The organism is Citrobacter sp. Ce119 (genome assembly GCF_030334525.1).
GTDB lineage: Bacteria > Pseudomonadota > Gammaproteobacteria > Enterobacterales > Enterobacteriaceae > Citrobacter > Citrobacter europaeus.
Genome location: NZ_JAOWDR010000059.1, coordinates 643,028 through 700,698, shown reverse-complemented (window position 1 = coordinate 700,698; position 57,671 = coordinate 643,028). Strand labels below are relative to the sequence as shown.

At 53.3% G+C, this 57,671-nt stretch carries 52 protein-coding genes (1 of these 52 cut by a window edge); 37 read left to right on the top strand and 15 right to left on the bottom strand.

Going from position 1 to position 57,671, the window contains the following annotated elements:
* Positions 1-555: the 5' portion of an MASE1 domain-containing sensor histidine kinase gene (locus OGV80_RS20310; RefSeq protein WP_043015349.1), read on the bottom strand. The gene continues 987 nt to the left of window position 1, outside the view; 555 of the gene's 1,542 nt are visible here — the first part of the coding sequence; the start codon lies at positions 553-555; its stop codon lies beyond the left edge, outside the window.
* On the bottom strand, positions 555-1,184 hold the full coding sequence (locus OGV80_RS20305) for a response regulator transcription factor (protein WP_047413572.1): 630 nt from the start codon (positions 1,182-1,184) through the stop codon (positions 555-557). Before OGV80_RS20305 ends, OGV80_RS20310 begins: the two co-directional genes overlap by 1 nt.
* Before the next feature lie 339 nt (positions 1,185-1,523).
* On the opposite strand from OGV80_RS20305, the gene tauA reads away from it, so the two are divergent.
* The 4 genes from tauA to tauD are packed head-to-tail and all read left to right on the top strand — an operon-like array spanning position 1,524 to position 4,943.
* Positions 1,524-2,486, top strand: a complete 963-nt coding sequence (tauA, locus tag OGV80_RS20300) for a taurine ABC transporter substrate-binding protein (protein ID WP_087051654.1) — start codon at positions 1,524-1,526, stop codon at positions 2,484-2,486.
* 14 nt (positions 2,487-2,500) lie between these two features.
* On the top strand, positions 2,501-3,268 hold the full coding sequence (gene tauB, locus OGV80_RS20295) for a taurine ABC transporter ATP-binding subunit (RefSeq protein ID WP_286515618.1): 768 nt from the start codon (positions 2,501-2,503) through the stop codon (positions 3,266-3,268).
* Entirely contained in the window at positions 3,265-4,095 is an 831-nt protein-coding gene (gene tauC, locus OGV80_RS20290) for a taurine ABC transporter permease TauC (RefSeq protein ID WP_286515616.1), read from the top strand. The genes tauB and tauC overlap by 4 nt, the downstream gene beginning before the upstream one ends.
* Positions 4,092-4,943 carry a taurine dioxygenase gene (gene tauD, locus OGV80_RS20285; protein ID WP_003830940.1) on the top strand — a complete coding sequence of 284 codons (852 nt, stop codon included), beginning with the start codon at positions 4,092-4,094 and terminating at the stop codon, positions 4,941-4,943. The genes tauC and tauD overlap by 4 nt, the downstream gene beginning before the upstream one ends.
* Positions 4,944-5,021: 78 nt before the next feature.
* Here tauD and hemB read toward each other — a convergent pair whose 3' ends face one another.
* Positions 5,022-5,996, bottom strand: coding sequence for a porphobilinogen synthase (hemB, locus tag OGV80_RS20280; RefSeq protein WP_286515613.1), 975 nt, complete (start codon positions 5,994-5,996; stop codon positions 5,022-5,024).
* Positions 5,997-6,505: 509 nt separating this feature from the next.
* Here hemB and OGV80_RS20275 point away from each other — a divergent pair.
* Together OGV80_RS20275 and iprA are read left to right on the top strand one after the other, a co-directional pair.
* Positions 6,506-9,406 (top strand): autotransporter YaiT-related protein, encoded by a 2,901-nt coding sequence (locus OGV80_RS20275; protein WP_286515611.1) that lies wholly within the window; start codon positions 6,506-6,508, stop codon positions 9,404-9,406.
* Between the two features lie 89 nt (positions 9,407-9,495).
* Positions 9,496-10,119: a hydrogen peroxide resistance inhibitor IprA gene (gene iprA / locus OGV80_RS20270; protein WP_043015357.1), complete on the top strand. Its 624-nt coding sequence runs from the start codon at positions 9,496-9,498 to the stop codon at positions 10,117-10,119.
* Between the two features lies 1 nt (position 10,120).
* On the opposite strand, the gene ampH is transcribed toward iprA, so the two are convergent.
* Positions 10,121-11,278 (bottom strand): D-alanyl-D-alanine-carboxypeptidase/endopeptidase AmpH, encoded by a 1,158-nt coding sequence (gene ampH / locus OGV80_RS20265; protein WP_043015358.1) that lies wholly within the window; start codon positions 11,276-11,278, stop codon positions 10,121-10,123.
* 383 nt (positions 11,279-11,661) lie between these two features.
* On the opposite strand from ampH, the gene sbmA reads away from it, so the two are divergent.
* Together sbmA and OGV80_RS20255 are read left to right on the top strand one after the other, a co-directional pair.
* Positions 11,662-12,882: a peptide antibiotic transporter SbmA gene (gene sbmA, locus OGV80_RS20260; protein ID WP_043015359.1), complete on the top strand. Its 1,221-nt coding sequence runs from the start codon at positions 11,662-11,664 to the stop codon at positions 12,880-12,882.
* 12 nt (positions 12,883-12,894) lie between these two features.
* Positions 12,895-13,998 carry a DUF1615 domain-containing protein gene (locus tag OGV80_RS20255; protein ID WP_003847631.1) on the top strand — a complete coding sequence of 368 codons (1,104 nt, stop codon included), beginning with the start codon at positions 12,895-12,897 and terminating at the stop codon, positions 13,996-13,998.
* On the opposite strand, the gene OGV80_RS20250 is transcribed toward OGV80_RS20255, so the two are convergent.
* Positions 13,983-14,306, bottom strand: coding sequence for a DUF2755 family protein (locus tag OGV80_RS20250; protein WP_043015360.1), 324 nt, complete (start codon positions 14,304-14,306; stop codon positions 13,983-13,985). The two genes, OGV80_RS20255 and OGV80_RS20250, sit on opposite strands and share 16 nt — an antisense overlap.
* A 263-nt stretch (positions 14,307-14,569) precedes the next feature.
* Here OGV80_RS20250 and OGV80_RS20245 point away from each other — a divergent pair, with 263 nt between their 5' ends.
* On the top strand, positions 14,570-14,791 hold the full coding sequence (locus OGV80_RS20245) for a DUF2754 domain-containing protein (RefSeq protein ID WP_019076140.1): 222 nt from the start codon (positions 14,570-14,572) through the stop codon (positions 14,789-14,791).
* Between the two features lie 25 nt (positions 14,792-14,816).
* Here the strand turns inward: OGV80_RS20245 and ddlA are convergent, their stop codons facing one another.
* On the bottom strand, positions 14,817-15,911 hold the full coding sequence (gene ddlA, locus OGV80_RS20240; RefSeq protein ID WP_286515607.1) for a D-alanine--D-alanine ligase: 1,095 nt from the start codon (positions 15,909-15,911) through the stop codon (positions 14,817-14,819).
* A 301-nt stretch (positions 15,912-16,212) separates the two neighbouring features.
* Here ddlA and OGV80_RS20235 point away from each other — a divergent pair, with 301 nt between their 5' ends.
* From OGV80_RS20235 to adrA, 5 genes are all read left to right on the top strand, one after another.
* Positions 16,213-17,409 carry a multidrug efflux MFS transporter gene (locus tag OGV80_RS20235; RefSeq protein WP_080625640.1) on the top strand — a complete coding sequence of 399 codons (1,197 nt, stop codon included), beginning with the start codon at positions 16,213-16,215 and terminating at the stop codon, positions 17,407-17,409.
* A 248-nt stretch (positions 17,410-17,657) separates the two neighbouring features.
* Positions 17,658-17,900: a sigma-S stabilization anti-adapter protein IraP gene (locus OGV80_RS20230; protein WP_043015362.1), complete on the top strand. Its 243-nt coding sequence runs from the start codon at positions 17,658-17,660 to the stop codon at positions 17,898-17,900.
* 104 nt (positions 17,901-18,004) lie between these two features.
* The gene (gene phoA / locus OGV80_RS20225; protein WP_075145082.1) at positions 18,005-19,420 is read left to right on the top strand and encodes an alkaline phosphatase; all 1,416 of its coding nucleotides are present in this window, start codon (positions 18,005-18,007) and stop codon (positions 19,418-19,420) included.
* 97 nt (positions 19,421-19,517) lie between these two features.
* Positions 19,518-19,838 (top strand): phosphate starvation-inducible protein PsiF, encoded by a 321-nt coding sequence (gene psiF / locus OGV80_RS20220; protein WP_003830956.1) that lies wholly within the window; start codon positions 19,518-19,520, stop codon positions 19,836-19,838.
* Positions 19,839-19,929: 91 nt separating this feature from the next.
* Entirely contained in the window at positions 19,930-21,045 is a 1,116-nt protein-coding gene (gene adrA, locus OGV80_RS20215) for a diguanylate cyclase AdrA (RefSeq protein WP_101706147.1), read from the top strand.
* A 17-nt stretch (positions 21,046-21,062) separates the two neighbouring features.
* On the opposite strand, the gene proC is transcribed toward adrA, so the two are convergent.
* Entirely contained in the window at positions 21,063-21,872 is an 810-nt protein-coding gene (gene proC / locus OGV80_RS20210) for a pyrroline-5-carboxylate reductase (RefSeq protein WP_016152005.1), read from the bottom strand.
* Between the two features lie 148 nt (positions 21,873-22,020).
* On the opposite strand from proC, the gene OGV80_RS20205 reads away from it, so the two are divergent.
* The 5 genes from OGV80_RS20205 (at position 22,021) to ppnP (ending at position 24,706) form a co-directional block, all read left to right on the top strand.
* On the top strand, positions 22,021-22,476 hold the full coding sequence (locus OGV80_RS20205) for a YaiI/YqxD family protein (protein ID WP_043015365.1): 456 nt from the start codon (positions 22,021-22,023) through the stop codon (positions 22,474-22,476).
* 185 nt (positions 22,477-22,661) lie between these two features.
* Positions 22,662-23,207 (top strand): shikimate kinase AroL, encoded by a 546-nt coding sequence (aroL, locus tag OGV80_RS20200; RefSeq protein WP_008783910.1) that lies wholly within the window; start codon positions 22,662-22,664, stop codon positions 23,205-23,207.
* 26 nt (positions 23,208-23,233) lie between these two features.
* A complete protein-coding gene (gene yaiA / locus OGV80_RS20195) occupies positions 23,234-23,425 on the top strand; it encodes a protein YaiA (protein WP_043015366.1) in 192 nt (63 codons plus the stop codon).
* A gap of 247 nt (positions 23,426-23,672) precedes the next feature.
* Positions 23,673-24,350, top strand: coding sequence for an AroM family protein (locus tag OGV80_RS20190; RefSeq protein WP_043015367.1), 678 nt, complete (start codon positions 23,673-23,675; stop codon positions 24,348-24,350).
* 71 nt (positions 24,351-24,421) lie between these two features.
* On the top strand, positions 24,422-24,706 hold the full coding sequence (gene ppnP / locus OGV80_RS20185) for a pyrimidine/purine nucleoside phosphorylase (protein WP_286515603.1): 285 nt from the start codon (positions 24,422-24,424) through the stop codon (positions 24,704-24,706).
* 50 nt (positions 24,707-24,756) lie between these two features.
* Here ppnP and rdgC read toward each other — a convergent pair whose 3' ends face one another.
* A complete protein-coding gene (gene rdgC, locus OGV80_RS20180; RefSeq protein ID WP_032940007.1) occupies positions 24,757-25,668 on the bottom strand; it encodes a recombination-associated protein RdgC in 912 nt (303 codons plus the stop codon).
* 91 nt (positions 25,669-25,759) lie between these two features.
* On the opposite strand from rdgC, the gene mak reads away from it, so the two are divergent.
* Positions 25,760-26,668 (top strand): fructokinase, encoded by a 909-nt coding sequence (gene mak, locus OGV80_RS20175; protein WP_080625634.1) that lies wholly within the window; start codon positions 25,760-25,762, stop codon positions 26,666-26,668.
* A gap of 27 nt (positions 26,669-26,695) precedes the next feature.
* On the opposite strand, the gene araJ is transcribed toward mak, so the two are convergent.
* The 3 genes from araJ to sbcD all read right to left on the bottom strand — a co-directional run bounded on the left by araJ (position 26,696) and on the right by sbcD (position 32,403).
* On the bottom strand, positions 26,696-27,868 hold the full coding sequence (araJ, locus tag OGV80_RS20170) for an MFS transporter AraJ (protein WP_286515648.1): 1,173 nt from the start codon (positions 27,866-27,868) through the stop codon (positions 26,696-26,698).
* 192 nt (positions 27,869-28,060) lie between these two features.
* A complete protein-coding gene (gene sbcC, locus OGV80_RS20165; protein ID WP_193144597.1) occupies positions 28,061-31,204 on the bottom strand; it encodes an exonuclease subunit SbcC in 3,144 nt (1,047 codons plus the stop codon).
* Complete coding sequence (gene sbcD, locus OGV80_RS20160) at positions 31,201-32,403, bottom strand: exonuclease subunit SbcD (protein WP_286515601.1); 1,203 nt, start codon at positions 32,401-32,403, stop codon at positions 31,201-31,203. Before sbcD ends, sbcC begins: the two co-directional genes overlap by 4 nt.
* Before the next feature lie 190 nt (positions 32,404-32,593).
* Between sbcD and phoB the strand changes: the two genes are divergently transcribed.
* The 5 genes from phoB (at position 32,594) to malZ (ending at position 39,765) form a co-directional block, all read left to right on the top strand.
* A complete protein-coding gene (phoB, locus tag OGV80_RS20155) occupies positions 32,594-33,283 on the top strand; it encodes a phosphate response regulator transcription factor PhoB (RefSeq protein ID WP_003021496.1) in 690 nt (229 codons plus the stop codon).
* 50 nt (positions 33,284-33,333) lie between these two features.
* Positions 33,334-34,629: a phosphate regulon sensor histidine kinase PhoR gene (phoR, locus tag OGV80_RS20150; protein WP_286515599.1), complete on the top strand. Its 1,296-nt coding sequence runs from the start codon at positions 33,334-33,336 to the stop codon at positions 34,627-34,629.
* A 405-nt stretch (positions 34,630-35,034) separates the two neighbouring features.
* On the top strand, positions 35,035-36,354 hold the full coding sequence (gene brnQ, locus OGV80_RS20145; RefSeq protein WP_043015372.1) for a branched-chain amino acid transporter carrier protein BrnQ: 1,320 nt from the start codon (positions 35,035-35,037) through the stop codon (positions 36,352-36,354).
* Between the two features lie 81 nt (positions 36,355-36,435).
* A complete protein-coding gene (gene proY / locus OGV80_RS20140; RefSeq protein ID WP_016152018.1) occupies positions 36,436-37,809 on the top strand; it encodes a proline-specific permease ProY in 1,374 nt (457 codons plus the stop codon).
* A gap of 138 nt (positions 37,810-37,947) precedes the next feature.
* On the top strand, positions 37,948-39,765 hold the full coding sequence (gene malZ / locus OGV80_RS20135; RefSeq protein ID WP_286515597.1) for a maltodextrin glucosidase: 1,818 nt from the start codon (positions 37,948-37,950) through the stop codon (positions 39,763-39,765).
* On the opposite strand, the gene OGV80_RS20130 is transcribed toward malZ, so the two are convergent.
* Positions 39,759-40,661, bottom strand: a complete 903-nt coding sequence (locus OGV80_RS20130) for a LysR substrate-binding domain-containing protein (RefSeq protein WP_047413073.1) — start codon at positions 40,659-40,661, stop codon at positions 39,759-39,761. The two genes, malZ and OGV80_RS20130, sit on opposite strands and share 7 nt — an antisense overlap.
* 273 nt (positions 40,662-40,934) lie before the next feature.
* Here OGV80_RS20130 and OGV80_RS20125 point away from each other — a divergent pair, with 273 nt between their 5' ends.
* The 5 genes from OGV80_RS20125 (at position 40,935) to OGV80_RS20105 (ending at position 48,374) form a co-directional block, all read left to right on the top strand.
* Entirely contained in the window at positions 40,935-41,576 is a 642-nt protein-coding gene (locus OGV80_RS20125) for a hydrolase (protein ID WP_003021513.1), read from the top strand.
* 174 nt (positions 41,577-41,750) lie between these two features.
* Complete coding sequence (locus tag OGV80_RS20120) at positions 41,751-42,296, top strand: antibiotic biosynthesis monooxygenase (RefSeq protein ID WP_075145077.1); 546 nt, start codon at positions 41,751-41,753, stop codon at positions 42,294-42,296.
* 21 nt (positions 42,297-42,317) lie between these two features.
* Entirely contained in the window at positions 42,318-44,186 is a 1,869-nt protein-coding gene (locus tag OGV80_RS20115; RefSeq protein WP_286515595.1) for an amidohydrolase, read from the top strand.
* Positions 44,187-44,322: 136 nt separating this feature from the next.
* On the top strand, positions 44,323-46,980 hold the full coding sequence (locus OGV80_RS20110; RefSeq protein WP_286515594.1) for a DUF2339 domain-containing protein: 2,658 nt from the start codon (positions 44,323-44,325) through the stop codon (positions 46,978-46,980).
* Entirely contained in the window at positions 46,977-48,374 is a 1,398-nt protein-coding gene (locus OGV80_RS20105; RefSeq protein ID WP_286515593.1) for a DUF3999 domain-containing protein, read from the top strand. The genes OGV80_RS20110 and OGV80_RS20105 overlap by 4 nt, the downstream gene beginning before the upstream one ends.
* Positions 48,375-48,422: 48 nt before the next feature.
* Here the strand turns inward: OGV80_RS20105 and OGV80_RS20100 are convergent, their stop codons facing one another.
* Together OGV80_RS20100 and acpH are read right to left on the bottom strand one after the other, a co-directional pair.
* Positions 48,423-49,025, bottom strand: coding sequence for a peroxiredoxin (locus OGV80_RS20100; RefSeq protein ID WP_003021524.1), 603 nt, complete (start codon positions 49,023-49,025; stop codon positions 48,423-48,425).
* A gap of 168 nt (positions 49,026-49,193) precedes the next feature.
* Entirely contained in the window at positions 49,194-49,775 is a 582-nt protein-coding gene (acpH, locus tag OGV80_RS20095) for an ACP phosphodiesterase (protein WP_043015379.1), read from the bottom strand.
* 90 nt (positions 49,776-49,865) lie between these two features.
* Between acpH and queA the strand changes: the two genes are divergently transcribed.
* The 7 genes from queA to OGV80_RS20060 all read left to right on the top strand — a co-directional run bounded on the left by queA (position 49,866) and on the right by OGV80_RS20060 (position 56,728).
* Positions 49,866-50,930 (top strand): tRNA preQ1(34) S-adenosylmethionine ribosyltransferase-isomerase QueA, encoded by a 1,065-nt coding sequence (gene queA / locus OGV80_RS20090; RefSeq protein WP_043015380.1) that lies wholly within the window; start codon positions 49,866-49,868, stop codon positions 50,928-50,930.
* A 208-nt stretch (positions 50,931-51,138) separates the two neighbouring features.
* Positions 51,139-52,266 (top strand): tRNA guanosine(34) transglycosylase Tgt, encoded by a 1,128-nt coding sequence (tgt, locus tag OGV80_RS20085; RefSeq protein WP_003021535.1) that lies wholly within the window; start codon positions 51,139-51,141, stop codon positions 52,264-52,266.
* A 22-nt stretch (positions 52,267-52,288) separates the two neighbouring features.
* Entirely contained in the window at positions 52,289-52,621 is a 333-nt protein-coding gene (gene yajC / locus OGV80_RS20080; RefSeq protein WP_043015381.1) for a preprotein translocase subunit YajC, read from the top strand.
* Positions 52,622-52,648: 27 nt separating this feature from the next.
* A complete protein-coding gene (secD, locus tag OGV80_RS20075; protein ID WP_003021547.1) occupies positions 52,649-54,496 on the top strand; it encodes a protein translocase subunit SecD in 1,848 nt (615 codons plus the stop codon).
* Positions 54,497-54,506: 10 nt separating this feature from the next.
* Positions 54,507-55,478 (top strand): protein translocase subunit SecF, encoded by a 972-nt coding sequence (gene secF, locus OGV80_RS20070; protein ID WP_003021550.1) that lies wholly within the window; start codon positions 54,507-54,509, stop codon positions 55,476-55,478.
* 168 nt (positions 55,479-55,646) lie between these two features.
* Positions 55,647-56,012, top strand: a complete 366-nt coding sequence (locus OGV80_RS20065; RefSeq protein ID WP_005125129.1) for a VOC family protein — start codon at positions 55,647-55,649, stop codon at positions 56,010-56,012.
* 23 nt (positions 56,013-56,035) lie between these two features.
* A complete protein-coding gene (locus OGV80_RS20060; RefSeq protein ID WP_087053085.1) occupies positions 56,036-56,728 on the top strand; it encodes a helix-turn-helix transcriptional regulator in 693 nt (230 codons plus the stop codon).
* A 45-nt stretch (positions 56,729-56,773) separates the two neighbouring features.
* Here the strand turns inward: OGV80_RS20060 and OGV80_RS20055 are convergent, their stop codons facing one another.
* On the bottom strand, positions 56,774-57,637 hold the full coding sequence (locus OGV80_RS20055; protein ID WP_003021561.1) for a nucleoside-specific channel-forming protein Tsx: 864 nt from the start codon (positions 57,635-57,637) through the stop codon (positions 56,774-56,776).
* Positions 57,638-57,671 lie beyond the last annotated feature (34 nt).

Sequence of the window (57,671 nt, the reverse complement as noted above, 5' to 3'; positions counted from 1 at the left end):
CGAAGTGCGCAGCGGGGGATTGGTGGTATCCAGTCCGAGCAGATGATAGCGGTGCTGCTGGCGCAAAAATTCATAGATCAGATAGACAAACGGCGTCAACAGCACGCCGCCGGTAAACGACGCCAGACCTATTAACGTCGCCGGGCTTTGAATAAACGGTGAAAGCAGGGCGGTATTGAGCAATGAAGTGATCGTCACGGCGGCCAGCAGCAGGGTTAAGCGCTGCCAGTAAAGGGGGAATCGGTGCCAGTATGACTGGCCGATGCTCGCCGGAATCAGGCTAATTAATGGTGCAGCCAGCAGGATATAGCCATTCAGTAATTGCTCGCTGTGCAGCCAGAGCAACATCAACACCGGCGGCAGAACCAGCGCGGGCCAGTAACGGCGAGAAAGCAGGATTAACAGCGCGAGATAGACGCCGTGCGGTAGAAATAGCGCCGCTTGCTGGCCGTTGTGGGTCAGATAAAACCCCAGCGTCCACAGCATCAGCCAGCCCGATCCCCAGGCCAGCAGAATAAACAGAGAAATAACCCAATGCCGAAGGTTACGCGACATTAATGCCCCGTCAATAGCTGGTGGTCGAGCGCAAAATGCACCAGATCGATGGTGCTATGGCATTGCAGTTTGCCCAGCACGTTCGCCCGATGAACGTGCACCGTCTTGTGGCTGAGATCGAGTTTGAAGGCGATCTCTTTCACGCTGTCGCCTTTGACCAGCAGATCAAACACTTCGCGCTCGCGTGGGGTCAGTACTTCCAGGACCTGCGCGGGCTGTTCGCCGCCGCGTAGCGCACGCAGCGCATCGGCGCACAGGTAATGCCCGCCCATACCTACCGAACGTACCGCCTGCACCAGTTCCTCCGGTCCGCAGCGTTTGGTCAGGTAGCCGCTGGCGCCGGCATCCAGCGCGCTTTGCACAAACGTGGGCGAGTCATAAATGCTGAGAATTATGGCGCGAAAACCGGGCTTCTGCGCCCGCAGTCGTTTTAACAGGCTCAGGCCATTTTCATCCGGCATGGCGATGTCCATCACCGCCACGTTGACGTCATCATGCATTAACGCAGGCCACGCCAGGGCCGCGCTGCTGAACTGGCCGATGACGTTGAGATCGTCTTCGAGACTGAGTAATTGCGCAAAGCCGGAACGCACCACCACATGGTCATCCACCAGCACAACATGAATCATGATATTACTCTCTTACCTGATAATGGCGTCTATGATGCCTGTCAGCGCCGCACTGGCAATCACCGTGGCGCGGATATGTAACGAATGTAACAAAATCGCAATAATTTGCCGGGTGTTATAGCGAGTGTAGGCCTGATAAGCGCAGCGCATCAGGCATATGATTACCGGATGGCGGCGCAAGCGCCTTATCCGGCCTACGTTCTGTAATGAGCTAAATAGCTAACTATTGCCGCTTTTTTTCTAAAAACAGATCGCTATTAGCCAGAATTTTTAATTCCTTTATCAAATTGTGCCGCAACGAAATACTGCCCTCATAACAAGACAGGGGAGCAGACAATCATGGCTATTTCATCGCGTAACGCACTTCTTGCCGCACTGGCATTCATCGCATTTCAGGCGCAGGCGGTGAACGTCACCGTTGCTTATCAGACCTCCGCCGAACCCGCCAAAGTGGCGCAGGCAGATAACACTTTTGCTAAAGAAAGCGGTGCTACCGTTGACTGGCGCAAATTCGACAGCGGCGCGAGCATCGTTCGTGCGCTGGCATCCGGTGATGTGCAGATCGGTAATCTTGGCTCCAGCCCGCTGGCGGTCGCAGCCAGTCAGCAGGTGCCGATTGAGGTTTTCCTGCTGGCGTCAAAGCTCGGCAACTCCGAAGCGCTGGTGGTGAAGAAAAACATCAGTAAACCGGAAGATTTGATTGGTAAGCGCATTGCCGTGCCGTTTATCTCCACCACCCATTACAGCCTGCTGGCGGCGTTGAAACATTGGGGTATCAAAGCGGGGCAGGTTGAGATTGTGAACCTGCAACCACCGGCGATTATTGCCGCCTGGCAGCGCGGAGATATTGATGGTGCGTATGTCTGGGCGCCTGCGGTCAACGCGCTGGAAAAAGACGGTAAGGTGTTAACCGACTCCTCGCAGGTTGGCGAGTGGGGCGCGCCGACGCTGGATGTGTGGGTGGTGCGCAAAGATTTTGCCCAGAAGCATCCTGAAGTGGTGAAAGCCTTTGCCAAAAGCGCTATCGATGCGCAGCAGCCCTATATCGCTAATCCTGATGAATGGCTGAAGCAGCCGGAAAATATCCGCAAACTGTCGCGTTTAAGCGGGGTACCGGAGGCGGATGTGCCAGGGCTGGTGAAAGGAAATACTTATTTGACGGCGCAGCAGCAAACCGCGGAGTTAACCGGGCCGGTGAATAAAGCGATTATCGATACCGCGCAGTTCCTCAAAGAGCAGGGCAAAGTTCCCGCTGTCGCGACGGATTACAGTCAGTACGTGACCGATCGCTTCGTGCAATAAATAAGGAGGCGCTGATGCTGCAAATTTCACATCTTGCTGCCAGCTACGGTGGAAAATCGGCGCTGGAGGATATCAACCTGACGCTCGATAGCGGTGAACTGCTGGTAGTACTCGGACCTTCCGGTTGCGGGAAAACCACGTTGTTAAATCTGATTGCCGGGTTTGTGCCGTATCAGCATGGCAGCATTACGTTGGCGGGTAAAAAAGTTGAAGGTCCAGGCGCTGAGCGCGGGGTTGTGTTCCAAAACGAAGGACTGCTGCCCTGGCGCAACGTGCAGGATAACGTAGCCTTCGGGCTGCAACTGGCGGGGATGGAGAAGTCCCGACGCCAACGAATCGCTAAGGAGATGTTGCAGAAAGTCGGGCTGGAGGACGCGGGAAAACGCTTTATCTGGCAACTTTCCGGTGGGCAGCGTCAGCGCGTCGGCATTGCGCGGGCTCTGGCGGCCAACCCGCAGCTATTGCTGCTGGATGAACCCTTTGGCGCGCTCGACGCTTTTACCCGCGAGCAGATGCAAACCCTGTTGCTGAAGCTGTGGTATGAGACCGGCAAACAGGTGCTGCTGATTACCCACGATATCGAAGAAGCCGTGTTTATGGCGACGGAGCTGGTATTGCTGTCGCCGGGCCCAGGCCGGGTGCTGGAGCGTCTGCCGCTGAATTTCGCCCGTCGCTTTGTGGCCGGAGAGTCGAGCCGCAGCATTAAGTCCGACCCGCAGTTTATCGCCATGCGCGAGTATGTGTTAGGTCGGGTCTTTGAACAACGGGAGGCATTCTCATGAGCGTGGTGATTAATGATAAACCCCGCCGCCAGCGCGCACTCAACTGGCGCTGGCCGTTCTCGCGGCAGATTACCTTAAGCCTCGGTACGCTGGCCGTCATTCTGGCGGTGTGGTGGACGGTGGCGGCGCTGCAGTTAATCAGTCCGCTGTTTTTACCCCCACCGTGGCAGGTTTTGCAAAAATTGCTCGTCATTGCCGGTCCGCAGGGATTTATGGATGCCACGCTGTGGCAGCATCTGGCGGCGAGTCTGACGCGTATTGTTATCGCGCTGCTGGCGGCGGTGCTGCTAGGCGTTCCGGTTGGGATCGCGATGGGGCTGAGCCCGACGATGCGCGGCATTCTCGATCCGATCATTGAGCTGTATCGTCCGGTTCCGCCCCTGGCCTATCTCCCGCTGATGGTCATTTGGTTTGGCATCGGTGAAACCTCCAAGATCTTGCTGATCTATCTGGCGATTTTCGCCCCTGTAGCGATGTCGGCGCTGGCGGGAGTGAAAAGCGCGCAGCAGGTGAGAGTGCGCGCCGCGCAGTCGCTGGGGGCCAGCCGTAAGCAGGTGCTGTGGTTTGTTATTTTGCCGGGGGCATTACCGGAGATCCTCACCGGGTTACGTATCGGACTTGGCGTGGGCTGGTCGACGCTGGTGGCAGCAGAGCTGATTGCCGCCACGCGAGGCTTAGGATTTATGGTGCAGTCTGCCGGTGAGTTTCTGGCAACGGATGTGGTGCTGGCGGGGATCGCGGTGATTGCCGTTATCGCGTTTATTTTAGAACTGGGTCTGCGCGCGCTTCAGCGCCGCCTGACGCCCTGGCATGGAGAATTACAATGAGTGAACGTCTGAGCATAACCCCGCTGGGACCGTACATTGGCGCACAAATCAGCGGCGCGGATTTAACGCGTCCGCTGAGCGATAATCAGTTTGAACAGCTTTATCACGCGGTATTGCGCCACCAGGTGGTGTTCCTGCGTGAGCAGGTGATTACGCCGCAACAGCAGCGCGCACTGGCGTTGCGTTTCGGAGATCTGCATATTCACCCGGTCTATCCGCATGCCGAAGGGGTAGAAGAGATTATCGTACTGGATACTCATAACGACAATCCGCCGGATAATGACAACTGGCACACCGATGTCACCTTTATTGACACGCCGCCTGCCGGGGCGATTCTGGCTGCAAAAGAGCTGCCATCGACCGGGGGAGACACCCTGTGGACCAGTGGGATTGCCGCTTATGATGCGTTGTCTGAGCCGTTTCGCCAGTTGCTGAGCGGCCTGCGGGCAGAACATGATTTTCGTAAATCATTTCAGGAATATAAATACCGCAAGACGCCAGAGGAGCATCAGCGCTGGCTGGAAGCGGTGGCGAAGCATCCGCCCCTGTTGCATCCGGTGGTGCGTACGCATCCGGTGAGCGGGAAGCAGGCGCTATTCGTGAATGAAGGATTTACCACGCGAATTGTCGATGTCACGGAAAAAGAGAGCGAGGCGTTACTGAGTTTTTTATTCGCGCATATCACTAAACCGGAGTTTCAGGTGCGCTGGCGTTGGCAGCCCAACGATGTGGCGATTTGGGATAATCGCGTGACGCAGCATTATGCGAATGCGGATTATCTGCCACAGAGGCGCATTATGCACCGGGCGACAATTTTGGGAGACAAGCCGTTTTATCGGGCGGGATGATTGCCGGCGGCGATTGACTTACCGGGCCTACGATCTGTAGGCCGGATAAAGCGAAACCGCCATCCGGCAACAATGTGATTAGCGCAGGATTTTTTTCTCAGCCAGATCCAGTGCGAAGTAGCTGAAGATCAGATCCGCGCCAGCGCGTTTGATCGAGCCTAAGCTTTCCAGCACCACTTTCTCTTCATCTATAGCACCCGCCATCGCCGCGAATTTGATCATCGCGTATTCACCGCTGACCTGATAAGCGCCAATCGGCAGCTCGGTGCGCTCGCGGATATCGCGCAGAATATCGAGGTAGGCGCCAGCCGGTTTGACCATCAGGCAGTCTGCACCCTGGGCTTCATCCAGCAGCGATTCGCGGATCGCTTCCCGACGGTTCATCGGGTTCATTTGATAGGTTTTACGATCGCCTTTCAGCGCGGTGCCTGCGGCTTCACGGAACGGGCCGTAGAAAGAAGAGGCAAATTTGGTGGAGTAGGACATGATCGCGGTATCGGTGAAGCCCGCGGCGTCCAGCGCCTGGCGAATAGCCTGCACCTGGCCGTCCATTGCGGCGGAAGGGGCGATGAAATCTGCGCCCGCTGCGGCGGCAACGACTGCCTGTTTGCCGAGGTTAGCCAGGGTTAAATCGTTATCAACGCCGTGCTCGCATAACACGCCGCAGTGACCGTGCGAGGTGTATTCACAGAAGCAGGTGTCGGACATGACGATCATTTCCGGTATGGTCTGCTTACAGATACGCGACATGCGCGCCACCAGACCGTCTTCTTTCCAGGCATCGCTGCCGGTGTCATCGGTGTGATGAGAAATGCCGAAGGTCATGACCGAGCGGATGCCTGCATTAGCAATGCGTTCAATCTCGCGCGCCAGGTGCTTCTCCGGAATGCGCATCACGCCGGGCATGGCGTCAATAGCTTTGTAATCGTCGAGTTCTTCTTCAACAAAGATCGGCAACACCAGGTCATTTAAGCTCAGTGTTGTCTCTTCAAACATAGCGCGCAGCGCAGGTGATTTGCGCAGGCGGCGAGGGCGTTGGATTAGGTCTGTCATGGTATGCCTGATGTTTGTGGAATCGAAGGCCGTAGTATACCCGAACCTGAGGGCGGGTGGTTTACGAAAGTTGGCGTTATATCTGGATTTTACGTGGTGCAAGGCTGAATCATTAGAGCAATTTATTCACATGCATGGCAATTTATTCATATTCATTATTTTGTTTGTTTTTGTTTTTATTATTTTAAATATCGATGTATTTATTTATTTAGCGCGGAATATAACTCTCGACTATTTATTTTTTATTTATTTGAATATTGGGTGAATCATTTGATAATTATATGTATTAGAAGGTGTGTGTTTTGTATCTCATTGAAAGTTATTGTGTTTTTGTTGACTCCTTTTGGCTGGCGTAATTCATGATGTTGTCCGGTTTCGGACAGCGGACAAAGAATAATTGAACCTTTCCGTTGTGAAACCGCATAATCGGTCCTGCGAAACATAAAATGTTTTCTTTGCATTGATAATTGATGGATCAACTATATTACGTCCCTGAGGAGGGATGACAAATGCACACTTGGAAAAAGAAACTTGTAGTCTCACAATTAGCATTAGCCTGCACTTTGGCAATCACTTCTCAGGCGAATGCTTCTACTTACGATACCTGGACCTACTACGATAATCCAACTACGGCCCTTAACTGGGACAATATGGATGCAGCTGGAACTGTAGATGGTAACTACGTTAATTACAGTGGCTTTGTTTACAACAACAATGCTAACGGTGATTTTGATCAGTCCTTTAATGGCGATACCGTTAATGGCACGATTTCTACCTACTACCTGAATCATGATTACGCTGATGGTGCAACTAATCAGCTGAATATCAGTAATTCTGTTATTCATGGTTCAATCACATCAATGTTGCCACGTGGTTACTACGATCGTTTTGATGCTGATGGCAATAGGCTTGGTGGATATGTATTCAACAATACCACAGCTGTTGATGGTAACTGGTATGATGGCGATATATTCACTCTGAATATTGCTAACTCCACCATCGATGATGACTATGAAGCGCTGTATTTCACAGACTCCTATTTATCTGGTGATGTTACTAAATACACCAATGAAACGTTTGATGTCAGTGAAGGTGTTGCGGTTAATCTTGATGTTGAAAGCAATATCAACATTTCCAACAACTCTCGTGTTGCTGGTATCGCCCTGTCTCAAGGGAATACTTACAACAACACTTACACGACAGAATCCCATACCTGGGATAACAACATCAATGTTTATGATTCTACAGTAACTTCTGGTTCAAATTACATTCTGGAATCGAACTCCGCGTTCTTTGGTAATTCTGGTGAGCCAAGTGACTATACTGGTCCAGGTGATGTAGCATTGTCTTTCACTGACGGTTCTTCCGACTATGCAATGAAGAACAATGTGTATTTCAGTAATTCAACCCTGATGGGTGATGTCGCATTTACCAGCACCTGGAATGCTAATTTTGATACCATTGGCCATGATTCCAATGGTGATGGTGTGGCGGATACCAACCTTGGTTGGGCTGATGACAGCCTGAACGTCGATGAACTGAATCTGACTCTGGATAATGGTAGTAAGTGGGTTGGCCAGGCTACTATCGATGCTCAAGCCATCGCACCAGCAAACATGTTTGATGTTGCTACCAACAGCCTGACTCCAGGTGGTGTAATAGAAGCCAATGGTTGGGGACGTGTTGTTGACAATAAAGTATTCCAGAGTGGTGTGTTTAACGTAGCGTTAAACAACGGTTCAGAATGGGATACGACAGGGGAATCTCTGATTGATACCCTGACCGTTAACAATGGTTCTCAGGTTAATGTAACTGATTCCTATTTAGTATCCGATACAATTGGTTTGACCAATGGTTCTTCAATGAATATCGGTGAAGATGGGACTGTTGCAACTGATCATCTGACCATTGACAGTTACAGTACTGTAGCACTGACTGATGATGTAACTCGCAATTATGATTCGTCTCTGTATGCTAACACCATCACTGTCACTAACGGCGGTGTGTTGGATGTAAATGTTGATCAGTTTGATACTGAAGTTTTCAACACTGATAAACTGGAACTGACCAGCGGCAATTATGCTGATAATAGCAACCACGTGGTTTCCGGTGTATTCAACATTCACAGCAGCGATTATGTTCTGAATGCCGATCTGGTGAACGACCGTACCTGGGATACCACTCAGGCTAACTACGGTTACGGTACTATCGCAATGAACTCCGATGGTCACCTGACTATCAATGGTAACGGCGATATCAACAACGGTGACGAACTGGATAACAGCTCTGTTGACAACGTTGTTGCCGCAACCGGTAACTACAAGGTTCGCATCGATAACGCGACTGGTGCGGGTTCTGTTGCGGATTACAAAGGTAACGAGCTGATCTACGTTAACGACACGAACAGCAACGCGACCTTCTCTGCAGCTAACAAAGCTGACCTCGGCGCTTACACCTATCAGGCTCAGCAGCAGGGTAACACCGTTGTTCTGCAGCAGATGGAACTGACCGACTACGCGAACATGGCGCTGAGCATCCCATCTGCCAACACCAATATCTGGAACCTGGAACAAGACACCGTTGGTACTCGTCTGACTAACGCGCGTCATGGTCTGGTTGATAACGGCGGCGCATGGGTGAGCTACTTCGGTGGTAGCTTCGATGCAGATAACGGCACCATTAACTACGATCAGGACGTTAACGGCATCATGGTCGGTGTTGACTCCAAAATTGATGGTAACAACGCTAAGTGGATTGTCGGTGCCGCAGCAGGCTTCGCGAAAGGTGATATGAGCGACCGTACCGGTCAGGTGGATCAGGACAGCCAGACTGCCTACATCTACTCTTCTGCACATTTCGCCAACAACATCTTTGTTGACGGTAACTTGAGCTACTCTCACTTCAACAACGATCTGTCTGCCAACATGAGCAACGGTCAGTATGTTGATGGCAGCACCTCTTCTGATGCCTGGGGCTTTGGCTTGAAACTGGGTTATGACCTGAAGCTGGGTGATGCAGGTTACGTAACGCCTTACGGTAGCGTATCCGGTCTGTTCCAGTCTGGTGATGACTATAAGCTGAGCAACGACATGAAAGTTGACGGTCAGTCTTATGACAGCATGCGTTATGAACTCGGTGTAGATGCAGGTTATACCTTCGCCTACAGCGACGACCAGGCGCTGACCCCGTACTTCAAACTGGCCTACGTTTACGACGACTCTAACAACGATTCTGATGTAAACGGTGACTCTATCGACAACGGCGTAGAAGGTTCTGCAGTACGTGTTGGACTGGGTACTCAGTTCAGCTTCACCAAGAACTTCAGCGCCTACACTGATGCTAATTACCTCGGTGGCGGTGATGTCGATCAAGACTGGTCTGCAAACGTTGGTGTTAAATATACCTGGTAAGTACTTTCTCACTGAGAAATATAAGGTAATTTAATTCAGAATAATGCCCGTCACGGATTTGACGGGCATTTATTGCAAGGAATGCGCTCATGCTATCTACAAATAAACCTCTTCTTGAATTTGGTAAGCTTGATAAATGTTTGGCAAAATATGGCAAACACTTTGAGTGTGATAACGATAAAGAAATAATATATTCCAGTGATATAAATAGCGACGATACTTTTGTTATTTTAAGTGGTGTAGTTTCCCTGCGTAGAGGGGAAAACGTACTGGTCGGGATTGCACAGGCGCCTTTTATTATGGGCCTTTCCGATGGCGTGATGAAAACAGATGTACAATACAGATTAATGACCGAAAGTAATTGTACGGGATACCACCTACCTGCTTCGCAAACGATAAATATAATTGAACAATGCCAGCTTTGGCGGGAAGCCTTTTGCTGGTTAGCCTGGCAAAACTCCATCCTTGAATTGCGCGATCTGCAGCTGATCGGCAATAACTCCTACGATCAGATCCGCGCGACGCTGATATCCATGACGAAATGGGACGATGTGCTGCGTTCACGTATCGGCGTCATGAACTATATTCACCAACGCACTCGCATTTCACGCTCAGTTGTTGCTGAGGTTCTCGCGGCACTGCGTAAAGGTGGTTACATTGAAATGAATAAAGGCAAACTGGTAGGCATTAACCGTTTGCCTTTTGAGTATTGAATCAGGATGCGGGAATAACCTGTGGTTTGTTCCCGCTCAACTCTGCAACCAGATCGTTGATACCGTCGCTCATATTGGTAAAACGGGTTAGCGGAGAACGGGTCACCACGATAAACGCCCCGACGTTTTGCTGCGGGATCATCGCCATATAGGTAATGAATCCGCCGCCGCCACCGGTTTTTTGAATAATGCCTGGTCGCCCATTCTTCGGCGCCATATAGACCCAGCCCAAACCTAGCGCATCGGCTTTGCCCGGCACATCCATCCCTATCACTTTGGTTAGCTGCGTACGCTGATAAATCAGCGTCTGCATACGGTCAGCCTGCTGGCTACGATGGTAAAAATCAGAAGAGAGATACTGCTGCATCCAGCGCATCATATCGCCAGGCGTTGAATAGACGCCGCCACTGCCCATCGCTGCCAGCGTATTGTTACAGGGGCTGGCGCCCTTTTCCGCGACCATCAGGCGTTTGCACTGATCGGGGGACGGGGTGAAGGTGGTGTCTTTCATCCCCAGCGGACGGGTGATTTTTTCTTCAAACAGCTGCGGATAAGGCTTACCGGACGCGGCTCCCAGCGCATCAGCCAGCAGGTCAAACGCCAGGTTGGAATAAGAAGCCTGCGAGCCTGGTGCAGCTTTAAGCGTGGCGGTTGAGAGATAGCTCCAGCGCTGTTCGCGGGTTGGCCAGACAAACACCGGGCGCTTGGCCGCGCCGCCAGGCTGTTCGCGTGGCAGCGCGCTGGTATGCGTTGCCAGATTCACCAGCGTAATCGGCGTGCCCTGATAAGTCGGCACGCGCGCGCCAGGTGGCGCATATTTACTCAAAGGATCGTTGAGTTTAACCGTACCCTGATCGAGTAATTTTACCAGCATTTCGCTGGTCATTAATTTAGTGATTGAGGCAATTCGAATTACGGAATCCAGCTGCGGATGTACGTTATTGCCGGGGCGTGTTTCGCCGAAACTGCGAAATACGCGCTGATTACCATCAATCACCACCAGTGCCATCCCCGTAGCACCACTGCCGTAAAATATATGGTCGGCATAGCGATCGACGATATCAGAGGCGAAGACCGGATCGGTTATAGGCTGTGCCGCCTGGACAGATGTCAATGACGCCGCACACAGCGCGGCAGAAAAAAGCAGACTACGTTTCAACGGTGGTGTCCATGAGTTAGAGAAAGTGAAAAAGGATGTCGTGCGTATGCGTATTTATACTACTCATCGGCGTATTGCAAAGCGCTTATCAGCCAATGATAGTGTGAAAAACGTAACGATGAGTAAACGCGAGCGTTTCCCCGATTATGGATGTTCGCTTTTGTGATCTCACGCTGTGATAATCTGCACTTGCTGGAACGTTGTCGAGTGTGAAAACCACAGAAACAATTCTTCATAACCCAGGTGCGAACTAAGCGCTGCGGTTCTGGTCACACTTGTCGGTTTCAGCTTGTGTTTTTGGGCGTAAGCCGTCTTGCCCCGCACTCCACGGTGGCAAATACACAGCAGTCGTCATAACGATAAGAAGTTAGCAGGAGAGCATTATGTTTAAGTCTTTTTTCCCAAAGCCGGGGCCGTTCTTTATTTCGGCATTTATTTGGGCACTGGTCGCTGTTGTATTCTGGCAAGCAGGTGGGGGAGCCTGGGTTGCACACATTACCGGCGCGTCGGGAGACGTACCGATTAGTGCGGCCCGTTTCTGGTCGCTGGATTACCTGATTTTTTATGCGTACTACACTCTTTGCGTTGGAGTGTTCGCGCTGTTCTGGTTTCTCTACAGCCCGCACCGCTGGCAGTACTGGTCCATACTCGGCACGTCGCTGATTATTTTCGTGACCTGGTTTCTGGTTGAAGTTGGCGTTGCCGTCAACGCCTGGTATGCGCCATTTTATGATTTGATTCAATCCGCGCTCAGCGCACCGCATAAGGTGAAGATTGAGCAGTTCTATCATGAAGTGGGCATCTTTCTTGGCATCGCGCTGATTGCCGTGGTCATCGGCGTGATGAACAACTTCTTTGTTAGCCACTATGTGTTCCGCTGGCGTACAGCAATGAACGAACATTATATGGCGCACTGGCAGCATCTGCGCCATATCGAAGGTGCGGCGCAGCGTGTGCAGGAAGACACCATGCGTTTTGCCTCCACGCTGGAAGATATGGGGGTCAGCTTTATCAATGCGATTATGACGCTGATCGCCTTCTTACCTGTACTGGTTACACTCTCTGCCCATGTTCCGGACCTGCCGATTGTTGGGCATGTTCCTTATGGCCTGGTGATTGCCGCAATTGTCTGGTCGCTGATGGGAACCGGCTTGCTGGCGGTCGTTGGGATCAAACTTCCGGGACTGGAGTTTAAAAACCAGCGTGTGGAAGCGGCCTACCGTAAAGAACTGGTATACGGCGAAGATGACGCTAATCGTGCGACACCGCCGACGGTGCGTGAGCTGTTTCATGCGGTGCGCCAGAACTACTTCCGCCTCTATTTTCACTATATGTACTTCAATATCGCCCGTATTCTTTACCTGCAGGTTGATAACGTTTTCGGCTTGTTCCTGCTGTTTCCGTCGATTGTTGCCGGTACGATTACGCTCGGCCTGATGACGCAAATCACCAACGTGTTTGGCCAGGTGCGCGGTTCGTTCCAGTATCTGATTAACTCCTGGACAACGTTAGTGGAACTGATGTCTATTTATAAGCGTCTGCGCAGCTTTGAACGAGAGCTTGATGGTCAGGATATTCAGGAAGTTACCCATACGCTTAGTTAATAAGGAGATGTTATGTCGACGGTTTCCCGTCTTTACCCCTTGTCTGGTCTTGCTGCACTGGTGCTGGTGGGATGTAGTAGCCAACCCGCGCAGCCGCTAAAAAAAGGGGAGAAAGCCGTCGATGTGGCGAGCGTGGTGCGCCAGAAAATGCCCGCCAGCGTAAAAGACCGGGACGCGTGGGCGCAGGATTTGGCGAAGACCTTTGAAAGCCAGAAGCTGGCGCCGACGGTTGAAAATATCTGTTCGGTGCTGGCGGTCGCGCAACAGGAGTCAAATTACCAGGCGGATCCAGCCGTGCCGAACTTAAGTAAAATCGCCTGGAAAGAGATCGATCGTCGTGCCGAGCGTATGCACATCCCGCTATTTGTGGTGCATACCGCGCTGAAGATTAACTCGCCAACGGGGAAAAGCTACAGCGAGCGCCTGGATACGGTGAAGACGGAAAAACAGCTTAGCGCGATATTTGATGATTTTATCAACATGGTACCGATGGGGCAGACGTTATTTGGTTCGCTTAATCCGGTGCATACCGGTGGGCCGATGCAGGTCAGCATCGCCTTTGCTGAGCAGCATGCCAGCGGCTACCCGTGGAAAATGGCGGGAACCGTGCGCCAGGAAGTATTTAGCCGCCGCGGTGGGCTGTGGTTCGGTACGTATCATCTGCTTAACTACCCGGCGAATTACAGTGCGCCAATTTTCCGCTTCGCCGATTTCAATGCCGGGTGGTATGCCAGCCGCAATGCAGCTTTCCAGAATGCGGTCAGTAAAGCCAGCGGCGTGAAGCTGGCGATGGACGGTGATTTAATTCTCTATGGCAGCAGCGAGCCGGGCAAAACGGAGCTGGCGGTACGTAAACTGGCCGGGAAGCTGGACATGAGCGAGAGTGAGATCCGCCGTCAGCTGCAAAAAGGCGACAGCCTGGCCTTTGAAGAGACCGCGCTGTACGAGAAAGTCTATAAGCTGGCGGAAGCGAAGGCCGGGAAAACGCTTCCCCGTGAAATGCTGCCTGGCATTCAACTTGAAAGCCCGAAGATCACACGTAATCTGACTACCGCGTGGTTTGCTAAACGCGTGGACGATCGTCGGGCGAAATGTATGGGTCAGTCATCGTTATGATGACGGCGGCGCCAGCGCACGAATGCCGCGATGGCGCCAAGAATCAGGCTTCCGGCGAGAAAAGGGACCAGTCCAAAAAGGGTTCCGACACCCAGGCCGATTTCAACTCGCGGGCGCCCTGTCTCTTGCATTTGCAACTGCATCAACTGCTCATAGATGCCGGGAGCGTGGGCCAACAGATTTAAAATCTGCGCGCCCGCCCAGAAGCAAAACAGCACAAAAACGGCATACGCAATATTGCCGGGCAGGGAGGAGGTATCCCGATGCTTGCCCTTAAAAAGGGATTTAGAGAGCGTAAAATCAGCCATAAAGACCTCCGGAAATAACCTGCTTTTTTGACGTATTGCCTGGAACTGACAGTGAGTCTGACAGGTGATCGGCAATGTCAATATCAGAATGATGGTAATTTCAGGTAGAGATTATTCCTGGATTTCGGTTTTTTGCTGATCGTCACAATTACGCAACCTTAAGTGAAATTAATTTACATTTCAGAAATTCCGCACAGGCCACAGACGTGTATGAGGAAATGTGCGAGGATGCGTTGTCATGTTGTATATCCACCGGAGCCGTTATGAACCTGCCTGTTAAAATCCGCCGAGACTGGCACTATTATGCCTTCGCTATTGGGCTTATCTTTATTCTCAACGGCGTGGTGGGCTTACTCGGTTTTGAAGCGCAGGGGTGGCAAACCTATGCGGTAGGGCTGGTCACTTGGGTGATTAGCTTTTGGCTGGCCGGATTAATTATCCGTCGCCGCGTGGAAGATGAAGAAGAAGCAAAGGATGCCCAATAGAGGTCTATCAGGCATCCTGGCGGGATTACATACTGGTTTTCAGCGCGCTATCCGCCGCATGGCGTTCCAGCGCCAGTTCGATCAGGCGAGTGATCAAATCGGTATAGCCTAAGCCGCTCGCCTGCCACAGTTTTGGATACATGCTGATGTTGGTAAAGCCAGGCAGCGTGTTGATCTCATTGATCACAACCTCGTTCTCTGCGGTTAAGAACACGTCCACGCGCGCCATGCCGGCGCAGCCCAGCGTTTGATAGGCCTGAATAGCAATATCACGGATCTTATCGTTAATTTCTGGTGCGATCGCTGCCGGAACCACCACTTTGGCACCGTTATCGTCAATGTATTTGGTGTCGTAAGCGTAAAAATCACTGTTCAGCACGATCTCGCCACAGGTACTGGCCTGCGGATGATCGTTGCCCAGCACCGCGCATTCGATCTCGCGACCTTTGATCCCTTGCTCCACCACGACTTTATGATCAAATTCAAATGCCAGCACGACGGCCTGTTCATATTGCGCTTCGCTGGTCACTTTGCTGACGCCAACGGACGATCCCTGATTGGCTGGTTTCACAAACAGCGGTAAACCGAGGCGAGATTCGACTTCGGCAAAGCTGATGCTGTTGCGATTGGCGCGAGTGAGCGTAATAAATGGCGCGATGTTTAATCCGGCATCGCGCAACAGACGTTTGGTCACGTCTTTATCCATACAGGCCGCAGACCCCAGGACATCAGAACCGACGAACGGCAGATTCGCCACCCGCAGCATGCCCTGCAGAGAGCCATCTTCACCCAGCGTGCCGTGAACGATCGGGAAAATAACATCAACCGTTGGCAGCGGCTGACCGTTTTGCGCATCGATCAACTGGTGCGCTTGTTTACCCGGTACCTGAGCCAGGCTGGTCGCGGAAGGACGCAGCGCTATATGCGCCGGATCGTCTGAATTAAGCAGATAGTTACTGGCATCGCTGACGTGCCATTGCCCTTGTTTATCAATACCTAACAGCACAACGTCAAAGCGAGTCTTGTCGATGGCATCGACAATATTTTTTGCCGATTGCAATGACACTTCATGTTCCGCTGATTTACCACCAAATACGATTCCTACCCGCAACTTTGCCATCTTAAAAACCCATTCCATGAATGCAAAGCACATACATTACCACGACAAAACGCAGGTTTCCTCGGCTTCTGGCAGATTGTTTTGCTGGGCCACAAGGGAATAGATAAGCGCAAACGTGCGTTTCGCCTGTGAAGCATAATTCCCTGCTAGTATTGTGGGTTTGATGTGAGGCGTATCACAAATACGATGAGCGGGAAGATAAAATCCTGAACTGTGATTTATCGCACCTGTGAACCCTTATTTGGCTAAGTAATTTGTTAAGCTGCTCGCAGTTTTCAGCTGCTTATCGTTATGAGTCCCTATGGAATCCTGGAGAGTAAACCTTATTTCCGTATGGTTCGGTTGCTTTTTCACCGGCCTGGCAATTAGCCAAATCCTGCCTTTTTTACCGCTTTATATCTCCCAACTGGGGGTGACCTCGCATGAAGCGCTCTCAATGTGGTCCGGCTTAACGTTTAGCGTCACCTTTCTGATTTCAGCCATTGTCTCTCCGATGTGGGGCAGTTTAGCCGACCGTAAAGGACGCAAGCTGATGCTGCTACGGGCCTCTTTGGGTATGGCGATTGCGATTTTACTGCAGGCCTTTGCGACAAACGTCTGGCAGCTTTTTCTGCTGCGTGGGGTGATGGGGTTAACGTCAGGCTATATTCCCAATGCGATGGCGCTGGTCGCCTCACAGGTTCCGCGTGAACGTAGCGGGTGGGCGCTGAGTACGCTCTCAACGGCGCAAATTAGCGGCGTCATTGGCGGGCCGCTGATGGGGGGATTTATTGCTGACCACGTTGGCTTACGGGCTGTATTCTGTATTACCGCAGCCTTGCTGGTCGTGAGCTTCCTGGTCACGCTGTTCTTAATCAAAGAGGGCGTGCGTCCGACAATCAAAAAAAGCGAGCGTCTGAGCGGAAAGGCCGTGTTTGCCTCGCTGCCTTATCCGGCGCTGGTGATCAGCCTGTTTTTTACGACGATGGTGATCCAACTGTGTAACGGCTCAATTGGGCCAATTCTGGCGCTGTTTATTAAATCGATGGTCCCAGACAGTTCGAATATTGCCTTTCTCAGCGGACTGATTGCGTCGGTTCCGGGCATCTCGGCGCTGATTTCAGCCCCCCGACTCGGTAAATTAGGCGACCGTATTGGGACCGAGCGGATTTTAATGGCGACCTTAATCTTCGCGGTGGTGCTGTTTTTCGCCATGTCGTGGGTTACCACGCCGTTGCAACTGGGAATTTTGCGTTTTCTGCTCGGCTTTGCCGACGGCGCGATGTTGCCTGCGGTGCAGACGCTGCTGGTGAAATACTCCAGCGACCAGATAACCGGGCGCATTTTTGGTTATAACCAGTCATTTATGTACCTCGGCAACGTCGCCGGGCCATTAATGGGGGCGACGGTTTCAGCAATGGCAGGCTTTCGCTGGGTGTTTATTGCCACCGCGAGCATTGTGCTTATCAATATCTGGCAACTGGCTATCGCGCTGCGACGTCGGCGCCGCGCATGCTGAATTGCTGATTAACAACGCTGCCCGTCAGCGTTGTTAATCCATAAATGTGCATTATATATCTGTGTGATTATTAATCCCCTTACCCTTTTATATTGAATAATTCTGCGCTACGACTCTTTTCCCCTTATTTTGTGTTGTGATTGTTTTCGCAAAACGTTTTATTACTTATAAAAATACAACTTTCATCCTCTAGGCAGTTGTGAGTCTTAATGATAACGTGGCCTATATTTTGTTAAGGGAATACGCAAATGAAAAATCTCGTCACTGAGTTGTTACTTAAGCTCGCCCAAAAAGAAGAAGAGTCGCAAGACCTTGCGGCGCAGGTTGAAACGCTGGAGCAGGTAATCATCGAAATGCTGCGCAATATGACGTGGAGCGATCGGCAAATACTCATTCGCCAAATCGAGGATGCCCTGGCTGGAGCTGGCCGTATGCCTGCGTTTCTGGCGAACGTACATAACGCTGGCGAGAGCGTGCCAAAAGCGTTTTGAGTAATCTGTGGCGTTCCATCCACAAATTATCATAAAAGTGTCACATCAAATACTTATAGTCGCTTTGTTTTAATTTTACCGTATTTATACATGGAGAAAATAAAGTGAAACAAAGCGCACTCGCTATTGCCCTGATACCTTTGCTGTTTACCCCAATTATTAATGCAGAAACTTCTACCGTAGCGGTTATGGATAATCGTGCCGCTCAGGGTGATATCACCACGCCGGGCGGCGCCCGTCGATTGTCAGCCGATCAAACTGCGGCTCTGCGCGAATCTCTGAACGATAAACCTGCCAAAAATATTATTTTACTGATTGGCGATGGTATGGGGGACTCAGAAATTACTGCAGCGCGAAATTATGCCGAAGGCGCGGGCGGCTTTTTTAAAGGTATTGATGCTTTACCATTGACCGGACAATACACGCACTATGCGCTGGATAAAAAAACGGGTAAACCCGATTATGTGACGGATTCTGCGGCATCCGCAACGGCGTGGACCACCGGCGTGAAAACCTATAACGGTGCTCTGGGCGTTGATATACATGAAAAAGATCACGCTACAATTCTTGAAATGGCAAAAGCGGCGGGTCTGGCGACAGGCAACGTTTCTACCGCTGAATTGCAGGATGCTACCCCGGCGGCGCTGGTTGCTCATGTGACCTCGCGTAAGTGCTATGGTCCCGACGTGACCCGTGAAAAATGCCCAACCAATGCGCTGGAAAAAGGCGGCAAAGGATCCATCACCGAACAATTACTGAATGCCCGGGCTGACGTTACGCTGGGCGGCGGGGCCAAAACGTTTGCGGAAACCGCTGCGGCAGGCGAGTGGCAGGGTAAAACGTTGCGTGAACAAGCCCTTGCCCGCGGTTATCAGATGGTGAGCGATGCCGCGACGCTGGCAGCGATTACCGAAGCTAATCAGGATAAACCGTTGCTGGGTCTGTTCTCTGACGGCAATATGCCGGTACGCTGGGAAGGGCCGAAAGCGTCTTATCACGGCAATCTGGATAAACCGGTAGTGACCTGTACCCCCAATCCAAAGCGTGACGACAGCGTGCCAACGCTGGCGCAGATGACGGATAAAGCGATTGAGCTGTTAAGCAAAAATGAGAAAGGTTTCTTCCTGCAAGTGGAAGGGGCGTCAATCGATAAACAGGACCACGCCGCCAACCCGTGCGGACAGATTGGCGAAACGGTCGATCTGGATGAAGCGGTACAGCGCGCGCTTGCTTTTGCGAAGAAAGATGGCAATACCCTGGTGGTAGTAACCGCTGACCACGCGCATGCCAGCCAGATAGTCGCGCCGGATACTAAAGCGCCAGGCCTGACCCAGGCGCTGAACACCAAAGATGGCGCGGTCATGGTTATCAGCTACGGCAACTCTGAAGAGGAATCCCAGGAGCATACCGGCAGCCAGCTGCGAATTGCAGCCTATGGCCCGCACGCGGCGAATGTGGTTGGTCTGACCGATCAAACCGACCTGTTTTACACCATGAAAGCGGCGTTAGGACTGAAATAACCCGACGCCCGGCGGCAATACTTTTGCCGCCGGGTGGTATTTTTATCGTTAGCAGCCAAACTTACCTGTGTGTCGTCGTTCAGAAAAGGATGGTGCTATGAAAATTACATTATTAATGACGTTGCTTTTTGGTCTTATTTTTTTAACTACCGTCGGTGCTGCCGAGAAGACATTAACCCCGCAACAACAACGTATGACCACCTGCAATCAGCAGGCAACGGCGCAGACCTTAAAAGGGGACGCGCGTAAGACATATATGAGTGATTGCCTGAAAAACAGTAAATCTGCGCCTGAGGAAAAGAGCCTGACGCCGCAGCAGCAGAAAATGCGTGAATGCAACGTCAAGGCGACGGAGCAGTCTCTGAAAGGTGATGATCGTAATAAATTTATGAGCGCTTGCCTGAAAAAATCTGCGTAGCACTTACGGGTGAGCAGGTAAAATCGCTCACCCGAAATATCATACTTCCGCCGCCAGACCCCTTCCTATAATTTGGGAAATTTGTTTCAGAATATTCCCAAATACGATGAATGATGAAAACTTTTATCAAAAGAAGGTCGTCCCGAATGAAGCGTTTTTATCGCTCCATCAGAATGACCACCAGCGTTCCGGTCTGCGATTCGCCCGACGGATCAGGCTGCCGCGAGCGGTGGGATTGGGGGGAATGTTTTTCCCTATCGCGTCGGTACTCGTTGCTCAGCCCATTACCGGTGGCTGGTGGCTGTTACTGGTGGGATGGGCGTTTGTCTGGCCGCACCTGGCCTGGCAGTGGGCAAGCAAAGCTGACGATCCTCTGCATAGCGAATTTACCAACTTAAAAGCCGATGCCATTCTCGCCGGTATGTGGATAGGAATTATGGGGGTGAACCTGTTGCCATCCACGGCGCTGCTGATGATTACCTGCATCAACCTGATGGGCGCAGGAGGGATGCGAATTTTCATCGCAGGTGCCGTTTTGATGGTGGTTTCATGCCTGGTGACGTTACAGTTAACTGATATCTCTGTCGCGTTCAGCAGTACTCAACTTAGCGTGCTATTGACGCTGCCGGTGCTGGTGATTTATCCGCTGCTGTTTGCCTGGGTCAGCTACCAGACGGTCATCAAACTGGCGGAACATAAACGCCGCTTACAGGTGATGAGTACGCGAGATGGCATGACCGGGGTGTACAACCGCCGCCATTGGGAACTGTTGCTGCGTAATGAATTTGATAATTGCCGTCGCTATCAGCGTGACGCCACGTTACTGATTATCGATATTGACCATTTCAAGAGCATTAATGATACCTGGGGTCATGACGTTGGGGACCAGGCGATTGTCGCGCTGACCCGCCAGTTGCAGATGACCTTACGAGGTAGCGATGTGATTGGGCGCTTTGGCGGAGATGAGTTTGCGGTGATTATGTGCGGCACGCCAGCAACCAGCGCGATTGCGGCGATGTCTCGTGTTCACGAACGACTTAGCCAACTGCGTTTATCCTGCGCGCCGCAGGTTGCTCTGCGTATCAGCGTGGGCGTTGCGCCGCTGACCTCAGAAACCGAGCATTACCGAGAATGGTTAAAGTCGGCGGATATGGCGCTCTACAAAGCAAAGAATTCCGGACGTAACCGCACTGAAGCTGCGGCCTGACGTCCGGCGGTGTTAACTCAGGAGCGGCTGAGTTTTTCCGACTGTTCCATGCACTTAATCATCGCTTCAATCACTGATGAACGGAAACCGCGTTCTTCCAGGACGCGTACCGCTTCAATGGTGGTTCCGCCAGGCGAGCACACCATATCCTTCAGTTCTCCGGGATGTTTACCCGTATCCAGCACCATCTTCGCCGAACCCATAACCGCTTGCGCCGCGAATTTATAAGCCTGCGCGCGAGGCATGCCGCCCTGCACGGCGGCGTCCGCCATCGCTTCGATAAACATAAAGACATATGCCGGTGCTGAACCGCTAACGCCAACGACCGGATGAATCATTGCCTCCGCAATGACTTCAGCTTCGCCAAAACAACGGAAGATATTCAGCACGTCGGCCGTATCTTCCGGTGTGACTAAGGCGTTCGGCGTGACGGAAGTCATTCCGGCGTTCACCAGTGACGGCGTGTTTGGCATTGCGCGAATGATTTTTCGGTCATGGCCCAGCGCGCGGGCGAGCTGGTCAAGGGTGACGCCAGCAGCAATCGAGACGACCAGGGAGTCTTTGTTCAGGCTGGAGGTAATTTCGCTCAGCACCTTAATCATAATGCCTGGTTTTACGGCGCCAAAAACGATGTCGGCGATTTGCGCGACTTCTTGCGCAGACTGCGCCGCATTAATACCGTACTGGTCGTGCAAGGCAGCGACCTTATCGGGGGAGGGGGTGTAGACCCAGATTTGTCCCGGGAGAACCTGGCCGCTGGCGATCATGCCGCCAAGAATTGCTTTGCCCATATTACCGCAGCCGATAAAACCAATTTTTTTGTCCATCTTGTCACTCCCTATGCGTGATATTCATTGTTTTACCTGGGAAAGCTAAGCTTAGCGCGGAATGAATATGTGCAGAAGGAGAAACAGCACTTTGCCTGAAAGTAAAAGCACGAGACAATGTGCGACTGCATATCAGTGGGGAGAGGTTATGACAATATGGGTGGACGCCGATGCGTGTCCGAATGTGATAAAAGATATTTTGTACCGCGCTGCAGAGCGCATGCAGATGCCGCTTATTTTGGTCGCAAACCAAAGCTTGCGCGTTCCTGCTTCGCGTTTTATCCGTACACTACGCGTTCCCGCCGGGTTTGACGTGGCGGACAATGAGATTGTGCGCCAGTGTAGCGCCGGTGATTTAGTGATAACGGCAGATATCCCGCTGGCGGCTGAAGTGATTGAAAAAGGTGCAGCGGCGCTTAACCCGCGCGGGGAGCGTTATACCGTAGCCACGATCCGTGAGCGTCTGATGATGCGTGATTTTATGGATACGCTGCGCGCCAGCGGTATTCAGACCGGAGGGCCGGACAGCCTTTCACCGCGTGACAGGCAGCATTTTGCGGCTGAGCTTGATAAGTGGTGGCTGGAAGTACAGCGTAGAAAATAAAATGTGTAATTTATTATTTACACTTTATTCATTGTGAATTCTTGTTATAGTAGGGATTAATAGATATCGCCACTCCATCTGTAATTTTTTCTTTACATTTTGGCGGTGTACTAGTTTGATGATATGATTATATCTTTAACCGCATCAGATCCCGCTCGTTCGCGGCTCTCTGGGGAATTTCTGTAATGACGCAACCTCTTTTTCTTGTTGGCCCCCGGGGGTGTGGTAAGACAACTACCGGTATGGCGCTGGCGAAGGCTATCGATTTCCAGTTTGTTGATACCGATCGCTGGTTGCAATCGCACGTGCAGATGACCGTGGCGGAGATCGTCGAAAGAGAAGGATGGGAAGGGTTTCGTGCCCAGGAGACGACCGCTCTGCAGGCCGTCACAGCCCCGGCAACGGTTGTTGCGACCGGTGGCGGTATCATACTTACCGAATTTAATCGTCATTACATGCGCAGCCACGGCGTGGTTATCTATTTAAGCGCACCGGTATCAGTACTGGTCGATCGTCTGGAGGCTACGCCTGAAGAGGGGTTGCGCCCAACTTTAACCGGTAAGCCGTTGACTGAAGAGGTGCAGGAAGTGCTCGCCCAGCGCGATGTTCTGTATCGTGAGGCTGCGCACTATATCGTTGATGCCACCAATCCGCCTTCACAGGTGGTGGAAGACATTCTTGGAATACTGGCGCAGGCAGCGCCACGGTTGCAGGGCGGTGTCTATACTTAATGTTCATCCAGTGAAAAGGAAGAACTATGCCGACAAAACCACCTTACCCACGTCAAGCGACGATTGTTACGGTTGAAAAAGGGACGCCAGGCCAGACGGTAACCTGGTATCAGCTTCGAGCCGATCACCCTAAACCGAATTCTTTGATCAGTGAGCATCCTTCTGCGCAGGAAGCTATGGATGCCAAAAAGCGCTACGAAGACCCCGACAAAGCCTGATCTTAATCACCGCCCTGGCACGATTCTGAAAAGTGCCAGTACGGGCGTGCATCACATTTTTTTAAATTTCGCCGTATACAGTAAAAATTGAAAATTAAACAATAACAATCCAGTACTGGAATTATTTGGAATCTTTACACAAGACACCGCCGATCTGCTGCTACGCTTTTGAGCATTTGTAGCGCAGGTCAGCGCCCGGCACATGTCCGGGATTTCACAGCAAAGTAAGAAGACGGTGGAGCAACAAATGAGTACGTCGTTGGCTATCCTCACGATTGGCGTTGTGCCGATGTGTGAGGTGTTACCGCTCCTGACGGAATATATCGATGAACAGCACATCACTCACCACAGTCTGCTGGGACAGATGCGGCGAGAGGATGTGATGGCTGAGTACGGCGTTTCGCCCGGTGACGAGCATTTATTAACGCTGCTCAGCGACCACCAACTCGCGCATGTCTCACGCCAGAAGGTAGAACGCTCGCTGCAAAGTATCGTGGAGGTGCTGGATAACCAGGGCTTTGACGTGATCCTGCTGATGAGTACCGCCTCAATCGCTCGCCTGACCGCCCGCAACAGCATTTTGCTGGAACCGTTACGGATTATCCCACCGCTGGTGGCCTCGATTGTCGATGGGCATCAGGTCGGGGTTATTGTTCCCGTCACTGAATTGCTTAAAGCCCAGGCGCAAAAATGGCAGGTGCTACAAACCCCACCAGTGTATGCCGTGGCGAATCCGATCCACGGTAGCGAACAACAATTGATTGATGCCGGGAAAGAACTGCTGGAGCAAGGTGCGGATGTCATCATGCTGGACTGCCTGGGGTTCAATCAACGCCATCGCGATTTACTGCAAAAATCGCTGGATGTCCCGGTTCTTCTGTCCAATGTGCTGATTGCCCGGCTGGCTTCGGAGCTGCTGACGTAATTTTGCGTGACAGGTGGAACGTCACCCCCCTATATTGGTTGTTAACTTAATCACGAGATAGGGCCAGTTGTATGCTTCAAAGTAATGAATACTTTTCCGGCAAAGTAAAATCGATCGGTTTTACCAGCAGCAGTACTGGCCGCGCCAGTGTTGGCGTGATGGCTGAAGGTAAATATACCTTTGGTACCGCGGCGCCTGAAGAGATGACGGTCGTCAGCGGCGCACTGAACGTGCTGCTACCAGGGGAAACCGAGTGGAAAGTGTATGCCGCGGGGGACGTGTTTAACGTGCCGGGCAGCAGCGAGTTTCATCTGCAGGTGGCAGAGCCAACATCCTATCTTTGCCGCTATCTGTAAGCGTAAAAATGACGAATGGCGACATTGAGCCGCCATTCGGTAAACACGGCTTAACGTTGCGCTTCGCCGCCTAATCCTTCCACCAGACTTTTAATCAGCGCCGCCAGTTCACCCGTCATCAGGATAAAATCGGCATCAAAACGCTGAGCATAATCTTCGCGGTCGATATCTTCGTTCTGATCGCGCAGCTCGTCGCTAAACTTCAGACGCTTAACAGAGCCGTCGTCACACATAACGAACTGAATGCGCTGTTGCCAGTCGAGAGCCAGCTTGGTGACCAGTTTGCCCGCTTCGATATGCACGGCGATTTCGTCGCAGACCAGATCCTGCTTTTTCGCGCGGATCACACCACCGTCTTCAAGGATCGCTTTCAGTTCGGCTTCATCAAGCAACTGGAATCCCTGAGCCGTTGTGCCGGAGCGAACCCATTCGGTCAGCGTCAGCTCAATAGGGTTTTCCATCGTCAGCGGAACGACCGGCAACGAACCGAGACTCTTACGTAGCAGCGCCAGCGTATCTTCGGCTTTCTTCGCACTCGCGCAATCAACCATGATCAGATCGTTGACGGTGTCGATCCACATCATTGTCTGACTGAAACGGCTAAAGGCGCGCGGCAGCAATGAGTGCAGAACTTCATCTTTCAGCGAGTCTTTTTCGGTCTTCTTGAGTTTGCGACCTTGCTCAGCTTCCAGTTTGAATATTTTGGCTTCCAGCGCCTGTTTGATAACCGGCGATGGCAGAATTTTTTCTTCTTTGCGGGCGCAGATAATAATTTGGCCATTGGCGGTATGCGTTAATGCATCGCTGTGCGATCCCATCGGCGGAACCCAGCCCATTTTTGCCATATCCTGGCTACCGCAAGGGGTGAACGTCATTGATGCCAGCTGTTTTTCCATCTCTTCGGCACGCAAAGAAACATCGCGGCTAAGACGGTAAACCATTAAATTTTTGAACCACAGCATGATAATTTCCACGGCCTTGTCGTTAAATCCAGCGGGCATGATAGCGAATTGTCGCTATGCTTGCATTGTTAATCGGGAAGAGGAGTAAACAGTGCGTATAGGTATCGATTTGGGCGGTACGAAAACGGAAGTTATCGCGCTTGGCGATGCGGGCGAACAGCTTTTTCGCCATCGCCTGCCCACGCCGCGCGATGATTATCGGCAAACGATAGAAACCATCGCTGCGCTGGTGGAGATGGCGGAAAAAGCCACCGGGCAGACGGGAACCGTGGGGATGGGCATTCCTGGTTCAATTTCTCCTTACACCGGGGTGGTGAAGAATGCCAACTCGACCTGGCTTAACGGGCAACCTTTTGACAAAGACTTGAGTGCGCGTCTGAATCGTGAAGTTCGGTTGGCAAATGATGCCAACTGTCTGGCGGTTTCAGAGGCGGTGGATGGCGCGGCGGCAGGGGCGCAAACCGTGTTTGCGGTGATCATCGGCACCGGATGTGGCGCTGGCGTGGCGCTGAATGGTCGGGCGCACACGGGCGGCAACGGTACCGCAGGGGAGTGGGGGCATAATCCGCTGCCGTGGATGGATGAAGATGAGCTGCGTTTTCGACAGGAAGTCCCCTGTTATTGTGGCAAACAAGGCTGCATTGAAACTTTCATTTCCGGGACCGGTTTTGCCACCGACTACCAGCGTCTGAGCGGTAAGCTGCTCAAGGGCAGTGAAATTATCAGCCTCGTTAATGCGCAGGATGCTCTGGCGGAGCAGGCGTTGAGCCGCTATGAGCTTCGTCTGGCGAAATCACTGGCGCATGTGGTAAATATTCTCGATCCGGACGTCATTGTGCTGGGCGGCGGAATGAGCAATGTCGACCGACTGTATCAAAATGTTCCGACGTTGATTAAGCAGTTTGTCTTTGGCGGCGAATGCGAAACGCCTTTACGCAGAGCGCTACACGGTGACTCCAGCGGCGTTCGCGGTGCGGCCTGGCTGTGGCCGCAGGAGTAATGTTCGCGTAGCCGGGTAGCGCAGATGCTATCCGGCAGCGTGTGTCATCTGGGGGACTGCGCGCTTCAGGCGAGCGTACACCAACAGTGACGACATCGCAGAAAACGACAGCAGTGCCGCCGGCAGCGTCACGTAGTTGTAGGCAAAGCCCAGCGTCAGCATCATGCCACCGCAGTAAGCGCCAATCGCGCTGCCGAGGTTAAAGGCAATTTGCCCGCCAGCCGCACCCAACAGCTCCCCTCCTTTAGCGTTTTGCAGCAGTAAAATTTGCAGCGGCGCCGACAGCGCAAACAGGCCTGCGCAGCAAATAAAAGCGAAGGTCAGCGACGCGGCTTTGATTCCGCCACAGGCAAAGAGCAACAGCAGAGCCAGCACAATCACAAAGTCGGTTATTACCGCAATGCGCAGCGGCGTATAGCGGCCAGACAGCCGACCGCTCAGCAGGTTTCCCAACACCATTCCTAATCCCACCAGCATCATGATGAAGGTCATCAGCGCTTCGGAGAAGCCGGAAATGTACATCATGTACGGTTTGACGTAGCTGAACCAGGCGAATACCCCGGCGTTACCAAACATGGTGGCGGAAAAGATGAACCACGGGGCGGGGCTTTTCAAAAAGTGAAATTGTTCGCGCAGTTTCCCTTTTGCCTCATCGCTGATATTGGGGACCCAAAAAGCGACCGAGACTATTACGGCAATATTAAAGACGGCTATCAGCAGAAACGTGTAACGCCAGCTAAATTCCTGGCTCAGCCAGGTGCCGACGGGAATGCCAACCAGATTGGCCACGGTCATCCCCGAAATCATGCCCGCGACGGCGGCGGTGACTTTTCCCGGACGGGCCAGCTTCGACAGGATAATCGCGCCCACGCCGAAAAACGCGCCATGCGGGAAGCCGGAAACCAGCCTGCCTACCGCCAGCATGGAGTAAGAGGAGGAGAGGGTGAAGATGGCGTTGCCAATCACGCACAGCGTGACCAGAAACAGCAGAATATGCTTGAGCGAAAAGCGGTTGGAAAAGAGCGCAATAATGGGCGCGCCCAGCACCACGCCAAAAGCGTAAAACGAAATCATATGGCCGGCAGCAGGGATGGAAATGCCCACGTCCCGCGCCAGCTCGGTGAGTACACCCATGATGCCAAATTCGGCCATGCCCAGACCAAATGTCCCCAGCGCTAAAGAGAAAATGACTTTTTTCATACCACCTGCCAACAAGAAAGACGCAGGACGTGCGTCATAGCGGCGAACGTTCGCCGCCAATAGCGATAGCTTGCGGATAAGCGAAGTGGAATGCCATTTCATATCCGTCCCTGAGTATGCAATATTGTGCTACATAGAGTGCCGGAGGGCGCCAGCGCTTATCCGTCCTGTGAAACAACATCCGCTGGTCGATTACTCCACCGCAAACATCTTGTCGAGTTTGCTGTAGCCCAGTCCGTTGATTTTTTTAACCTTGATCTGTACCGGAATGCGCTCTTTCATCGCTTCAACGTGGCTGATGACGCCAATCGTTTTGCCGGTGGCATTAAGCGCATCCAGCGCATCCAGGGCGGTATCCAGCGTTTCGCTGTCCAGCGTGCCGAAACCTTCGTCGAGGAACAGGGAGTCAATCCGCGTTTTGTGGCTGACCAGATCGGACAACGCCAGCGCCAGCGCCAGACTCACGAGGAAGCTCTCGCCGCCGGAGAGCGTGCGCGTGTCACGCACGGCATCGGCCTGCCAGGTATCAACCACTTCCAGCTCCAGCGCTTCGCTGGCCTTGCGCTGCAACAGATAGCGGCCGTGCAGACGGGTCAACTGGTTGTTGGCAAGCCAGACCAGATTATCCAGCGTTAGCCCCTGGGCAAACTTGCGGAACTTATCTCCCTCTTTCGAGCCGATCAGCGCATTCAGATACCCCCAGTCTTCGACCTGCTGCGCGACCTTTTCCATCTCCTGCATCAGCGCCTGCTGCTGCTGGCGGCTGTCAGCATCCTGTTTCAACTGCTGGCGAATTTCGCCCTGACGAGTGGTGTTATCCCGTAGCTTCTGGGTGAGTTTTGCCAGCGCGTCGTGCAGTTGTTGTGCCGTGAGTGTGAGATCCACCCCTGTTGGCAACTGTTGTTGATGAGTCGCCAGCGCCTGCTGAGCCTGATTAAGCAGGGTTTGCGCCTGTTGCTGCTGACCTTCGAGTGACTGCTTTAACTGCTCAAGACGGGTGAAGGTCTCTTCATCCAGCAGGGCGGCAATAAAGGCATCGCGATCGGGAAAAATACTGGCCTGCAATGCGGCATCAAACTGTGCCTGAATTTCTGCGGCGCGCTGAACGTCCTGCGCCTCCTGCTGTTGCAACGTTTGCCACTGCCCCTGTAAGGAGAGGCAATCGTCGTGCACCTGCCGCCAGTTTTCCAGCGACAGACCCTCATTGTTTTCAGGAAGTGCCTCGGTTTCTGGCAGCGTTTCCAGCAGCGGCGCAAGCTGGGCTAGTTGGGTCTGTAAAGCGCTCAGTTCGCTCTGGCGTTGTTGCCACATTTGGGCTTCGTTCGCCCGTTCGCTTAGCCATGAGGCGACGTTATCCTCAGCCGGAAGGGACAGGCCATGACGGGCCAGCTCGGCGGTTAGCGCCGCCTGACGCTGGTCAATATGCTGCTGGAGCTGAGTTATTTGCTCTGTATGCGCGGCGATTTGCGCCTGCAGGGTATGGCGCAGGCTCAATTGGTGAAGCTGCTGCTCATGCTCTTCCTGGGTAGCAAGCCATGGGGCGATGTCATCCTGCGGTTGCAGCGTCACGTTGAGGCTGGCGGTGACCGTCTGCCACTCTTGAGTAAGTGCTTGCTCCTCCTGAGAAAGCGTCTGTACTTCGCGTTCATCCCGCTGAAGCTGCTGGCTTATTGCCTCGAGCTGTCCGCGTAGCGTTGAACCCTCATCGGCCAGCGTTTTAACCTCTTTTTCCAGCGCCTCACGTCGCGTCTGATTCACGCTCAGTTCGAGCGTTTGATAGCGCTCAATTGCCGGATGTGCGGTGGAGCCGCAAAGCGGGCAAGGCATACCGGATTGCAGTAATGCCCGCTGGCTTTCCAGATCTTTGATACGGGCTTCCTGCTCACAAATGATTCTCACATCGGCAAGCTGCTGATTTTTATCTTTATAACGTTGACGTTTTTCGGCAAGCACCGCGTTGCGTTGAGTCAGCTCATGCTGACGCTGTACAAGCGTGGCGCGTAGTTGCGCCAGCTGCTTTTGCTTCGGGGCGATTTGTCCGTGCAGGTTGCTCAGTCGCTGGCGTAACGGACGACGCTGCACATGTTGCGCCAGCGCTTGTGTTACCTCCTGCGGCGAAAGGGTCAGCGTGGGAAGCGCCAGCGCATCGAGCTTACGCATGTCGTTTTCTCGCAACTGCTGCCACTGGCGTAGCTGGGCACTGGCATCGGACTGTTGGGCCAGCAGCGCTTTCCAGCCTGCCAGTTCGCTACTCCACAAGCGGAAGCGGTCATGTTCGTTCAGCCAGTCGGTTAGCGTCTGTTGTCCGGCGAGCATCGCGGTCGATTGCGTGTGCGCCTGCTGACGGATGCGCCCGCGCAGCGCTAAGCTGCTTTGTAAGCGAGCATTCACTTCCTGAATCTTCTGCCGCGTGCGCGCGATAGTAGCCGTTTGTTCCTGGATTCGCTCCCAGTGTGGGCGTAACGCTCTGGCCGGTTGCGCCAGACTCAGCGCCGCCAGTTGTGGCTGCGCGTCTTCTTGCGCCTGAAGAGCAGCCTGTAATGCCTGCTGGTGGCGATTTATGTCCGTTTGTAGCTCATTTTGCCGAATAAGCCAGTTGAGGTGCTGTTGCTGGACGTGCTGGCTGGTAATGTATTGTTTTTCTTCGTCAGTAAGTACCTGCAAACTCTCTGTCAGGGATTGCACCTGCTCTGGTGCTAATAGCGCAACGCCGCTGGCCTGGGCCTGCAGTTTTTCCAGCGCCGTACGCGCTGATTTGTGTTTTTCAAACACCATCGCGGAAATTTGGCCGTAGATCTCAGTGCCGGTTAGCTCTTCCAGCAGCTCGGCGCGCTCTTTCGGTTTGGCATTAAGAAATGCGGCGAACTGCCCCTGAGACAGCAGCATCGAACGGGTAAAACGACCGTAATCCAGCCCGGTAAGCTCGGCGGTCATCTCCAGCTTGTCTTTGACTTTATCGGCGAGGATTTTACCGTCGGCGCAGCGGGCCAGCTCTACGCGCGGGACCTGCAGGTTGCCCTCAGGCTGGTTGCGTGCCCGGTTCTGACTCCAGAAAGCGCGGTAGGCTTCGCCCCGCACCTCAAATTCGACCTCGGCCAGACACTCTGCGGTGTCGCGGGTCATCAGGTCGTTTTGCGACTGTGACACGGTATTCAGGCGTGGCGTTTCGTGGTACAGCGCAAGGCAAATCGCGTCCAGCAGGGTGGTTTTCCCCGCCCCCGTTGGTCCGGTGATGGCAAACAGCCCGTTGCTGGCAAAAGGCTCAGCAGTAAAATCGACTTTCCATTCTCCCTTCAGGGAGTTGAGGTTTTTCAGGCGCAGGCTGAGAATTTTCATGCTTCAGCCTCCCCGGCAAGCGTGTGCAAGGTTGCGCTAAACAGCTGGTTAAGTCGCTCACGCTGTGGTTCTTCGAGTTCTTCCAGCGCCAGACGGCGGTCAAAAACTTCCGCCACGCTCAGTTCACTTAACGTTTCACGCCGTTCATTGGCCATGATACGTTCGCGCTGTTCCCGGCTGCGGCGCACCAGTAACACCTCTACCGGTAAATCTTCGGTTAAGGCCTGGATTTTGCGCTGCATATCATGCAGATAGTCGTCGGTGGTGATTTCAATATCCAGCCACACCGGCGGCTCTTGCTGCACGTCGCGCCACTGGTCAAGCTGGGCGGTAATGGCGGCTAAATCGCCTTTCAGTACTGCAAGCTGCTGCGTGACCGGGACGGTGAGATTTTCAACGGCGCTGAGTTTCCCCGCTTCAAAGCTCACCAGATGTACACATTTGTTTTTGCCGCACTCGTCAAAACTGAGCGCAATCGGCGAACCGCAGTAGCGGATATGTTCTGTGCCGCCGATAACCTGCGCCCGGTGAATATGTCCCAGCGCGATGTAGTCCGCTGGTGGGAAGTTTTGTGCCGGGAAGGCGTCCAGCGTACCGATATAAATGTCACGTACGGCGTCACTTTTACTGGCGCCGACGGTGGTCAAATGCCCGGTCGCAATGATGGGGATATTCCAATCGCCGCGCAGCGTACAGGCGTCCTGATACTGCTGCTGGTAATAATCAGTAATCGCGCCCAGCAAATGCTGCTGTTTTTCTTGTCCTGTCAGTCCGGCCTGGCTGGTGATGATGTCGCGCGGACGTAAAAAAGGAACCGGACACAGGATTGCCCCCGGGGTGCCGTCGCGTTGTAGCAGAATTTGCGGCGCATGGCCGGCGCTGGCAACGACCGTGGTGTTGAGAAATGCCAGAATGTCGCGAGATTCATTGAGCGTGGCGACGGAGTCGTGGTTACCTGCCAGCACCACCAGATGACAGCCGGTTTGCTGCAAATTGACGACAAAGCGGTTATACAGCTCTCGGGCATAGCTTGGCGGTGAGCCAGTATCGAAAATATCGCCTGCCACAATTATGGCATCCACCTGCTGGGATTGCGCCGTTTCCAGCAGCCAGTCGAGAAAGGCCTGATGTTCAGCGGCGCGGCTCTTGCTGTAGAAATTTTGGCCCAGATGCCAGTCAGACGTGTGAAGGATGCGCATAAGAGTTCCATGACGATAAAACAATGGCGGGGATTATAACCCTGTAAGGACGTTAATATCTTGTCTCCGGGCTGTCATAATTCGCCGGGCTGCGTTAAACCTGGGCTATCTTTTCATAAATCTGTCATAAAACTGACGCATAATGGCACTGTATTGATGGCAAACGATTTAATTATAAACAGGGCAAATCATGGCGAGACGTATTCTGGTCGTAGAAGATGAAGCTCCAATTCGTGAAATGGTCTGCTTCGTGCTCGAGCAAAACGGATTTCAACCCGTTGAAGCCGAAGACTATGACAGTGCTGTGAACCAACTCAATGAACCCTGGCCGGATCTCGTCTTACTTGACTGGATGCTTCCCGGCGGCTCGGGTCTGCAGTTTATTAAACATCTCAAGCGCGAAGCGATGACGCGGGACATCCCTGTGATGATGCTGACGGCGAGAGGTGAAGAGGAAGACCGCGTTCGGGGTCTGGAAACCGGCGCGGATGACTATATTACCAAGCCGTTTTCTCCCAAGGAGCTGGTGGCGCGTATTAAAGCGGTTCTGCGTCGTATTTCCCCGATGGCGGTGGAAGAGGTTATTGAGATGCAGGGGCTAAGCCTTGATCCGACCTCGCATCGCGTGATGACCGGCGAGGATCCGCTGGATATGGGGCCGACCGAATTCAAACTGTTGCACTTCTTTATGACTCACCCTGAGCGTGTCTACAGCCGTGAACAACTCCTCAATCATGTCTGGGGAACCAATGTCTACGTGGAAGACCGGACAGTGGATGTGCATATCCGCCGCTTACGTAAAGCGCTGGAGCACAGCGGACACGATCGTATGGTGCAGACGGTTCGCGGGACGGGATATCGTTTTTCGACCCGCTTCTGACTGACAAGAATCATGGCCTGATGGATTAGGCCGTAAATGGAGTAAGACGTTTGCTAGAACGATTGTCATGGAAAAGGTTGGTACTGGAGCTGATCCTGTGCTGCATACCGGCATTTATCCTTAGCGCTTTTTTCGGTTACCTGCCCTGGTTTTTACTGGCGTCGGTAACGGGCCTGCTTATCTGGCATTTCTGGAATCTATTACGTTTGTCCTGGTGGCTATGGGTCGACAGAAGCATGACGCCGCCGCCGGGGCGAGGCAGTTGGGAGCCGCTGTTATATGGGCTGCATCAAATGCAGCTTCGCAACAAAAAGCGCCGTCGAGAACTGGGTAACCTGATTAAACGTTTTCGCAGCGGGGCGGAATCGCTACCCGACGCGGTGGTGTTGACCACCGAAGAAGGCGGTATCTTCTGGTGTAACGGACTGGCTCAGCAGGTTCTGGGACTGCGCTGGCCGGACGATAGCGGGCAAAATATTCTTAACCTGCTTCGCTATCCGGAATTCACACAATATCTGAAAACGCGCGACTTTAGCCGGCCTATCAATCTGGTGCTCAATACCGGACGGCATCTGGAAATTCGCGTGATGCCCTACACCGATAAGCAACTGCTGATGGTGGCGCGCGACGTTACCCAGATGCACCAACTTGAAGGTTCACGACGTAACTTTTTTGCCAACGCCAGCCATGAGCTGCGTACGCCGCTGACGGTGTTACAGGGTTACCTGGAAATGATGCAGGAGCATCCGCTGGAAGGGACGACGCGTGAAAAAGCGCTGCATAACATGCGTGAACAAACGTACCGCATGGAAGGACTGGTGAAACAGCTGCTGACGCTGTCAAAAATTGAGGCTGCACCGACGTTGCAACTGAATGAGAAGGTCGATGTACCCATGATGCTGCGCGTAGTTGAGCATGAAGCGCAGACGCTGAGCCAGCAAAAACATACGTTTACCTTTGATGTTGATAACAGCCTGAACGTGCGGGGTAACGAGGAACAGTTGCGTAGCGCTATCTCGAATCTCGTCTACAACGCAGTAAACCACACGCCTGCGGGAACGCACATTACCGTACGCTGGCAGCATGTGGCGTCGGGGGCGGAGTTTTGTGTGGAAGATAACGGTCCGGGCATTGCCGCCGAGCATATTCCACGTTTGACCGAACGTTTTTACCGAGTGGATAAAGCGCGATCGCGGCAAACAGGCGGTAGCGGGCTGGGTCTGGCCATTGTGAAGCATGCGCTGCATCATCACGACAGCCGCTTGAATATCGAAAGCGAACCAGGTCAGGGGACGCGATTTAGTTTCGTGATCCCGGAACGTTTGATTGCCAAAAGTAACGGTTAAAGCACATTCGTAAGATTAACTTTCCAAAAGCCAGCACAAGCTGGCTTTTTCCATGCGGTCAATATATGACTCCTGAATTTTACGACGTTTGATTGTTTTTTGTTCGAACTATTACCCATACCTTTTTCCATGAAATGGTGTTTTGTGCTAACCCAATTTTTCATATCGCTATATTGTTCTGGTTTTTGGATCCCACCTTGCTTTAAAACGTTATAAGCGTTTAAATTGCGCTCCAGGTGCTGTCATACCGACTGCATTTGCGCGGTAAATCGAAAAACTATTCTTCGCCGCGCCAGCTCGGGAGTGTTTCCCGCTGGAATTGAGCAAAAATGCCGCTGTATTGTCCCCCAGGGAAAGGCAAAAATTTATTATTTTCAACACCACATCCACAGGCAGTAAGACTTTATGACCCATCAGTTAAAATCGCGCGATATTATCGCTTTGGGATTTATGACATTTGCACTGTTCGTTGGTGCAGGTAACATCATCTTCCCCCCAATGGTTGGTTTGCAGGCAGGTGAACACGTCTGGACTGCGGCTTTTGGCTTTTTGATTACCGCCGTTGGTTTGCCGGTGCTTACCGTTGTCGCGCTGGCGAAAGTCGGTGGTGGTGTGGACCGACTGAGCACGCCTATCGGTAAAGTCGCCGGTCTGCTGCTGGCGACCGTTTGCTATCTGGCAGTTGGGCCGTTATTTGCTACTCCACGTACCGCGACGGTCTCTTTCGAAGTCGGGATTGCACCGCTGACCGGTGACTCTGCGTTGCCGCTGTTTATCTATAGCGTTATCTATTTCGCGATTGTCATTCTGGTTTCACTGTATCCGGGGAAACTGCTGGATACGGTTGGTAATTTCCTGGCGCCGCTGAAAATTCTGGCGCTGGTGGTACTGTCTGTCGCTGCAATTGTCTGGCCAGCGGGCCCGATCAGTAATGCGATGGAGGCCTATCAAACTGCGGCGTTTTCTAATGGCTTCGTGAACGGGTATCTGACCATGGATACGCTGGGCGCGATGGTATTTGGTATTGTTATCGTTAACGCTGCTCGCTCGCGTGGCGTTACTGAAGCGCGTCTGCTGACCCGTTACACCGTTTGGGCGGGTTTAATGGCAGGTGTGGGCTTAACGCTGCTGTATCTCGCGCTGTTCCGTCTGGGTTCAGATAGCGCGATTCTGGTCGATCAGTCTGCTAACGGCGCGGCAATTTTGCATGCGTATGTTCAGCACACCTTTGGTGGCGCGGGAAGCTTCCTGCTGGCGGCGCTGATTTTCATCGCCTGTCTGGTCACCGCGGTTGGCCTGACCTGCGCATGCGCAGAGTTCTTTGCCCAGTATGTTCCACTGTCTTATCGTACGCTGGTATTTATCCTCGGCGGCTTCTCGATGGTGGTCTCTAACCTGGGTCTGAGCCATCTGATTCAGATCTCTATTCCGGTGCTGACGGCTATCTATCCGCCATGTATCGCACTGGTTGTATTAAGCTTTACCCGCTCATGGTGGCATAATTCTTCCCGCGTCATTGCACCTGCGATGTTTATCAGCCTGATTTTTGGTATCCTTGATGGCATTAAAGCTTCTGCAATTGGCGACGTGTTACCGGCCTGGACCCAGCGTTTACCGCTGGCGGAGCAGGGGCTGGCGTGGTTGATGCCAACAGTCGTGATGGTGATCCTGGCAGTTATCTGGGATCGCGCAGCGGGTCGACAAGTGACCTCCAGCGCACACTAATATCACTGACAATAAGTTTTAACCACGGGGCTATTAATATGGCCCCGTGGTTTTTTTATTGTGTTAACAGGTTAGGAATCGATGGAAAGTAATAACAAGCTAAAGCGTGGGCTGAGCACCCGGCACATCCGCTTTATGGCATTAGGTTCAGCAATTGGCACTGGGCTGTTCTACGGCTCGGCCGATGCCATAAAAATGGCGGGGCCAAGCGTATTGCTGGCCTATATTATCGGCGGTGTAGCGGCGTATATTATTATGCGTGCGCTGGGCGAAATGTCCGTTCATAACCCGGCTGCCAGCTCCTTCTCGCGCTACGCGCAGGAAAACCTTGGACCGCTGGCAGGCTACATCACCGGCTGGACCTACTGTTTTGAAATCCTGATTGTCGCTATTGCCGACGTGACTGCCTTTGGTATTTACATGGGGGTCTGGTTCCCTGCCGTTCCGCACTGGATTTGGGTCCTCAGCGTGGTGCTGATTATCTGCGCCATCAACCTGATGAGCGTGAAGGTGTTTGGCGAGCTGGAGTTCTGGTTTTCGTTCTTTAAGGTCGCCACCATTATCATCATGATTGTCGCCGGTTTCGGCATCATCATTTGGGGGATTGGCAACGGCGGGCAACCGACCGGTATCCATAACCTGTGGAGCAACGGCGGTTTCTTCAGCAACGGCTGGCTCGGCATGGTGATGTCGTTACAAATGGTGATGTTCGCCTACGGCGGGATTGAGATTATCGGGATTACCGCAGGTGAAGCCAAAGACCCGGAAAAATCTATTCCGCGCGCCATCAATTCCGTACCGATGCGCATCCTCGTGTTTTACGTGGGGACGCTGTTCGTCATCATGTCCATTTACCCATGGAACCAGGTTGGCACCGACGGTAGCCCGTTCGTTCTGACGTTCCAGCATATGGGCATTACCTTTGCCGCCGGGATCCTCAACTTTGTCGTACTGACCGCGTCGCTGTCGGCCATCAACTCTGACGTCTTCGGCGTGGGTCGTATGTTGCACGGTATGGCAGAGCAGGGCAGCGCCCCGAAAATGTTCGCTAAGACCTCGCGTCGTGGCGTGCCGTGGGTCACGGTGATGGTGATGACCATCGCGCTGCTGTTTGCGGTGTATCTTAACTACATCATGCCGGAAAACGTCTTCCTGGTGATCGCCTCTCTGGCGACCTTCGCCACGGTATGGGTGTGGATTATGATCCTGCTGTCGCAGATTGCCTTCCGTCGTCGTCTGCCGCCGGAAGAGGTCAAGGCATTGAAATTTAAAGTGCCGGGTGGGGTTGTGACGACCGTTATTGGCCTGATTTTCCTGGTCTTTATCATCGCGCTTATCGGCTATCATCCGGATACCCGTATTTCGCTGTACGTCGGCTTTGCGTGGATTATCCTGCTGCTGGCCGGCTGGGTTTTCAAGCGCCGTCGCGAGCGTCAACTGGCTGAAGCGCAGTAATATTTTTGCCGGGTAGCCTGATGTTACCCGGCAATTTTCTCCTCCCCCGAGCTCCTCCCCCAATAAACGTTAAGATGAGGAGTGATCCTGCACTTCGCTATGGCAAGGTGACGTCATTATCATCAAAGGGGATACGTGATGTTGAACGCCTGGCACCTTCCGGTTGCCCCATTTGTTAAGCAAAACAAAGATCAACTGACGATTACATTATGGCTGGCGGGGGAGAATCCACCCCAGCGGGTGACGCTACGCGCAGAAAACGATAACGAAGAGATTTCGCTGGCTATGCACAAGCAGCGCAGCCAGCCGCAGCCGGGCGTGACCGCGTGGCGAGCGGCAATCGATCTCTCCAGCGGGCAGCCTCGTCGACGCTATAGTTTTAAATTACTTTGGCTCGATCGTCAGCTGTGGTTTACCCCGCAGGGTTTCAGCCGTTTTCCGCCTGCGCGTCTGGAGCAGTTTGCGATTGATGTGCCGGATAACGGTCCGCAGTGGGTCGCCGATCAGATTTTCTATCAAATTTTCCCGGACCGTTTTGCCCGCAGCCAGTCGCGTGAAGCGGCTCAGGATAATGTCTATTACCACCACGCGGCCGGGCACGATATTGTGCGGCGCGAGTGGGACGAGCCGCTTATGGCTCAGGCCGGCGGCTCCACGTTTTATGGCGGTGATTTGGATGGCATCAGTGAAAAGCTGCCGTACCTGAAAACGTTAGGGGTCACGGCGCTGTATCTGAATCCGGTGTTTACCGCGCCGAGCGTGCATAAATACGATACCGAAGATTACCGCCATGTTGATCCACAGTTTGGCGGCGACAGAGCACTGCTGCGCCTGCGTCACAACACCCAACGGCAGGGCATACGGCTGATTCTCGACGGTGTTTTTAACCATAGCGGCGATTCGCACGCCTGGTTTGACCGGCATAATCGGGGAACCGACGGGGCGTGCCATAATCCGCAATCTCCCTGGCGCGACTGGTATCATTTTTCAGATGATGGTGTCGCGCTCGACTGGCTGGGGTATGCCAGCCTGCCTAAGCTGGACTTTTCCTCCGCAAGCCTGGTGAATGAAATTTATCGCGGCGAAGACAGTATCGTCCGCCACTGGCTGAAAGCGCCGTGGAGTATGGACGGCTGGCGTCTGGATGTGGTGCACATGCTGGGAGAGACCGGTGGCGCGCGCAACAACCTGCAGCACGTGGCCGGTATTACGCAGGCGGCAAAAGAAACCCAGCCAGGGGCGTATGTGGTGGGCGAACATTTTGGCGATGCGCGCCAGTGGTTGCAGGCTGATGCCGAAGATGCCGCCATGAACTATCGCGGCTTTACTTTCCCCCTCTGGGGATTCCTCGCCAATACTGATATCTCATACGATCCGCAATCTATTGATGCCCAGACCTGTATGGCGTGGATGGACAACTACCGTGCGGGTTTGTCGCATCAGCAGCAACTGCGGATGTTTAATCAGCTCGACAGCCACGATACCGCCCGTTTTAAATCTCTGCTTGGTAAAGACGTTGCACGGTTACCGCTGGCGGTGGTGTGGCTGTTTACCTGGCCTGGCGTGCCCTGTATTTACTACGGTGACGAAGTGGGGCTGGATGGGAACAACGATCCATTTTGTCGCAAACCGTTCCCGTGGCAGCCTGAAAAACAGGACGCTAACCTGCTGGCGTTGTACCGGCGGCTGGCTAAATTACGCCATCAAAGCCAGGCGTTACGCCATGGCGGTTGTCAGGTGATTTACGCCGAGGATAACGTGGTGGTGTTTGTCCGTGTGCTAAACCGTCAGCGCGTGTTGGTGGCGATTAACCGTGGCCACGCCTGTGAAGTGGTCCTGCCAGCCTCGCCATTACTGAGCGTCAGCCAATGGCAGCACAAAGAGGGTAAAGGCGTGCTTGCTGATGATATCCTGACGCTGCCGGCGATTACCGCCTCGGTGTGGTCAGGTCATTGATATAAGCGCGCAACCTCCCGGCTTGCCAGCAGCGCGTCTCGCCACCAGCGCTGTGCCAGCCCATCACGGTTATTGCGCCAGGCCATATAGGCCACGTCTTTTTGGCGAAATGAGATAACCGTTTTTTCCACCAGCTCGCCCGTGGCAAGCCACGGGCTGGCAATATGACGTGGGAGAAATCCGCAGCCCATGCCGGCCCGAAGTAGCATCACTTTACTGTGGAAGTCATCGACGCGGATCTGCGCTTGTTCTTCCATCAGATTGGTTTGTAACGGATGACAAAAGCGCGCACTGTCGCTGATAACAATCGCCCGATGCAGGCACAACTGCTCGTTGGTCAGGCCGTCCGTTGCTGCGGCCAGCGGATGCTCAGGCGCAACGACAAACACATTGTCCAGCGTACCGAGCATTTTGTAGGACCAGGCCGCAGACGTTGGCGGTTCATTAATCGCCCCCAGAATAATATCTGCTCCATTATGGGTCAGTTCCTCCCAGGAACCCGCCAGCGTATGGTGGGTAAAGCTCAGGCGCGTTTGCTTATTCAGCGCGTGAAATTCATCGATAATCGGCAACAGCGAGGCGAGGGGAAAGGAATCGTCCAGCGCAATTGCCAGCTCTTTTTCCCAGCCTGAACTCAGCTGCACTGCCTGCTTTTCGAGATCTTTTGCCGCGCTCAGCAGCAAACGTCCCTTTTCCAGCATCATCTGTCCGGTGTCGGTAAACTTAGCCCGGTGTCCGGAACGGTCAAGCAACTCGATATTCAGGTCGCTTTCCAGCTTTTGAATCATATAGCTGAGTGCCGCAGGGGTTTTAAACAGCGATTCGGCCGCCGCGGCAAATGAACCCTGTTTGTCGAGTGCGTCGAGAATGAGCAAAACATCCAGATTGATGCGCATAAGCAGAAAATATCCTGAAAATTAAACCCCTCTGTTGTACCGAATGAAGAAAAACAATGCCAGTGAATAAATTAGATGAGTTATGCGCATTTTTTTGATGTTGTTTAGGATATATCGCAATACAAAATTAATAGTTTCACAGGATGGTAAGTTTTCTTTAATAACTCGTTAGAAATTTCCCGCTATACTCAACAAGCTTTCTGATTCAGGATCCTGCTGCTGACGGCAGATACAGACCGTTGCCTTTTAACTTATTGATTAAGAAGGTGTGATATGTCTATTCGGGAACTGATTGACCCTCAAAACTCTACGCTTATTTTTATTGATCATCAGCCGCAAATGTCATTTGGTGTAGCGAATATTGATCGCCAGACTTTAAAAAATAATACCGTGGCATTAGCGAAAGCCGGGAAAATATTCAATGTTCCGGTGATTTATACTTCTGTGGAAACAAAAAGTTTTAGCGGATATATCTGGCCAGAATTGTTAGCGGTTCATCCTGATGTAAAACCCATTGAACGCACCTCAATGAACTCCTGGGAAGATGCGGCGTTTGTGAAAGCCGTGGAAGCGACCGGACGTAAAAAACTGATTATCTCCGCGCTGTGGACCGAGGTATGTCTGACTTTCCCTGCGCTGATGGCGCTGGAAGCGGGCTACGAAGTGTATGTGGTGACCGACACTTCCGGCGGTACGTCCGTAGATGCCCATGAACGTTCTATCGATCGTATGGTGCAGGCGGGCGCCGTTCCCGTGACCTGGCAACAGGTTCTTCTCGAGTACCAGCGCGACTGGTCACGCAAAGAAACTTACGACGCCGTTATGGATCTGGTGCGCGAGCACAGCGGCGCTTACGGTATGGGCGTGGATTATGCCTATACCATGGTGCATGGCGCGCCGGAACGTAAAGCTTAAATACACGTCATCCTTCATGTTGCATCTTTGTTGGCTTCGTTTGCGTACCCCGGTCACTTACTTATGTAAGCTCCCGGGGATCCACAACCTTGCCGCCTCGATGCACCATGAATGATTTTTGTGTATTGCTTTCCTGGCCTAAGCGGCCTGTTTCCTCTCAAAAAGGAACCCTTCATGGCGCAGAGCAAACATGTGACGTTGGTGATTACCCACACCTTGCTACCTGAGCAGGCGCAGCGGTATGAGCAGTGGTTGGGGAAAATCATGCCTGTAGCGGCTGAATTTCCCGGTCATCTCGGCGCGAACGTGATTCGTCCGGCAGATGGCAACAACCTGTGGAACATCATTATCCGCTTCGACACGCTTGAGCATCTGTATAACTGGACCCAGTCCGATACGCGCCGCGTGCTGGTCGAAGAGATTGCTCCACTGCTGGCGGAAGGTGACAAAACCGAAATTCGCACCGAAGCGGCATTCTGGTTTACGCCGCCCGCGCCCCATGTACGCCAGCCCAAACGCTGGAAACAGTTTCTGATAACCCTGCTGGTGATATTTCCCAGCACCAATCTGGTGCCGTGGTTGACCGGCATGGTGCTGCCTGCAATGAAGGGCTCGTTACTCCTGCATCTCATCAATGATGCCTTTGTGGTTGCGCTGGTGGTCTGGTTCTGGATGCCCATCGTAACCCGTCTGTTTGCCGGATGGCTGAAAAAAGCCTGACCGGTTTCTCAGGAGATTGATATGTCGCAAACTGCCACATTAATTCTGACTCACGGAAAAATTCATACTCTCGAAAAACAAAACCCGCAGGTTGAGGCGGTGGCGATCGCCAATAGTAAAATCCTGGCGACCGGGAGCCACGAGCGGGTAATGAGCTTTGCCGCCGAAGGGACGCAGGTTGTTGATCTGCAGGGACATACGGTGGTCCCGGGTCTGAACGATTCGCACCTGCATCTCATTCGCGGCGGTCTGAATTACAATCTGGAATTGCGTTGGGAAGGCGTGCCGTCGCTGGCGGACGCGCTACGTATGCTTAAAGAGCAGGCGGACAGAACGCCGTCGCCGCAATGGGTACGCGTGGTGGGAGGTTGGAGTGAATTCCAGTTTGCCGAACGTCGCATGCCAACCCTCGAAGAACTGAATGAAGCTGCTCCCGATACTCCGGTTTTTGTTCTGCATCTCTACGACCGGGCTTTGCTCAACCGCGCCGCGCTGAAAGCCGTCGGTTACACCAAAGCGACGCCGGATCCGGCGGGCGGTGAGATTGTGCGTGATAGCAACGGCAACCCGACCGGAATGTTGATCGCCAAACCCAATGCCATGATCCTTTATTCGACGCTGGCAAAAGGACCAAAACTGCCGCTGGAAATGCAGGTTAACTCGACCCGTCAGTTTATGCGCGAGCTGAACCGTCTGGGACTGACCAGCGCCATCGATGCGGGCGGCGGGTTCCAGAACTACCCGGAAGATTATGAGATAATTGAGCAGCTACACGCCAATAAACAGATGACGGTGCGTATCGCCTACAACCTGTTTACCCAGCGTCCGAAGCAGGAACTGGAAGACTTTGAACGCTGGACCGATATGCTCAAGCCAGGGCAGGGAACCGACTTCTATCGTGCCAATGGGGCAGGGGAAATGCTGGTTTTCTCGGCCGCGGATTTTGAAGACTTCCTCCAGCCACGCCCGGATCTGCCGGAAGGTATGGAAGATGAGCTGGAGCGCGTGGTGCGACACCTGGTTGAGCACCGCTGGCCGTTCCGCTTGCATGCTACCTACGATGAATCCATCAGCCGAATGCTGGACGTGTTTGAGAAGGTAAATCGTGATATCCCGTTCAATGGTCTGCACTGGTTCTTCGATCACGCCGAAACGATTACCGAACGGAATATCGAGCGTGTAAAAGCGCTGGGGGGCGGGATAGCGGTTCAGCACCGTATGGCGTTCCAGGGCGAATATTTTGTCGATCGCTATGGTAAAGATGCGGTCAAACATACACCGCCGGTGGCGAAAATGCTGGCGGCTGACGTTCCGGTCGGATTGGGGACTGACGCCACCCGCGTGGCCAGCTACAACCCGTGGACCGCGCTCTACTGGCTGGTTTCGGGCCGTACCGTTGGTGGTATGGCGATGTACGATGATAACAATCGCCTGCCACGCGATGTGGCGCTGGAACTGTGGACGGCCGGTAGCGCCTGGTTCTCCAGCGAACAGGGTAAGAAAGGGCGCATCGAGAAAGATCAACTGGCCGACCTGGTGGTGCTGTCTAAAGATTACTTCAGCGTGCCGGAAGAAGAGATCAAAGGCATCGAGTCGGTGATGACCATTGTCGATGGCAAAGTGGTGTACGCGGCAGGGTATTTCACTCCGCTGGCACCGCCAGCCATTCCGGTTGTGCCGGACTGGTCGCCGGTAGTGAAGGTGCCGGGGCACTATCGCTCAGCGCCACCTGCTGCGGCGAAAATTGGCGCAATGGTGCAGATGCACCAGTGCTGCGGCAGCTGCGGCGTACACGGTCACCAGCATGATATTGCGCGTAAGTCGGGGATTCCGGTGTCGGACGATCGGGCTTTCTGGGGCGCACTTGGTTGCTCCTGCTTCGCGTTTTAATCCCTCCTCACAGCCCCTGGCCAAACGCAGGGGCTGATTGTATTTTCTGAAAAGCGGGTCATAGTGTTAACAGATATGGCGTAACTGCAACAAATTGTGTCATTCTGGTCTGTCTTTATACAGTGAAGGTGGAAACATGGATGAGCTGCTAACCCTTGGCTGCATTGTTTTATTCTTCGCGCTGGTAGTGGTACCTTGCCTCGCGATCGTGGCATACAGACGCAGTGCGGCGGTACGTTCCGAACTGGTGGCCTTGCGCCGTCGGGTAGAGGAACTTGAGCTGCGCGGCGTGGTGCCAGAGTCTGTGGCGCAGGCAACAGCCATTGAGCCGACGCCTGCAACAGAGAGTATTCTTTCTGATGCGCCAACGTCTGCGATTAGCAACGTGGTGCCGGAACCTGTCACTGAGCCGACGCCGGAACTTGTTAACCCGTGGGCTTCGCAGCCGAAGCCGGAGAAAGCGGCGGTATTCACGCCCAACGTCGAGCGCCCTTCTGCTTTTGGTGGGGTGATGTCATCGCTGGTGCGCTGGTTTATGCAGGGCAACCCGTTGGCAAAGCTCGGTATTTTGCTCCTGTTCCTGGGGCTTTCTTTCCTGTTGCGTTACACCGTCGAACATTCTTTGTTTCCGCTTGAGCTGCGCCTGGTGGCTGCCGCATTGTTTGCTATTGTCCTGTTGGCACTGGGCTGGCGGTTAAGGCATAAGCAACCGGTCTATGCGCTGATCCTACAGGGCGGGGCTACGGGGGCACTCTATCTCACCGTCTTTGGCGCGTTCCGGCTGTGGCAAATGCTGCCCATGACGCTGGCATTTGCGCTGCTGGTGGCGATTTGCGCGGCCAGTGTGGGTCTGGCTATTTTGCAAAAGGCACTCAGCCTGGCGATGCTGGCAAGCCTTGGCGGCTATCTCGCGCCGCTGCTGCTTTCCACCGGCGGCGGCAGTCATGTCGCACTCTTCTCTTTCTATCTTTTGCTCTCGGTGGGCATTCTCGCCATCAGCATCTGGCAGCACTGGCGGGAGCTGAATCTGCTCGGCCTGCTGTTTACCTTTGGCGTTGGCGGTTTGTGGGGACTGGATGACTATCGGCCTGAGTATTACCTGAGCTGCCAACTTTTCCTGATCGCCAACACCATTATTTTTGGCGTGCTGAGCGTGGCGCTATCGCTTCGGGCGCAGGAAAAAGGCAAACAGATTATTGACGGCGTGCTGCTGTTTGCTCCTCCACTGATAGGTTTTGGCATGCAGTATGCCATTACCCGACATATGGCATATGGTCCGGCGCTCAGCGCGCTAGGCTACGGTGGTTTCTATCTGGTGTTGGCGACGCTTGCCTTGTGGCGTTCGTCTTCTCTGGGGAGACCTCTGGTATTAGCTGCCCTGGCGCTCGGCGGCGCATTTACCACCCTGGCCATTCCGTTGGCGCTTTCAGCCCGTTGGACGGCGATGGCCTGGTCGCTGGAGGGGCTGGGTATCCTCTGGTTGGGCGTGCAACAACAGCAACGACGCATGAGTTATAGCGGTACGGCGCTGCTCGTGCTGGCCGTGGGCAGCGCGCTATGGGCGCTGACGAACGGCACAACCGCACTTTCGATGATGCTGATTTTTGCCGTGCTTAGCCTTAGCTGGCTGGCTGGTGCATGGCTATGGCGCAACATTCGGATACAGGGCAGTTGGGGGCTTCTCGCGGGTGGTTTGCTTTTCTGGATTATTGCACTTGTTGCGGCATCGCAACTCATCCTGAAACAGGATCGGTGGGTGCTGTCTGGCGTGTTGGCATTAATGGCGGTATCGGTTTGGGGCTGGCGAGCGATTGCTGGTCGCCTGGCATGGCGGGAGCTGGATGCCAGTAAATGGCTGCTGTGGCCGATGATGCTCGTGGTGCTGATGTATCAAATCTCTTTGCAGCAGATTTTTGCGGCGGGTTGGCCGAATCTGGCCTGGTGTGCGGCGCTAGTTGTTGCGCTGGCGCTGCTCTGGCGTGACGCGCAGATATTACCGCCAGCGCTTTCCCGGCTGGCGCATTTGTCGTTCTTCTGGATGATTTTATTGGCGCTGGCGGTTGAGCTGTTCTGGTTCGCGCAGGCGCTGCCGTGGGGCAGGGCTGCGTGGGGAAGCGGCCTGATGATGGCGGCTGGTGGGCTGCTGATTTTCATGGTTTATCAAGCTGTTCATCGCAAGCTCTGGCCGTTTCGCATCTGGCCGGCCCTCTATTCTGTTCAGGCGATGATTCCCGTTGCGCTGGCACTGGTCGGTTTGCTCGTGCTGACGAATTTACAGGATGGCGTGGTTTATCGTCAGACGTATCTGCCGTTGCTCAACCCGTTGGAAGAGGGCGCAGCGTTTGCCCTGCTGGGGTTGGTGGTGTTTTATCGCGAGTCTCAACGCTATTTCCCGGTTCAGCTTTCCGTATGTCGCCCATGGCCGGTTGTGGCGCTGATGGCGCTCAGCTTTTGGTGGCTTAATGGTTTGCTGCTGCGCGCGTTGTCCTGGTATGGCGAAGTTGCGTGGAATGTCCAGGCGCTATGGGATTCGCGGCTGATTCAAACCTGTTTTGCTCTGTTCTGGATGTTAGCGGCGCTGGTGGTGATGCTGCGAGCGACCCGGCGTCGCTCGCGCCAGGAATGGCTGTGTGGCGCGGTTTTGCTGGGGATAGTCATCGTTAAACTGATGCTGGTGGACAGCGCGGGAGGCGGCGGCCTGGCGCGCGCGGTCGCGTTTATTGGCGTGGCCATTCTGGTGCTGATTATTGGCTATTTTTCACCCTTACCGCCCAAAGCTGGAGAAGAAAAATGAAATGGATGAAAGCGGTTCTCTGGAGTGCTCTGTTAGGAGCAACCGGCGCTGCGTGGGGCAGTAATACGGCTACGGATGCGCCAGCAGACTACGCGACGGGAGTGAAGCTCTTTACGCCTGGGTCAGAGCAATGGTATAGCCTCCCTCTGCCTTTAGCGGTATACCACGAGGCAGTCTGGCCGGACTTACGTGATATCAGGGTGTTCAACCGTCAGGGTGACGTAGTGCCTTTCACTCTGCTGGCAGAAAAAGCGCAGGCAACGTCCCCGAAAACCATTCCTCTGCGCCTTTTCCCGTTTGATTCTACGGCGCAGCAGGTGACGCCAACGCAAGATAATGAACGACCCGCGGTCCTGCTGCGTTCTAAAAATGGCATAGAAATTCGCTTCGAAAGTGAAAACCAGCAATCCATCGGGCAGAGTTATTTAATCGCTTTGCCAGACGATGTGAAAGAGACGCCATCGCTGTCCCAGTTACGTTTGATCTGGGATGCGCCTGCGAAAAACTGGCAGGGAACGGCATCGCTTTATTACAGCCGCGATTTGCGTGACTGGAGGTTGATTACAGGAAATGCGCCGCTGATGGATCTGACGCATAGCGACGACCGGTTGAAAATGGACACCTTAGGCGTTGATGATTTGCGAATGTCCGCTGATGGCGTCCCCTGGCTGCTGCTGATTCTTGATTCGCAAAGTCCTGCGCTGAATCTGAGTGGGGTGAGTGGGATAACCCGTGAGGAGCCTTCGCTTATCCGGCCTGTTTCGATGAATGCTGAAGCGGAGAGAATCGCCGAAAACCAGGCGATTTGGCGATGGTCCAGGCCGCAACCGTTGACCTCATTAAAGGTTTCACTGGATAACGAAGGCGTGTTGCCGGTTGAGCTTGAATGGCGCAAGGCAGAAAAAGAGGCCTGGCAGCCTTTAACCCGAACGGTTCTCTACAATCTGGAAAATCAGTATTCGGATGATATTCCGCTCTCCGGTGAATTGGTTGAGGCTGTCCGGATGACGACGCTTCAGGCGCGTTTGCCTGCCACCTTACCCGTGCTCAGAGGGGAGCGTGACAGCTATAAAGTGATTTTTAACGCACAAGGCCAAAGCCCGTTTATCCTGGCATGGGGAAACAAAGCGGCGGAACCGGCGAGCATCAGTCTGGCGATGCTGATCCCGGAGGCGTTACGCAAACACAACGACCCCGACAAAATGTCGCAGGCTTTTGAGGATGAACGGGTCACCCTGGGTGGCGAGGCGAGGCTGACGGCAACGTCAGTCGCTGAGCAACAAAGCCAGTGGAAAACGCTGTTGGTATGGGGGGCGTTGATACTTGGCGTCGCCGTACTGGCTCTGATGGCGTGGAGAATCTGGCGAGAAGTGAAAAAGGGTAATCCGACATAAACCAATAAAAAAGGCCCGCATTGCGGGCCTTTTGTCGATTCATGCCAATTACAGGCTGGAAACGTTCTCGGTCAGGTATTTTGCCACGCCGTCCGGAGACGCGTTCATACCTTCTTTACCTTTTTCCCACTGTGCCGGGCAAACGTCGCCGTGCTCTTCGTGGAACTGCAGCGCGTCAACCATGCGCAGCATTTCGTCGATGTTACGGCCCAGCGGCAGATCGTTAACCACCTGGTGGCGAACAACGCCGTTAGCGTCGATCAGGAAAGAACCGCGCAGAGCAACGCCCGCTTCCGGGTGCTCGATGCCGTAGGCTTTCTGAATTTCGCGTTTGATGTCAGCAACCATTGCGTATTTCACTGCACCGATGCCGCCTTTGTCGACAGGGGTGTTACGCCATGCGTTGTGGACAAATTCAGAGTCGAAGGAAACGCCAACAACTTCAACGCCGCGCTTCTGGAATTCTTCGTAACGTTTGTCGAATGCGATCAGTTCAGACGGGCAAACGAAGGTGAAGTCCATCGGCCAGAAGAACAGAACGGTAGTTTTACCGTTGGTATGCTGTTTGAAGTTGAAGTTTTCAACGATCTCACCGCTACCCAGTACCGCAGCTGCTGTGAAATCCGGAGCCTGACGAGTTACCAGTACCATATAATTCTCCTGCAATGTTAAGGGGTTTTTGGAACGCAACGCGGGCCAGTATAGAGAGTGTTCGGGAATAAGACAAAGAGGCGTTGGCAATCAATGAGACAGGTTTTGTCTATCAATCTTTTGCCGGATCGCGGCTACGGCTTATCCGGCGGGGAATGCGGGCTGCAATCAAAGGGTTTTACGCCGCGCCTGGTCCATCATTTGCGGATAAAATTGCCAGAAACGTTCTTCTAACGCATCGTAATGCGTATCGAGGTCATACCATGAGTCGCGCAGGGCATCGAGTCGCGGGCGGCGGCTGGCCATGCCGTTCAGGACGTTCTGGATAAAATCCATGTCCCGGTAGCGCTCAAGCCATTTCTCTGACCATATATAGTTGTTCAGATTGATAAAGCGCGGCGGCGATTCCGGCAAAATAGTGGTTACCTGGGTACGGGCATAGCGCACAAAGTCCGTCAGCGGGAAGTCAGGGGAGATTTCCGACCAGTGGCGCGACAGAAAATGATCCCACATAACGTCCAGCGTAATCGGTGCGACGCGGCGCGTTTCGCTACGAAACCACTCTTTGGCTTCACGCACCTGCGGCAGGTTATCGGTCATCACGTCGATACGACGGTGCATGAAGATGCCTTCCACCACGTCAGGCGAATAGTGCGTTTCCGGATTACCCCGGACAAAATCGGCCAGCAGATTGCCGGAAAGCGAGCTGTCGGCAAGATGAGCGAGATGCAAATGTGCAAGAAAATTCATAGTTAAACGTTTATCCAGAGGGGTAAAGGTTGCAGGGAGAACGCCCCGGCACTAGACTACCCGCCTCTTATTTTAGTCTGAGTCAGTGTCATGCGCGTTACCGATTTCACCTTTGAACTACCCGAATCCCTGATTGCCCACTATCCGCAAGCTGAGCGCAGTAGCTGCCGCTTGCTGTCTTTGGACGGGCCGACGGGCGCGCTGACGCACGGTACTTTCACCGATTTGCTCGATAAGCTCAACCCTGGAGATTTGCTGGTCTTTAACAACACTCGCGTCATTCCTGCGCGTTTGTTTGGCCGTAAAGCTAGCGGCGGCAAGATTGAAGTACTGGTCGAGCGTATGCTGGATGACAAACGTATTCTGGCGCATATTCGTGCTTCGAAAGCGCCGAAGCCGGGCGCTGAGTTGCTGCTGGGCGACGACGAAAGTATTAACGCGACGATGGTCGCCCGCCATGACGCGCTGTTTGAAGTTGAGTTTAACGACGAACGCAGCGTGCTGGATATCCTCAACGCCATCGGCCATATGCCGTTGCCGCCGTATATCGACCGTCCCGATGAAGACGCCGACCGCGAGCTGTACCAGACCGTGTATAGTGAAAAACCGGGTGCCGTCGCCGCGCCGACTGCGGGTCTGCACTTTGACGATCCGCTGCTGGCTAAACTGCGCGATAAAGGTATTGAAATGGCGTTCGTCACGCTGCACGTCGGCGCGGGTACTTTCCAGCCGGTGCGCGTAGACACCATTGAAGACCACATTATGCACTCTGAATATGCGGAAGTGCCGCAGGATGTGGTGGACGCGGTGCTGGCGGCGAAAGCGCGCGGCAACCGCGTGATTGCGGTGGGCACCACCTCCGTACGTTCACTGGAAAGCGCAGCGCAGGCTGCCAAAAACGACCTTATCGAGCCATTCTTCGGCGATACGCAAATTTTCATTTATCCAGGCTATAAATATCAGGTGATTGATGCCCTGGTAACCAACTTCCACCTGCCGGAATCGACGCTGATCATGCTGGTTTCCGCGTTTGCTGGTTATAAAAACACCATGCACGCCTATCATGAAGCGGTAAAAGCGGAATATCGCTTTTTTAGTTACGGTGATGCGATGTTTATCACGTACAATCCGCAGGCTATTTCTGAGCGACCGTGAGAAGGCTATCTCACTTGCCATTTTGATGGCTGGCAGTGCTCGCCATCCTCACGTACTGCGTGTACGCTCCGGTGGCTGTGCGCTGGTCGCCCCCAAACTGGCTGCGCCGATTGCGCCTTCGCCAGTGGGTTAAGATATTTTTACTCCGTGGAGTGAATCCATGGGGAAAGTTTAATCATCAGACTGTCTCTCTGATGCAGGAGAAAAAATGAAATTTGAACTGGATACCACAGACGGTCGCGCGCGTCGCGGCCGCCTGGTTTTTGATCGTGGCGTAGTAGAAACGCCTGCTTTTATGCCGGTCGGTACTTACGGCACCGTAAAAGGCATGACGCCGGAAGAAGTTGAAGCGACCGGCGCACAGATCATCCTCGGCAACACCTTCCACCTGTGGCTGCGCCCGGGTCAGGAAATCATGAAGCTGCACGGCGATCTGCACGATTTTATGCAGTGGAAAGGGCCGATCCTCACCGATTCCGGCGGCTTCCAGGTGTTCAGCCTGGGCGATATCCGTAAGATAACCGAGCAGGGCGTGCATTTCCGTAACCCGATCAACGGCGATCCGATTTTCCTCGATCCCGAGAAGTCGATGGAGATTCAATACGATCTCGGTTCCGATATCGTGATGATCTTCGACGAATGTACACCGTATCCGGCCGACTGGGACTATGCTAAACGCTCGATGGAGATGTCTCTGCGTTGGGCGAAGCGCAGTCGCGACCGTTTTGATAGTCTCGGCAACAAAAATGCGCTTTTTGGCATCATTCAGGGCAGCGTTTACGAAGATTTACGTGATATCTCTGTTAAAGGTCTGGTAGATATCGGCTTTGATGGCTACGCTGTCGGCGGTTTGGCTGTCGGTGAGCCGAAGGAAGATATGCACCGCATCCTGGAGCATGTATGCCCACAGATTCCGGCAGATAAACCGCGTTACCTGATGGGCGTCGGCAAACCAGAAGATCTGGTTGAAGGCGTGCGTCGCGGTATCGATATGTTTGACTGTGTGATGCCAACGCGAAATGCCCGTAATGGTCATTTGTTTGTGACTGACGGCGTGGTAAAAATTCGTAACGCGAAACATAAAAGCGACACCAGTCCGCTCGATGCTGAGTGTGATTGCTACACCTGTCGCAATTATTCGCGCGCTTACTTGCATCATCTCGACCGTTGCAACGAAATATTGGGCGCGCGTCTCAACACGATTCATAACCTTCGCTACTACCAGCGTTTGATGGCGGGTTTACGCAAGGCTATTGAAGAGGGTAAATTAGAGAGCTTCGTGACCGATTTTTACCAACGTCAGGGTAGACCAGTTCCACCTGTGAACGTTGATTAATTTTAATAATGAGGGAATTTGAATGAGCTTTTTTATTTCTGATGCGGTAGCGGCAACAGGTGCTCCGGCGCAGGGCAGCCCGATGTCTCTGATTCTGATGCTGGTGGTGTTTGGTCTGATTTTCTACTTCATGATCCTGCGCCCGCAGCAAAAGCGTACCAAAGAACATAAAAATCTGATGAGCTCCATTGCGAAAGGCGATGAAGTGCTGACTAACGGTGGTCTGGTGGGTCGCGTGACCAAAGTAGCAGAATCTGGCTACATCGCTATCGCGCTGAACGACACCACTGAAGTGGTTATTAAACGTGATTTCGTAGCTGCCGTTCTGCCGAAAGGCACCATGAAGGCGCTGTAATTTATTGTTTTCCCAAAGGGAACTGCCGTGTTAAACCGTTATCCTTTGTGGAAGTATGTCATGCTGATCGTCGTTATTGTCGTCGGTCTGCTCTATGCGCTTCCCAACCTGTATGGTGAGGATCCGGCTGTTCAAATCACTGGCGTGCGCGGTGCCGCCGCCAGTGAGCAAACGCTGATCCAGGTCCAGAAAACGTTACAAGAAGATAAAATCACACCTAAGTCTGTGGCTCTGGAAGAGGGTGCTATTCTCGCGCGCTTCGACTCCACTGATACCCAACTGCGCGCACGTGAAGTGTTAATGGGCGTACTGGGCGATCAGTATGTCGTGGCGCTTAACCTTGCTCCGGCAACCCCGCGCTGGCTGGCAGCCATTCACGCAGAACCGATGAAACTCGGTCTTGACCTGCGTGGCGGCGTTCACTTCCTGATGGAAGTGGATATGGACACCGCGCTGAGTAAGTTGCAGGAACAAAATATCGATAGTCTGCGCAGCGATCTGCGTGAAAAAGGCATTCCTTATACTACCGTTCGTAAAGAAGATAACTACGGTCTGAGCATCACCTTCCGTGATAGCAGCGCCCGTGATGAAGCTATCTCTTACCTGAGCAAGCGTCACCAGGATCTGGTTATTTCCAGCCAGGGCAGCAATGCTCTGCGTGCGGTAATGACCGATGCGCGCCTGAGCGAAGCCCGTGAGTACGCGGTACAGCAGAACATCAACATTCTGCGTAATCGTGTTAACCAACTGGGTGTTGCTGAGCCGGTGGTACAACGCCAGGGTGCTGACCGCATTGTGGTCGAACTGCCGGGTATTCAGGATACCGCGCGTGCGAAAGAAATTCTGGGCGCAACCGCGACGCTGGAGTTCCGTCTGGTAAACACCAACGTTGACCAGTCCGCTGCGGCATCGGGTCGTGTTCCGGGTGATTCGGAAGTGAAACAGTCTCGTGAAGGCCAGCCGGTTGTGCTGTACAAACGCGTGATTCTGACCGGTGACCATATCACCGACTCTACTTCCAGCCAGGACGAATACAATCAGCCGCAGGTTAACATCTCGCTGGATAGCGCGGGTGGTAACATCATGTCCAACTTCACTAAGGACAACATCGGTAAGCCGATGGCGACCCTGTTCGTGGAGTACAAAGACAGCGGTAAGAAAGATGCTAACGGTCGCGCAGTGCTGGTGAAACAGGAAGAGGTGATTAACATCGCCAACATTCAGTCTCGCCTGGGCAACAGCTTCCGTATCACCGGTATCAACAACCCGAACGAAGCGCGTCAGCTTTCTCTGCTGTTACGTGCCGGTGCGTTGATTGCGCCGATTCAGATTGTTGAAGAACGTACCATCGGCCCAACCCTGGGTATGCAGAACATTAAACAGGGTCTGGAAGCATGTCTGGCCGGTCTGGTGGTGTCTATCCTGTTCATGATCTTCTTCTATAAGAAGTTCGGTCTGATTGCGACCAGTGCGCTGATTGCTAACCTGGTGCTGATTGTCGGTATTATGTCGTTGCTGCCGGGTGCTACGCTGAGTATGCCGGGGATTGCGGGGATCGTCTTAACCCTTGCCGTCGCGGTCGATGCGAACGTACTGATCAACGAACGTATCAAAGAAGAGTTGAGTAACGGGCGTTCGGTGCAGCAGGCGATCAATGAAGGTTATGCGGGCGCATTTAGCTCCATCTTTGATGCGAACATTACGACGCTGATCAAGGTCATCATCCTGTACGCAGTTGGCACCGGGGCAATTAAAGGGTTCGCGATTACTACCGGTATTGGTGTGGCGACGTCGATGTTTACCGCGATTGTCGGTACACGTGCCATCGTAAACCTGTTGTATGGCGGCAAGCGCGTCAAAAAGCTGTCAATCTGAGGAGTGCGAAGTGGCACAGGAATATACTGTTGAACAATTGAACCACGGCCGTAAAGTCTGGGACTTTATGCGCTGGGACTACTGGGCTTTCGGCATTTCAGGTTTCCTGCTGATTGCGGCCATCGTGGTGATGGGCGTACGCGGGTTTAACTGGGGTCTCGATTTCACCGGTGGTACGGTTATTGAAATCACGCTGGAAAAACCGGCCGATATGGACGTGATGCGCGATGCGCTGGAGAAAGCGGGCTTTGTTGATCCGCTTCTGCAGAACTTCGGCAGCAGCCACGACATTATGGTACGTATGCCGCCAACTGAAGGCGCAGACGGCGGTCAGGTGCTGGGCAGCAAAGTGTTGAGTGTGATTAACGAATCCACCAACCAAAACGCCGCGGTGAAACGAATTGAATTCGTGGGGCCGAGCGTGGGTGCAGACCTGGCGCAAACCGGTGCGATGGCGCTGATGGCGGCGCTGATCTCCATCCTGGTGTACGTCGGTTTTCGCTTTGAATGGCGACTGGCGGCTGGGGTAGTTATCGCGCTGGCGCACGACGTGATTATCACACTTGGGATCCTGTCGTTGTTCCATATCGAGATTGATCTGACTATCGTCGCATCGCTGATGTCGGTAATCGGTTACTCGCTGAACGACAGTATCGTAGTATCTGACCGTATTCGTGAAAACTTCCGCAAAATTCGTCGCGGTACGCCTTACGAAATCTTTAACGTGTCATTGACTCAGACGCTGCACCGTACGTTGATTACGTCCGGTACGACGTTGATGGTTATTCTGATGCTGTTCCTGTTCGGTGGTCCGGTACTGGAAGGCTTCTCGCTGACGATGCTGATCGGTGTTTCCATCGGTACCGCATCTTCTATCTACGTGGCATCGGCGCTGGCGCTGAAGCTGGGTATGAAGCGTGAACACATGCTGCAGCAGAAGGTCGAGAAAGAAGGGGCGGATCAACCGTCGATTCTGCCTTAACCATTAAGAGTGAAGATACTGGAATCCCGATCGCAAGGTCGGGATTTTTTTTGCCTGCGATTTAGCAGCAAACCATTATCTTTTTCTCTCGACACACTACTGACAGTATGCTGTCAGTAGCCCTGTCTTATAGTCCTTCTGAGATTACCCACACAGGCAGGAGGAAGTATGAAGAACGTAATTAACTGGTTTGAAATCCCCGTGGCACAAATGGATCGCGCCATCGCTTTTTATGAGCCAGTGATGCAGGTTTCGTTGCGTCGGGAGAATATGGATTGCGCCGAGCTTGCCGTATTCCCGTATCAGGATCCCGCGCCCGGCGGGGCGCTGGCTAAATTTGACGGTATTACGCCTTCAGCGCAGGGCGCTATTATTTATCTGCATACGGACGATTTGGCTGCCACGCTTGAACGCGTCGCCACTGCTGGCGGTCAATGCGTGTTTGGCCCACTCGAATTGGGGCAGGACATTGGTACGATTGCGCTATTTACTGACAGTGAAGGCAATCGTGTTGGTTTACATCAACCCGCGTAATACTTTCAGGACTGAGGATTAACATGAGCAGACGCGCCGACCGCTTGTTTCAGATTGTACAAATCCTGCGTGGCAGGCGAGTGACAACGGCGGCGCTGCTGGCAGAACGCCTTGAAGTTTCTGAACGGACGATTTATCGCGATATCCGCGATCTCTCTTTATCCGGCGTGCCCATTGAAGGAGAAGTGGGCAGCGGATACCGCTTGATGGCCGGGTTTGATCTGCCGCCGTTGATGTTAACGCATCACGAATCAGAAGCATTGATGGTAGCGATTCGGTTGCTGAAAACATGGGGCGGAGATTCACTCTCACAGGCGCTGGAATCCGCGCAGGAAAAAGTGCTGGCGATATTGCCGCCAGAGAGTCGGCGCAGAGCCGAGCAAACGCGGATTTTCGCGCCAGATTTTGGTAATCAGCCGCATTCACGCAGTGCGTTCGATCTCATACATCGCGCGGTTTCGGCGCAGCAGGCGCTGGCGCTGCATTATCGCGATGAGTCCGGGAACCTCTCCTGGCGCGACGTTCAACCGTTGGGCTTATTTTTCTGGGGCGAGCACTGGCTGCTGGTTGCCTGGTGCGAGAAGCGTGACGATTATCGCTGCTTTCGCGTTGATCGATGTCTGAAGATCACGCCGCTCGACAGGCATTTTCGCGAATCGGCGGATCGCTCGCTAAGTGACTTTTTACGTAAAGTACGCTGTGAAGACCAGCCATAAAAAAGCCAGCGGTTAAGCTGGCTTGTCTGCGAAACATTGTCTGGATTAGAAGTTGTAACCTACGACCAGGTAACCACCCCAACCGGTAGATTTCGCGCTGAAGTCGCCTTCGCCCCAGTTCAGAGTATCTCCACCTTTCCACTGACCACCGTTATGGAAGTAACGCGCGACTACGGAGTAGTGCCAGTGATCGTAGTTCAGCGCCAGAACGTGGCTGGAAGCGATAGAGTTGCTGGTGCGGTTCGGATCATCACCCAAATCTGAGCCCCAGTCGAAGTTGGTGAAGCCGATGTAGGTCAACTGACCGCCCCAAACCTGGGTGATCGGCACAAAGTATTTCACTTTGAAACGGTAGCCATCCCACTCGTTTTCGTTGGATGCGCCATAGTTCTGCCACTGGTATTTAGCATACACGTTCAGGGAAAGACCCATCGGCAGACCGGTATCGATATCGGTACCCAGACCCATATACCAGGTGCTCTGGCGGCTGGCTTTGTTGTCACCCATATCGTAGATGTAGTTGTTGGCGAAATACCATTCTTTGAACGGGCCAAAGCTCAGGTCAGCACCGGTCAGTTTGTCAATGGAGAAACGCGGTTCGATTTCCATAAACAGTGGAGAACCATCAGACCAGATGCCTTTGTCGTTGCCGTTACCCCAGTCGAAGGTTTTCGGAATATCGATGTAGCCATAGAAGTCAAACCAGTCTTTTTTAGCAAACGCTTCGTATTCCAGATACACATCGTTGTTCAGTTTCGGGGAGAAACGGGTGTGGTAGCTGCCCACCACGTTGACGCTCTGGTGCCACCAGTCGGACAGATATTGCGGTTTGTCATTTTCTGCTGCATTGGCAGTGAAAGACGAGGAGAGCGCCAGCACTGCACCGGCTGCAAGTAATGTTTTTTTCATATGTATGCCACTGTTTGAAATCCCTTTCGGGATA

Bases quoted from the DNA above. Each gene is read 5' to 3' on its own strand.
- tauB (WP_286515618.1), top strand. From the start codon at position 2,501: ATGCTGCAAATTTCACATCTTGCTGCCAGCTACGGTGGAAAATCGGCG.
- OGV80_RS20190 (WP_043015367.1), top strand. From the start codon at position 23,673: ATGAGTACGTCGTTGGCTATCCTCACGATTGGCGTTGTGCCGATGTGT.
- OGV80_RS20110 (WP_286515594.1), top strand. From the start codon at position 44,323: ATGGATGAGCTGCTAACCCTTGGCTGCATTGTTTTATTCTTCGCGCTG.
- tauA (WP_087051654.1), top strand. From the start codon at position 1,524: ATGGCTATTTCATCGCGTAACGCACTTCTTGCCGCACTGGCATTCATC.
- OGV80_RS20100 (WP_003021524.1), bottom strand. From the start codon at position 49,025: ATGGTACTGGTAACTCGTCAGGCTCCGGATTTCACAGCAGCTGCGGTA.
- OGV80_RS20275 (WP_286515611.1), top strand. From the start codon at position 6,506: ATGCACACTTGGAAAAAGAAACTTGTAGTCTCACAATTAGCATTAGCC.
- OGV80_RS20235 (WP_080625640.1), top strand. From the start codon at position 16,213: ATGGAATCCTGGAGAGTAAACCTTATTTCCGTATGGTTCGGTTGCTTT.
- OGV80_RS20125 (WP_003021513.1), top strand. From the start codon at position 40,935: ATGTCTATTCGGGAACTGATTGACCCTCAAAACTCTACGCTTATTTTT.
- malZ (WP_286515597.1), top strand. From the start codon at position 37,948: ATGTTGAACGCCTGGCACCTTCCGGTTGCCCCATTTGTTAAGCAAAAC.
- sbcD (WP_286515601.1), bottom strand. From the start codon at position 32,403: ATGCGCATCCTTCACACGTCTGACTGGCATCTGGGCCAAAATTTCTAC.
- brnQ (WP_043015372.1), top strand. From the start codon at position 35,035: ATGACCCATCAGTTAAAATCGCGCGATATTATCGCTTTGGGATTTATG.
- ddlA (WP_286515607.1), bottom strand. From the start codon at position 15,911: ATGGCAAAGTTGCGGGTAGGAATCGTATTTGGTGGTAAATCAGCGGAA.
- phoB (WP_003021496.1), top strand. From the start codon at position 32,594: ATGGCGAGACGTATTCTGGTCGTAGAAGATGAAGCTCCAATTCGTGAA.
- OGV80_RS20065 (WP_005125129.1), top strand. From the start codon at position 55,647: ATGAAGAACGTAATTAACTGGTTTGAAATCCCCGTGGCACAAATGGAT.
- sbcC (WP_193144597.1), bottom strand. From the start codon at position 31,204: ATGAAAATTCTCAGCCTGCGCCTGAAAAACCTCAACTCCCTGAAGGGA.
- OGV80_RS20245 (WP_019076140.1), top strand. From the start codon at position 14,570: ATGAACCTGCCTGTTAAAATCCGCCGAGACTGGCACTATTATGCCTTC.
- rdgC (WP_032940007.1), bottom strand. From the start codon at position 25,668: ATGCTGTGGTTCAAAAATTTAATGGTTTACCGTCTTAGCCGCGATGTT.
- yajC (WP_043015381.1), top strand. From the start codon at position 52,289: ATGAGCTTTTTTATTTCTGATGCGGTAGCGGCAACAGGTGCTCCGGCG.
- tgt (WP_003021535.1), top strand. From the start codon at position 51,139: ATGAAATTTGAACTGGATACCACAGACGGTCGCGCGCGTCGCGGCCGC.
- yaiA (WP_043015366.1), top strand. From the start codon at position 23,234: ATGCCGACAAAACCACCTTACCCACGTCAAGCGACGATTGTTACGGTT.
- OGV80_RS20250 (WP_043015360.1), bottom strand. From the start codon at position 14,306: ATGGCTGATTTTACGCTCTCTAAATCCCTTTTTAAGGGCAAGCATCGG.
- OGV80_RS20305 (WP_047413572.1), bottom strand. From the start codon at position 1,184: ATGATTCATGTTGTGCTGGTGGATGACCATGTGGTGGTGCGTTCCGGC.
- ppnP (WP_286515603.1), top strand. From the start codon at position 24,422: ATGCTTCAAAGTAATGAATACTTTTCCGGCAAAGTAAAATCGATCGGT.
- iprA (WP_043015357.1), top strand. From the start codon at position 9,496: ATGCTATCTACAAATAAACCTCTTCTTGAATTTGGTAAGCTTGATAAA.
- tauC (WP_286515616.1), top strand. From the start codon at position 3,265: ATGAGCGTGGTGATTAATGATAAACCCCGCCGCCAGCGCGCACTCAAC.
- tauD (WP_003830940.1), top strand. From the start codon at position 4,092: ATGAGTGAACGTCTGAGCATAACCCCGCTGGGACCGTACATTGGCGCA.
- OGV80_RS20230 (WP_043015362.1), top strand. From the start codon at position 17,658: ATGAAAAATCTCGTCACTGAGTTGTTACTTAAGCTCGCCCAAAAAGAA.
- acpH (WP_043015379.1), bottom strand. From the start codon at position 49,775: ATGAATTTTCTTGCACATTTGCATCTCGCTCATCTTGCCGACAGCTCG.
- psiF (WP_003830956.1), top strand. From the start codon at position 19,518: ATGAAAATTACATTATTAATGACGTTGCTTTTTGGTCTTATTTTTTTA.
- OGV80_RS20130 (WP_047413073.1), bottom strand. From the start codon at position 40,661: ATGCGCATCAATCTGGATGTTTTGCTCATTCTCGACGCACTCGACAAA.
- OGV80_RS20060 (WP_087053085.1), top strand. From the start codon at position 56,036: ATGAGCAGACGCGCCGACCGCTTGTTTCAGATTGTACAAATCCTGCGT.
- OGV80_RS20115 (WP_286515595.1), top strand. From the start codon at position 42,318: ATGTCGCAAACTGCCACATTAATTCTGACTCACGGAAAAATTCATACT.
- OGV80_RS20255 (WP_003847631.1), top strand. From the start codon at position 12,895: ATGTCGACGGTTTCCCGTCTTTACCCCTTGTCTGGTCTTGCTGCACTG.
- proC (WP_016152005.1), bottom strand. From the start codon at position 21,872: ATGGACAAAAAAATTGGTTTTATCGGCTGCGGTAATATGGGCAAAGCA.
- aroL (WP_008783910.1), top strand. From the start codon at position 22,662: ATGACGCAACCTCTTTTTCTTGTTGGCCCCCGGGGGTGTGGTAAGACA.
- proY (WP_016152018.1), top strand. From the start codon at position 36,436: ATGGAAAGTAATAACAAGCTAAAGCGTGGGCTGAGCACCCGGCACATC.
- OGV80_RS20105 (WP_286515593.1), top strand. From the start codon at position 46,977: ATGAAATGGATGAAAGCGGTTCTCTGGAGTGCTCTGTTAGGAGCAACC.
- OGV80_RS20055 (WP_003021561.1), bottom strand. From the start codon at position 57,637: ATGAAAAAAACATTACTTGCAGCCGGTGCAGTGCTGGCGCTCTCCTCG.
- queA (WP_043015380.1), top strand. From the start codon at position 49,866: ATGCGCGTTACCGATTTCACCTTTGAACTACCCGAATCCCTGATTGCC.
- OGV80_RS20120 (WP_075145077.1), top strand. From the start codon at position 41,751: ATGGCGCAGAGCAAACATGTGACGTTGGTGATTACCCACACCTTGCTA.
- araJ (WP_286515648.1), bottom strand. From the start codon at position 27,868: ATGAAAAAAGTCATTTTCTCTTTAGCGCTGGGGACATTTGGTCTGGGC.
- sbmA (WP_043015359.1), top strand. From the start codon at position 11,662: ATGTTTAAGTCTTTTTTCCCAAAGCCGGGGCCGTTCTTTATTTCGGCA.
- OGV80_RS20205 (WP_043015365.1), top strand. From the start codon at position 22,021: ATGACAATATGGGTGGACGCCGATGCGTGTCCGAATGTGATAAAAGAT.
- hemB (WP_286515613.1), bottom strand. From the start codon at position 5,996: ATGACAGACCTAATCCAACGCCCTCGCCGCCTGCGCAAATCACCTGCG.